Here is a 57,671-nt window from a genome sequence, read left to right on the forward strand (position 1 = left end):
ACGGGGGAACCTCCGTTCGGGGCAGCAGGCCGTGAAGCAGGAAACCCGGCGGGCGACCGCCGGAATCCCCGCCCTTTAGGGCAGGGAGATGTCAAGTACCTGACGATCTTCTTCCTGCTACGGGTACTGCTGAAGCGGGAGAGCGGCACGACCGGCGTCACCGACCTGCTGGTCATCGTGTTGATCGCTGACGCTGCCCAGAACGGCATGGCCAACGACTACACCTCCATCGCTGACGGGGTCCTCCTGGTCGTAGTGATCATTGGTTGGGCGTATCTGCTGGATTTTCTTGCGTACCACTGGCCTGCGGCGGCCCGGTTGATCCGTCCCGGGTCCCTGGTGCTGGTACGCGACGGGCAACTGTTGCGCCGCAACATGCGCCGGGAGCTGATCACCCAGGAGGAGTTGTACACGCAGCTCCGGGAGCAGGGCATTGACGACCTGGCCACGGTCAAGGAGGTCCGGATGGAGTCCGACGGCCGGTTCAGCGTGATCACCCACAGCGGTGGAGAGCCCCGCAACAATCCTGACGATCGATCCGTGATCTAAGCCGCCGCCGAGCGGCAGGTACGACAGAGCTAGTAGTAGGGGACGAGCCGAGGGATCTCTATGATCCATTCATGGCGTTGCTGCACCGGGCGGAATTGCGCCCCTCGAAACTCGAACTGCTGGCGGCGTGGTTGCCCGGTCAGGACTGGTACCAGGGGTCGGCCATCGCAGAACTGGACCGGGTGGCGGCGTACCGGTTCGACGATCCGGCGGGTGAGGTGGGGATCGAGACGATGCTCGTCCAGGCGGGCGACGGTCCGATCTACCAGGTCCCGATGACCTACCGTGGTGCGCCGCTGGAGGGGGGCGACGCCTGGCTGATCGGCACCATGGAGCATTCGGCGCTCGGCCCCCGCTGGGTGTACGACGCATCCGGCGACCCGGTCTACGTCGCGGCGCTGGTGGACGCCATCCTCGCGGGCACCGGTCAGGCAGAGGAGTTCTTCGAGGTCGACGGCCGGCGCGAACACCGCGAGCCGAGCATGACGATCGCCGTCGACGGTACGCTGCAGGCCGATCGTCTCGCCGTCGGTCCACTCCGCTGGGCGGTGGCCGGCGACCCGACGCGGATCGGGACGGAATCCGTCGAGTTGGCCGTATATCGCCGCCTCGACACCGACACCGACACCGGGGTCGGAGCAGCTGACGCGGTCACGCTGACCGGCACCTGGCCGGGGCAGTCCGCTCCGTTGCCCCTGGTGTACGCCTCGCCGCGCCGATCCGGGTAGCCAAGCCCAGCCACGCTGCGTCCGGCCCAGCCCCGCTGCGTCCTCAGCCCTGCTCAGCCGTCACCTTTATCGGCGTACGGCTGAGCAGGAGTCGGTCCAACACCACCAGCGGTACGACACCGACGGGATACCAGAGGATGTCGGTCAGGTCGAACTGCACACCCAACACGAGCCGGGCCAGCAGGCTGCGTTCCGAGAGTGCGGCCGGGATGCCGGTCAGCTGGGAGAACTCGACCAACCAGCAGAAGCCGATGGCGATCGCACCGGCCGGTAGCGGCGACATGCGGGGCCACAGGAACAGCACCCCCGCGTAGACCATCGACGCGTACAGGGCGGTGCCGGAGTGCTGTGCCAGTGGGCCGTCGCTCTCCAGGGTGCCGCTGGTCAGGGCACGAATGGCGAGGGCGACGGCCAGAAAGAAGGCTGCTGCGGCGAGCATGAGGAGCCGGACCCATCGCGGCGTGATCGACATTCCGCGATGCTAATCGGTGCCCATGCCCCCGCCGAATTCGCAAGTGACCCGGCGATCCTGCCTGCATCAGCCGGCGACGCGGCGGGGGCAATGCCGACTACTCCAACGCGCCCGCGCCGAGCAGCCCCTTGATCTCGGACCGGAAGCTGATGTCCGGGCTGACACTGTGTCCGCCCAGGGACAGCATGGTCACCTTCCCGCCCCGGCTGCGCAGCCGTACGTGCAGCGGAGCGGATCCCTCGTGGCGTTCGACGATGCTGCGCAGCTCTGCGGCCAACGCGGTGCTGACCTTCTCGGTCTGCATGGTGAGCACCACCGGCGGGTTCGCCGCCAGGTCCTGTTCGCTGATCTCCAGGACCGCCATGTCGGTCGCGGCGACGTTACGGGTGTCCTCCCGCTGGTTGATCCGGCCTTTGACCGCGACCACCGCGTCCTCGACGATCGAATCGGCCAGCAGTTCGTAGGTGGCGGGGAAGAAGAGGACCTCCACCGAACCGGCCAGGTCCTCCAGGGTGGCAACCGCCCAGACCTTGCCGGCCTTGGTCATCCGCCGCTGGACGCCGGTGAGCAGGCCAGCGATCTGCACCGTTGCCCCGTCGGAGAGTTGCTCGCTGTCGGCGACCGCCGCCGTCGAGGTTTCGCTGTTCTTCGCCAGCACCCGTTCCGCACCGGCCAGCGGATGGCTGGAGACGTACAGGCCAAGCATTTCCCGTTCGAGGGCGAGCAGCTCGCGGCGCGGCCATTCCTGGTCGCTGATGGTGAAGTCCAGCCCCACCATGCCGTCCGACTGGTCGGTGTCGAAGCCGTCGCCGAATAGGTCGAACTGGCCCTCGGTCTCCTTGCGCTTGATCGGTACGACCGCGTCGATCGCGTCGCTGTGCCGTTCGAGCAGCCCACGGCGGGTGTGCTTGAGCGAGTCGAACGCCCCCGCCTTGATCAGCGATTCGACCACCCGTTTGTTGCAGACGGTGAGTTCGCTCTTGCTGAGGAAGTCGGCGAACGACTCGTAGCGCCCCTTCGTCTTTCGGCTGGCGACGATCGATTCGACCACGTTCGCGCCGACGTTGCGGACCCCGCCCAGACCGAACCGGATGTCTTCGCCAACGGCGGCGAACCGCAGGTGCGACTCGTTGACGTCCGGCGAGAGCACCTTGATGCCCATGGCCCGACATTCGGCCAGGTAGACCGCCGACTTGTCCTTGTTGTCACCGACGGAGGTCAACAGGGCGGCCATGTACTCGGCCGGGTAGTTGGCCTTCAGGTACGCCGTCCAGTACGACACCAGGGCGTACGCGGCGGCGTGCGACTTGTTGAACGCGTACCCGGCGAACGGCAGGATGGTGTCCCACAGCGCTTGGACCGCCTCGTCGGAGAAACCCTGGGCCCGCATACCGGCCTGGAAGCCCTCGAACTCCTTGGCCAGCACCTCGGGCTTCTTCTTGCCCATCGCCTTCCGGAGTACGTCTGCGCGGCCCATCGTGTAGCCGGCGACCTTCTGGGCGATGAACATGATCTGCTCTTGGTAGACGATCAGGCCGTAGGTCTCGGAGAGGATGTCCCGTAGCGGCTCCTCCAGCTCCGGGTGGATCGACTTGATCTCCTGCCGGCCGTTCTTGCGGTCCGCGTAGTCGTTGTGCGCGTTGACACCCATCGGACCGGGTCGGTAGAGCGCGCCGACGGCGATGATGTCCTCGAACGTGGTGGGCCGCATTCGGCGCAGTAGTTCCCGCATCGGCCCACCGTCGAGCTGGAACACGCCAAGGGTGGCGCCTCGGGCCAGCAGTTCGTAGGTCACCGGATCGTCGGTGGAGAGCCGGTCGAGGTCGATGTCCAGGCCACGGTTGATGCGTACGTTGTCGATCGCGTCGCCCATGACGGTCAGGTTCCGCAGCCCGAGGAAGTCCATCTTCAGCAGGCCGACGGCCTCGCACGACGGATAGTCCCAACCGGTGATGATCGACCCGTCGTCGCGGGCCCAGAGCGGAACGCTCTCCACCAGTGGTGAGCTGGACAGGATGACCGCGCAGGCGTGCACCCCGGCCTGCCGGATCAGCCCCTCCAGACCTCGGGCGGTCTCGAAGACCGTGCCGATCTCGGATTCCTCCTCGATCAGCTTCCGGATCTCGGTGGCTTCCTTGTAGCGGGGGTGGCCCGGGTCGACGATGCCCTTGAGCGGGATGTCGGAACCGAGGACCGCCGGGGGCATGGCCTTGGTGATTCGATCACCCAACGCGTACGGGTAGCCGAGCACCCGGGTCGCGTCCTTGATCGCGGCCTTCGCCTTGATCGTCCCGTACGTGATGACCTGGGCCACCCGGTCGTCGCCGTACTTCTCGGTGGCGTAGCGGACCATTTCCCCGCGCCGCCGGTCGTCGAAGTCGATGTCGATGTCGGGCATCGAGGCGCGCTCGGGGTTGAGGAACCGCTCGAACAGCAGCCCGTGCCGGATCGGGTCGATGTTGGTGATGCCCAGGACGTACGCGACCAGGCTGCCGGCGGCCGACCCTCGGCCGGGACCGACCCGGATGCCGATCTCCCGAGCGTGTCGGACCAGGTCACCGACGACCAGGAAGTACGCCGGGAAGCCCTTGGTGGTGATGACTTCCAGCTCGTATTTCAGCCGCTCCGGGTAGCCGTCGGGGATGCCTTCCGGGAACCGGCGCCGCATGCCGGCATCGGTCTCGTGGCGCAGCCAGCTCTCCTGGGTGTGCCCCTCCGGCACGTCGAAGACCGGCATCCGGTCGACGAGGTCGAACACCTCGGCGTACGACTCGACCCGCTCGGCGATGAGCAGGGTGTTGTCGCAGGCACCCGGCAGCACGCTGTCCCAGGTGGTCCGCATTTCTTCGGCGGCCTGAAGGTAGTAGGTGTCGCCGTCGAACTTGAACCGGTTGGGGTCGTTCATGGTCGACCCGGACTGGACGCAGAGCAGCACCTCGTGCCGGCGCGCCTCGTCCCGGGTGACGTAGTGCGAGTCGTTGGTGGCGACCGGGGGGATGTTGAGCCGTCGGCCGATTTCGAGCAGGTCTTCCCGGATCCGGCGCTCGATCTCGAGGCCGTGGTCCATGACCTCCAGGAAGAAGTTTTCCTTCCCGAAAATGTCCTGGTATGTGCTGGCAGCCTTCAGGGCCTCGTCGAACTGGCCGAGCCGCAGCCGGGTCTGCACCTCGCCCGACGGGCAACCCGTGGTGGCGATCACGCCCTCGGCGTGGCTCGCGATCAGGTCGCGGTCCATCCGGGGCTTGCGGTAGTAACCGGTGAGGCTCGCGTCGGTGGAGAGCTTGAACAGGTTCCGCAGCCCGGTCGCGTTGGCGGCCCACATGGTCATGTGGGTGTAGGCGCCACCACCGGCCAGGTCGTCGCGCCGCTGCTCCGGCGTACCCCAGAAGACCGCTTTCTTGAATGTCCGGTCGCCCGGGGCGAGGTACGCCTCGATCCCGAGGATCGGCTTGACCCCGGCGTCCTTGGCGGCGCTGTAGAAGCTGTACGCCCCGAACATGTTGCCGTGGTCGGTCATGGCCAGGGCGGTCTGCCCCAGCCGGGCCGCTTCGGCGAAGAGCGGCTTGTGCTGCGCCGCCCCGTCCAGCATTGAGTACTCAGTGTGCGTGTGTAGGTGTACGACCTGGTCAGGCACGCCCCGACTCCCCCTCGCCCCCAAGATCGAACAGTTCTCCAGACGAGCCTATCGGGGCCATAAGATCGGCCGGCAGAGACTCGCCGGGGTGTGAAACACGTCCGATGGCGGCGGTCCCGAGGGGCTAGGGCCGGTCAACCTCCGGTCGCGGTGGAGCGTGGTGGGTTCCCGGACTGACCAGGCCGCTGCGGTAGGCGGCGACGACTGCTTGGACCCGGTCGCGCAGCCCGAGTTTGGCCAGGATCCGGGCGACATGGGTCTTGATCGTCGCCTCGGACAGGTGCAACGTGGCGGCGAGTTCGGCGTTGCTGAGCCCCTGGGCCAGATGCCGCAGGACGTCGAGTTCCCGTGGTGTCAGATTGTTCAATCCGCCGTACGTGGTGTTGGTTTCCGGTGTGCGGTCGACGAAGCGTTCGACGAGCCGCCGGGTGATGGCTGGGGCGAGGAGAGCGTCGCCGATGCGCACGAGCCGTACGGTCGCGGTGAGCTGTTCCGGCGTGACGTCCTTGAGTAGGAACCCGCTGGCACCGGCGGTCAGGGCGGCGTAGACGTAGCGGTCCAGGTCGAACGTGGTGAGCATGATGATTCGCGTGGTGTGCTGGGTGTCGTCGGCGAGGATGCGGCGGGTGGCTTCCAGCCCGTCCATCTCCGGCATGCGAATGTCCATGAGGACGACATCCGGCCGGGTACGGCGTACCGCGTCGACCGCTTCGGTTCCGTTGGCCGCCTCGGCGACCACGTCGATGCCCTCCTCGGCGAGGATCAGCCGGAAGCCGGTACGGACCAACGCCTGGTCGTCGGCGATGACGACGCGCAGCGAGTCGGTCATATCGTCTCCAAGGGGATGCGGGCCTGGACACGGTAGCCGTCGGCGGGGTGGCGGGTGATGTCGAGGTGCCCGCCGTACAGGGCGAGCCGCTCGCGTAGGCCGATGAGGCCCCGGCCGTTGCCGGTGGCGGCCGACGCCGTCGGCGGACCCCCGGTGTCGATCACTTCGATTCCCAACTCGTCGGGGGTGTAGGTGATGGCGACAGTCGCGTCGCTGCCGGCGGCATGTTTGACGGTGTTGGTCAGCGCCTCCTGGACGACACGGTAGGCGGTCAGATCGACGCCGGACGGCACCGGCCGCACCTGACCATGCACGGTCAGCCGCACCGTGACACCGGCGTCGCGTACTCGAGCGACGAGTTTGTCGACCTGGTCGAGGCCCGGTTGCGGGGCCAGACCGGCGTCCTCGCCGTCCATGGTGAGTAGGCCCATGACGTGCCGCAGTTCGGTCATCGCGGCCCGGCCGCCGGACTCGACGGCCAGCAACGCTTCGCGGGCCCGTTCGGGATTTCTGTCCATGATCTTTCGGGCGGCACCGGCCTGGATGACCATCATGCTGACGTTGTGCGTGACGACGTCGTGCAGTTCGCGGGCGATGCGGGCACGTTCGAGTTCGGTGGCCCGCCGGACGGCCTCGGCCTGCTCGCGTTCGAGTTCGGTGGCCCGGCGGACGGCTTCGGCCTGCTCACGTTCGAGGGCTTCGACCTGCGCGCGGCCAGCATCGGTACGTTGTCGCCAGGTACGCAGCCCGTTGGCGGCCACGGTGAGGGGCACCAGGATGAACAGCGGCACGTACTGGTTGGGCACGGTCGGCAACTCGGCCCCGGTGAGCGACCCGGCGGCCAGGACCATGACCGGCATGCTGACCAGTGTGGCGATCCGATAAGGGCTGTACGCGGCGGCGCTGTACGCGGCGATGACACAGGCGTAGAACGTCAGCCGGGGCGCGGCTTCCGGGGTCAGCGCCGCCGCAATGATCACCACCCACAGCACACCGAGGGGATAGCGGCGGCGCCACGCCAGCGGTATCGAGGCGGAAAGAACCAGCGCAACCGCGAAGAGCAGGTAACCGAGGTCGGGCGGGTCCCCCGGCACCGGCAGTGGCGGGTCAGGAGGCATGCCGGCCGGCGCTGGCGGCGATGGAGTGAGCGGGGTGGGGAGCGTGTCGGGACGGGATCCGTCGATGTTGCCGGTGAGGGCGTAGTAGACGACGGTGACCGTGACGAATCCCGCGAGAAGGACATCGAAGATCCAGTTGTGTAGCGATGGACGCGGCAGGGGTCCCGAGACGCGCCGTAGTGCCCGCGTCCACCTCCAACGATCGACCACTGCCAAGACATCCGTCACGTGATCATTCTGCTCGACACCCCAGCGGGGCAGCATCGCTCTCGCGTCGGGGTGGGCTACATCGTGCGGCTACGCCAAAAGGATGAGCTGTCATCGCCTCGTCCGGGAGAGGCAGCAGAGATGCCTCGCCTGACCGACGCGCCGGTCACCGTGGTCGACCTAGCGTCATGACGTCAGAAAGCGATCATGAACGGAGCCTCATGACGAACTCGGTGATCGAGCTGTGCGACGTGACCCGCGCGTACGACCAAGGTCCGCCCGCGTTGTCGCAGGCGTCGCTGACCGTGCGCCCCGGTGAGGCGGTGGCGATCCTCGGTCCGTCCGGCAGCGGCAAGTCCACCCTGCTGAACCTGATCGCCGGACTCGACCGACCTGACTCGGGAACCGTCACGGTCAACGGAACCCGGATCGACCAACTCGGCGAGGCGGGCATGGCGAAACATCGCCGCAAATCGATTGGAATGGTCTTCCAGTTCTTCAACCTCCTCGACGACCTGACCGTCGCCGACAACGTGGTGCTGCCCGCCCAGTTGGCGGGAATGCCGCGCCAGGCGGCCCACCGGCGCGCCGCCGAACTCCTGGAGGCCCTGGGCATCGCACGACACGCCCGCGCCTATCCCGGACGGTTGTCCGGCGGACAGCGCCAGCGCGTCGCCGTTGCCCGAGCGTTGATGAACCGGCCGCCGCTGTTACTGGCCGACGAGCCGACCGGAGCCCTCGATCGCGCCTCCGGGGAGGACGTCGCCAGTTTGCTACGCGAACTCAATGCCGACGGGCAGACCCTCGTCGTGGTCACCCACGACCTCGCCCTGGCCGAGTCGTGCACATCCCGAACGGTGGAGCTGGTCGACGGACGTATCGTCGCCGACCTGGCGGTCGCCCGATGAGCGCGGTCGGGCTCGTCCTGCGCACCGGCGTCCGCAAACGCCGCGTACAAACCATCGTGATCGGGCTCGCCACCTTGATGGCGGTGACCGCGTCGGTCCTCGGCGGTGCCCTGCTGGTGGTGTCGAGCGCACCGTTCGACACCGCGTTCGCCGCACAGAACGGCGCGCATCTGAGCGCCACCTTCGACCCGGCGCTGGTTACCTCCGACCAACTGACCGCCGCCGACCCGGCCGGGGTCACCGCGACGGCCGGGCCCTACCCGGTGGTCACGGTCACCGCGCAGATCGACATCATCGGGAGTCTGCCGCTGAACCTGGTGGGTCGGGACACCCCGAACGCGGCCGTCGACCAGCTCACCCTCGTCACCGGCGAATGGGCGGACGCACCCGGCGAGATCGTACTGTCCGACATGGGCTGGCCCGATCCGCTGGGCATGAAACTGGCCCTGCCCGACCTGCCGGGCAGCCCCACCCTCACCGTGGTCGGCACCGCCCGGTCGGCCAGTCGGAGCGCCGACGGCTGGGTCAGCAGTACGCAAGCCGGTGCCCTCACCAGGTCGGGCAGGCCAGACGGCTACCAGATGCTCTACCGGCTCGCCGCCCCCGACACGACCGCCGCGATCGACGTCGCCCGGGCGGCGGTCTCCGCTGGCCTGCCCACCACGGCAATGGCCGGATCGCAGTCCTGGCTCGACGTCAGGCACGCCGCCGAACGGGATACCGCACTCTATGTTCCGTTCCTCATGGCGTTCGGCATTCTCGGCCTGGTCATGTCGGTGCTGATCGTCGGCAATGTCGTCGCCGCAGCGGTCAGCGCAGGTATCCGCCGCATCGGCGTACTCAAAGCCGTCGGTTTCACCCCCGCCCAGGTCGTACGCACCTACCTCGGCCAAGCGCTGATCGCCGCCGCCGTCGGCACCGCCCTCGGCGTACTCGCCGGGCATCTGCTCGCCGTCCCCATCCTGGCCGAGACGAGCACCGCGTACGGCTTGGCGAGCCTGGGAGTTCCGCTGTGGATCGACGCCGTCGTCGCTGCCGGCGTCCTCGGACTGGTAGCCGCGACCGCCTGGGCCGCGTCGTGGCGAGCTGGCCGGCTACGTACCATCGACGCCCTCGCCGTCGGCCGCACCCCGCAGGCCGGACGCGGACAGACGATCGCCCGACTGGCCGCGCGACTACCGCTGTCCCGGCCGATCACGCTCGGTGTGACGCGACCTTTCACCCGACCGGTACGCACCCTCGCCATGATCGCCGCCGTCGTGTTCGGCGCCACCGCCGTCACCTTCGCCGTCGGGCTGGGCACCTCACTCAACGAGATCCTGGTCGCCCGCCAGCACAACATCGCCGAGGTTACGGTGGCCGCTCTCCCACCTGCCGTTGGACCGGACGGCCGACCCGACGGCCCCCCGCCGGACCTGCCCGCCGACACCTCGGCGATCACCGCCGCGATCCACGCGCAACCGGGCACGAAGGAGCACTACAGCATTGCTTCCACCTCGGCGACCGTTGCCGGGATCAGTGGCACCACCAACCTCAACGCCTTCACCGGCGACGCCAGCTGGGGCGGATACGCCATGATCGAAGGTGAGTGGTTCGACGCACCCGGCGAAGCCATCGCGTCCACCGGTTTCCTGACCACCACCGGCCGAAAGATCGGCGACTCGGTGACCTTGAACGTCGGAAACCAGCGTGTCACCCTACGCATCGTCGGCGAAGTCTTCGAGACCACCAACGACGGCATGAGCGTGTTTACCGACGCCATCAACCTCACCACGCCGGTGCCGGTCGCCAGCATCAAGATCTCGCTCACCCAAGGGACCGACACCACCGCCTACGCCGACGCGCTCGAACGCGCGCTCCAGCCACTGGGCGCGACCACGGAAGCCCAGCGCGGCGGGGGCGGCGACATGATTGCCGTACTCAACGGTCTCACCGCGATCCTCACCCTGATGCTGGTCACCGTTGCCGGCCTCGGCGTACTCAACACGGTCCTGCTCGACACCCGGGAACGTGTCCGCGACATCGGTATCCACAAGGCGATCGGCATGACACCCCGGCAGACGATCACGAGTGTCCTGTCGTCGGTCGCCCTCAACGGCCTGATCGGCGGGGCCATCGGAGTAACGGCCGGCATGATCGTGCACCGCATGGTCGTACCCGCGATGGGTGACGCCGCCGGCCTCCGCCTGCCGCAGGTCGCGCTCGACGTGTACCCGGCACTGGTCGTGGCACTACTCGGACTGGGCGGGCTGGTCATCGCACTCGCCGGCGCGTTACCACCCGCCACCTGGGCGGCCCGGATCCGCACCACCACGGCGCTCCGAGCCGAATGACGAGGAGACCCCGGCGCTGGGCGCCGAATGACAATGCGGCTGCGACGTGGTCCGGAACTGTCGGCTGACATTCGGCCGGGCCAGCAGGCGTGATGGCGCGCCCAGCGGGTAGACCCGACCTTTACCCGGGAGGGTGACATGGCGGGCGCCGCTGGGCCGACCATCGGGGTGATCGGGTCGTACGGGGGGCGCAACCTCGGCGACGAGGCGATTCTGACCGGGCTTCTGGCCGATCTGCGGGCCCGTCGACCCGACGCCCAACTGCTGGTCTTCTCCCGTAACCCGGAGCACACCCGGGTGGCGCATCCAGGCGTACGGGTCGCGCCGTGGGATGGGGTGAGCCGTACCGACTCGGCGGAGACGCTGGCACGGCTGGACCTGCTGATCCTCGGCGGCGGTGGGATCCTCTACGACAGTGAGGCCCGTCGATACCTTCGGCTGGTCCTGGCCGCCCAGGAGCGCGGGCTGCCGGTGCTGACGTACGCGGTGGGGGTCGGGCCGCTGACCGAGGCGCTGGACTGCTCAATGGTTCAGGCCGCCCTAACCGCAGCGGTGGAGGTGACCGTACGGGACGAGGAGTCCAAGCTCGTGCTGGAGGAGGCTGGGGTGACCCGGCCGGTGACGGTCACCGCCGACCCGGCGTTGCTGTTGGAGCCGGAGGAGTTCGGTGTGTCTCTGCTGCGGGAGGAGGGCGTTCCGCCGGGGAGTCGCCTGGTCGGCATCAGCGTTCGCGAGCCGGGGCGGGCCGCCGAGCACCTCGACGTCGGTGGGTATCACCGACTGCTCGCCCAGGTTGGGGACTTTTTGGTGAACCGGCTCGACGCCAGTGTGCTGTTCGTCCCGATGGAACGCGACGACATCCGGCACGCGCACGGCGTGTTGTCGCACATGACTGCGGCAGAACGGGGGCGCATCCTGCACGGTGCCTACCGCCCTCGCCAACTGCTCGGGCTCATGCCGCACTTCGACATGGTGGTCGGAATGCGACTGCACTTCCTGATCTTCGCGGCACTATCCGGCATCCCGTTTCTGCCGCTGCCGTACGCGGGGAAGGTCTTCGACTTCGCCCAGCAGATCGGGATGCCGGCGCTACGCGGGGTGGAGCGGGAGGTCGAGGGCCCGCTGCTGGCGGAGGTCGACCGGCTCTGGGATGAGCGGGAGACCCGGATCGCGGACATCCGTCGTCGGGTGGCGTCGCTACGCGAGCGGGCGGCGAACACCGGCCAGATCATCGACCCGCTGCTGCGGAACCTCACCGTCGGCGGTACGCCGGGAGCCAGTTGACCCCGGCAGGCAGGTCGATTCAGACCGCCGAGCCCCGGAACTCGTACTGCCAGGGCGGGTCGTCGCCGTCCATCGTCTCCAGTTCGTAGATCTCGGTGTCGGTAAGTCCACCGGCGCCGACGTGGTGGTGGGTCAGGGGCGGCCGGCCGTTCGGGTCCAGTTCGACGGTGACCGTCTCGCCATCGGCCGCCCCGCCGACCAGGGGAATCTCCACGTTGGGTGCCATCACCCCATCCTGCCCGTGCGTCGGGCGGCAGCGCAGGTGATCGCGCCGCACCGCCAAGTGTCGCCCGGCCCTGGTAAGAAAGGCGCTGTCCAAATTCCGGCTCGTGGGGAGAAGCAATGGACTTGGGCGGCGTGGTTCCGGCCGTCGGGAGACTGCTGGCTTCCGCTGGTGTCGACGACTGCCAGACGCTCATCGCCCGGGTGGGGCAGCCGCTGGGACGCGTGTTGCGCGGGGGCCAGGAGTTGCCCGGCGACCTGGTCGAGGCGGTGCTGCGTACCGGCGAGCCGGACCTGTTGCAGGAGCTGTACGACAACCCCGACCGGAAGAGTGCCCACCGCGAGCACTGGGACCGATGGTCCGCCGCCGACCGGCCCGTGGTCGCCTGGCTCTGGTACGACCACAGCGACCTCGCGCAGCGTCGCAATATCCTGGCGGCGGCAGACCCGGGGACCCCCGGATGGACCGAGTGGTCCGGCCTGGTCACGCACCTACTCAAGTCAGCCGACATCGAACAGTTGCGTCCCGCCGTGGTATGCCGGTTTCCAGATCTGATCGAGCATGTGCTGCGGACCTGTCACGCCGAACTGAGCCGGGCCGATCAGCTGCGCGCCATCCTCGCACTGCGCGACTGCGGCGTGCTCGGGGCGGCGTTGAGCTGGTTGGAGACGCTCGCCCTGCACCCTGATGCGATCGAGTTGGCCCGGCAGACCGTCACGACCGACGAAGGGGCGACCCGGTTGCGCAGCCTGGTCACCGCGACGCCGGAAAAGGTCCAGGACACCAGCGACCTGGCCGAGGAGCTGCACCAACTCCCCAGCAAGTTGTCGAACCGCGACACCAGGAAACAGGCGGAACAGAAGGTAAGGCGACGCAACCAGTGGGACTGGGAGATTCTGCGGGCGGCACACACGGTCCGGCCGTTCTCGTCCGACTGCCTGGAGTTGCTGGTGACGCACCCCGACTGCCCGGCGAACCTGGCCGCACACTGGTGTGCCGCCCTGCCCCGAGGGCTGGATGTGCTGCTCGGGGCGAGTCACCCGATCCCGTCGACGCCGCCGTCCCCGCTGCTGCGGACCCTGCTGTCCGCGACGACCCTGACCAGGTTGATCGTCGAACGACTCGGCTCGGGACTGGCCGGCACCGATCTGCTGACCGAGTGCCAACCGGCGCGCACCGTGCTCCAGGTGGCGCACGGGCAGCGGGGCCGCTACTCCGACGAGCGGAAACAGGCCGAGTGGGACGCCTTCCGGACGGGGCTCAAGGAGTTGGTGGCGACCCGGCTCGGCGACGACGTCGAGGCGTGGCGGCTGTTGCGTACCCGACTGCCGAGGTTCAACGGCACGGTTACCCGGTTGCTCGACGAGGTGGCCGCGTCGATGGCCAAGCCGGCCCGTCAGGGAAGTCAGCCCGACACCGATCCGGCCGCGGACTGGCCGGACGCCGCCCCCCTGGAGATGTTCTTCGAGCCGCCATCGTTGCAGGTCAACCGGGCCGCGTTCGTGACCCTGCTCGACGCCGCCGCCACCGACACCCAGTGGCGCCTGCTGCCGCACCTCGACGAGCGGACCCGGTACGACCTGCTGGCGCTGGGACAGTGGCGCGAGGAGTGGCTGACCCGGGTGCTGGCCGATGGTGACCCTCGGGTCAGCGTGCCGCTGGCCCGCCGGCCGGAACTTCCCGCCGAGGCGGTCGAGGCGTTGGCCTCGCTCGCCGATCCGGCCACCAATCTCGGGCTGCTGTTCCAGGCGCAGGCGACAGTTCGGCAGCGCCACCAGTTGATCAACGGGATTCCGTTCGCCTCGGGCCGGACCGAACCCGTACCCGTGCACCTGGATGCGCAGAAGATCCTCACCGAGGATCTGGGTACGAAGTACCTGGTTCCGTTGCGATACCACGACGATCCCGAGATCGTGCAGAAGTGCCTGCACAGATACCTGCCATCGCAGAACCGGATGCTGCGGCTGATCATCGACTGGTGGGAGCTGGACGGACACCCGAAGCGAATCTTGGAGCGGCTGCCGAACAGCATCCAGGTGGGGGTGCGCAAACTCGTCACCGAACTGGTCGACGCGCCGGAGGCCGACGAGGCACTGGAACGCTTACGGACTGCCGCATCCGAGACGGAGTCACCGAAGCACGCGGTGCGACGGATGCGTGGGGGTAGCGCGCCCCAGGCCCTGCTGGCCGAGGGATTTCACTGGGACTGGGACTTCCTGGCCCAGGCACATCGGGAAAAACCCTTCGACCCCTACATCCTGCACTCCCTGCGGGCACTGCCCGACTGCCCGGAGTTGCTGCGCGACGCGTCACTACGCGCCAACGCGCACGACATACCGCCTGACCGGACCCCGGCCGAGCAGCGGGCACACAAGGCACTGGCCAGCGGGAAGCCGCCCGCCGAGGTGCTCGCGAAGCAGCCGGTCGCCCCCTGGGTGTCGCACGCCATCGGGTGCCGGAACCTCGCCCCGGTGGACGTACTCCGGTTTGGGCATTCGGCGCGGCAGGTGTTGGCGATCGACCTGGTCGACGACGCGTTCCGTACCGAATTGGCGGCCCTGGTCGACAAGCATCTGGCCGGTCGGCCGGACGCCTGGCTGCTCGCGCTGGCCATGTTGCCGGACTTCGCCGGTACGGTGCCGGAGCTGCTCAGCACCGCCGCCTTGGCCGCCGGGTGAGGGCGAGGGCATGGCGGAGATAGCGACCGGTACGACGATGGCCGAGCAGCGGCGGCCATCCGTCGACCTCACCGATCGGCGGGCCCTGTTGGCCTGCCAGCCGGCCGACCCGGCGGTGTTGGCCGAGGCGCAGCGGTTGAAGGAGACGGCGCTGCTGGACTTCGGGGTCCGGGACAGCGTGGTGACCTCGTGGCTCTACGCCAAGTGCCACCATCACATCCCGACCACGGCGGTGGAGACGGCGGCGGTGGTGGCCACCGGGGACGGCGGCTGTCTGCTGCTCTACAACCCGCAGTTCTTTGTGGACATCGGACTGGCCGGGGTGCGGTTCGTGCTGTTCCACGAGGCCCGGCACCTGATGCACCGCCACCTCTATGCCGAGCCGGAGCTGCGGGCCGACCCGGTGTTCCACCTGGCCGCCGAGGTGAGCATCAACCATGTTGCGATGGTCCGGCTGGCGACCAGTGGCCTGCCGACCCGCGCGGTAGCGGACGGCACCGGGGGCACGGTCCGCGAGCCGGTCGGGGTGGACCCACGCGAGATCCACCGACGGTACGCCGCAGACCTACGCGGTCAGGGCCGCAAGCCGCTGTCGTACGAGGAGTTCGTCGACACCGACCTGGTGGTCTACCGCGAGTTGAAGCGGATGCACATCCCGCTGGTGTTGCCGATGGGTCTCTGCATCCACGCCGACCATGTCGGAGGAGACGGTGGTGAACTGCCCGCCGATGGTGAGACGGTGGGCCGGATCATCGGTGAGGTGCTGGCCGAGGCGATTCGGGCCGCCTTACGGGGCAACCGGGTCGCCCGCGACGAGGTGCTGAACCTCCTCGACCGGTCCGAGGGCGGCAGTGACCGGCTGACCCGGATGTGGGGCACCCTCGGGGCCGCCGCGCTGCGGGGCGAGACGCCACGGACCCGACGGGTCGAGTGGTGGAAACGTTGGCTGGCCGACACCCTGGCGTCCAAGCTCCGCGAGGGGGAGCGGCTGGTCTATCCGAAGAAGCAGGGCGCGGTGCTGCTCGCCCTCGGCCATGATCCGATGCTGTCGCGGCGCGGTCGGGAACGTACCAAGGTGGTGCTGATTGCCCTGGACACCTCCGGTTCGATGTCGAGCGAGGTGGTCGACTGGATCACCAGCCTGGTGGGGCAGACCGATGGGGTGGAGAGCCACTGGCTCAGCTTCGACGGGGTGGTGATGCCGTTCGTGCCCGGCGAACGGGTGTACGGCGGCGGCGGGACCAACTTTCAGAACGTGGTCGACTACGCCGAGGGGCGGCTGACCATCAACGGTGAGCCGTTCGAGGCGCAGCCCGATGCGGTCATCATGGTCACCGACGGCTATGCCCCACGTGTCTCCCCGACCCAGCCGGACCGGTGGATCTGGCTGATCACCGACGGCGGCGACGACTGGCCGGAACACCACAATCCGCCGATGGCCTGCCATCGCGTGACCACCGGCGACCGGTGACCTGGCCCGATCAGGACAACGCGCACAACGCACACAACGCACACAACGAGCACAAGGAGAACGGCGACAGCGTGAGCATCGCGGCACCGGTTCAGCAGAACCCGCTCGACGACTCGGCGGACTCGGCGAAGAAGGGCGCGCGTCGGCCCTGGCGGTCGAACGCGACATATCCGAAGCGACCATCGGGGGCAGAGACCGGGGTACGCCTGGAGCAGTTCATCGACGCGATGATCGCGATGGGGCAGACCGGTCAGGTCTTCGGCGAGCACGGCATCGGCAAGACCTCTACGTTCCTGTCGTACATCCCCGAGCGGTATCCGGACACCCGGGTGATCCTGGTGCCGGCAGCCAACCTGACCCCGGACGACCTGTTGGTGAACGCGCCGGTCCGGGATCCCCGTACCGGTGAGTTGGCGCTCACCCAGCTGATCATGCGACAGCTCGCCCCCGGCCAGCCGTTCGTGTTGCTGATCGACGACTCGTTGCAGGCCGGCGACACCATCCAGTCGCAGCTGATGCAGGTCGCCTGCGACTGGACACTCGGCGAACACGACCTGCGCAAACTCGGCTGCGTCGGGGTCTTCCTCACCGACAACGAGTCGTTGGTCGAGACCAGCGCCCGGCGCAGTGACCTGGCGGTGCTGGACCGGATGGTCACCGTACGACTCACCGCCAACGACACCGGCTGGCGGTTCAAGCTCGCCGAGCGCTACCCCGACTGGGACCTGACCGAGGTGTACCGGATCTGGGCCGCCCTCGTCCCGGAACTGCGGCAGTTGCTGTCGCCCCGCACGCTGCAACACGTGCTGGACTGTGCCCGGGCCGGGCTTCCGCTGGCCTGGGGCCTGCCGCTGGTCAACGGGCATCGGCTGCGCCTGGTCGAGCCCGGCGACCCGGGCAAAGACGACGGCGACCGCAAGAAGAGCCGCAAGGAGCGGGACCGCACCGACGAGGCGCTGGACCGGATCGCCGCCGCGATTGGCTGCGCCAACCCGGACACCGTCCCCGACCCGGTCCGGCGCATCCTGCGCACGGCCATCCGGGAACGCTGGGCGGTGCTGCTCCAGGGCCCGCCCGGCTGCGGCAAGACCGAGATCACCAAGCAGGTGGCCCGGGAGGAGACCGGCCACGCGCCGGTCTACTTCTCCCTACCGGTCACCAACGTCGAGGACCTGTGTGTGCCGATACCCACCCCGGACGGCACCCTGGACACGCTGCTCACCCGGGCCCTGCTCGGCCCGGAGCCGAAAGTGCTGGTCTGGGACGAGTACAACCGTCCCAAGGACAAGGCCACCTTCGCCAAGCTGATGGAGGTCACCCAGGAGTGGTCGCTGGCCGGGCGGCCGATTCCCAACCTGCGGGCTCAGGTGGCGTTGCAGAACCCACCCTACCACCTCGGGCGCAAGCTGCTGGTATCCCGCAACAACGTGGCCCAGGCGAGCCGGTTCACGGTGAGCTACGAGGTACGCCCCGAGGACATTCCAGCCAACGAGTGGCTGATCGCCACGTACGGCGAGATCGCCGAGACGATGCTGGAGTGGTGGAAGGCCGACATCGATGACGAGGGGCGGGACTGGATCACCAAACGCACCCTGGAACGGCTGATCAAACTGCACCGGGCCGGCCAGCCGTTGCAGTCCGGGCTGATCTACCTCGGTGACGGCGAGTACGCCCCGGTGCCGTTGACCAAGCTGGAGGCGCGGCTCACCGAGCAACGGGTCGTCGGGCTGCGGGAGATCACCCGGGACGTGGACGGCTGGGTGGCGCGACTCGCCGTCGCCTCCGAGACCTCCACCGAAGGTACGGACGACACCGACGCCGTACACCAGGTGTTTTCCAACGCCGAGGTGTCCCAGCTGAAGCGGCACCTGGACGTGGTGGCCCGGCTGCTGCGGCACCTGCCACCGAAGCTGCGCGCCACCTACCTGGTCGGGCAGACACCCGAGAAGCAGAAGTTCTGGGTCGCCGCCCTGGCCCGGATGGCCGAGCTACCCCGGGACTGACCCCGTACCTCCGGGGTGGGGGTTTTTCCCGGTCAAATCGGGGAACCGCGCAGCGGTGGACGACCTGGTCTGTGACGCCCGCGAACATGGCCTCGCCGGCGACGGGTCGACCAACGACCAGCCGGCGCTGGCGGCGTTGGTCGACCGGCTCGGCGCGGCCTACGCCGCCGACGGTCGCCCGCGCGTCATCCACTGCCCGGCGGGGGTCTATTCGATCCGGGACGCGGGCACGGTCTGGCGCAGCGGAGTCTCCTTGACCGGGGCCGGTTCCGGGGTGACCCGGTTCGTCCTGTCGAACCCGGGTGCGCCCACCAACCCGACCCCGCTGGCCTTCTTCACCACGGTCCAGCACGGTGCCGGGCGGGACAACCACATCGCCGACTGCACCTTCGCCGGCTTCGAGATCGACGGCTCGGGCGTGACGCTGCCCGCCTACGATGTGCTCGCCAAGGGGCTCGGGCTCCAGTACGTGCTGCGGGGCCGGTTCCGGGACCTCTACATCCACGACACCGCGGCGACCGGTCTCGGCTGCGACTTCCTCCAGGACACCGTGGTCGAGGGCGTGCTGGTGGTGCGCTGTGGCCGGATGGACAACGGAAACCAGATGGGCGGGGCCGGCATCGGCATCGGGGTGGGCGGTTGGGGCCCCATCGAACGACTCACCATCACCGCCTGCACCGCGATCGGCAACGGCACCAATGGGATCTTCCTGGAACTCCAGAAGGACTATTGGACGCCGCCGGGCGGTATCCGGATCGTCGGCTGCCATGCCGAGGGCAACACGTACGGGATCTCCGACTGGGGCACGGATGGACTGATCGTCTCCGCCTGCACCATCACCGGCAACCTCGAAGCCGGGTACGACGTCTCGGCGCACGGCACGGCCGGGGTCGCCGGCCGAGGTGGCATCGTGACCGGCTGCGTCATCGACGGAAACGTGCGCGATGGCGTCAGCATCGGCAACACCCCCGGCCCGTACACCGTGCGGGGCAACCGGGTCAGCAGCAACGGCCGGTACGGCTACCGTGAGCACGACCTGGCCGGTGACGGTGTGCCGGGCAGCGGGATCGTCCTGGACGGCAACGAGATCTGGGGCAACGGGCTGGACGGGGTGCATGTCGACGCCGCCCTCGTCGACGCCACCGTGACCGGTAACCGGATATACAACAACGGTTTCCGATCCGCCCCTGCTGCCTCCGGCGCAGGTGACCCGGTCAGCTACACCCGGATGACGCTGGTGGACCAGAGCGCGAACTGGCGACCGGACAGCCACCGGGGCAAGACGCTGACGGTGGGCGACTGGGGTGGAACCTCGGCCGTTGACGAACGGACCGCGATCGTCACCGGCAATACGGCCACCGAACTCGCCCTCGCCCCGGTCCGACCGGGGGCGACCACGGCGTGGAGTGGTGCACCGCCAGCGCCGGGCACGGCCTATCGCCTGCCGGACGCGCCAACCGAACGGGCCGGCATCATGCTGGCGGCGGCCACCCAGGAAATGACGATCCGGGGTAACCGGATCTGGGACAACCAGGAGGACAAGACCCAGACGTACGGGTTGTGGATCAGGCGGAGCGGTAGCTGCGTATCGGGCACGGTCGAGGGCAACGATCTGCGGGGTAATGCCAGTTCGGCGACCCGGTTCGACACCGCGCCATCCGATGGTCGCTGGGACCGAAACCACGGCCTCGACGACCGATAGGTCCACGTTTCGCGATCTTCGGCTTCACCTCCTCGGACCGAGCCAGCGGGCATTTTTCTCAGCGACCGAGTTGGACACCCAGGTAATGATCAAAAGCCATACGGTTGATGATCACTAGTCGTGATTCACATATCGTCCGGCCGTGCATCGACCACCGACCAGCCAACCATCGGAATCCCCCTTCTCGGCGCTGCCGCAGTACCCGTCGGCACCGACCGGCGACGAGTCCTCGTCGCAGCCGTACCAAGATCGGGCGGACCTGCCCGATCTGGGGGTCAACGGATTCGCGGTGGCCTCCCTGATACTCGGTATCATCGGCGGATTGGTGCTTAGCGTCGTCTTCGGCATCGTTGCGCTGGTGCAGATCCGCCGCCGGCCGTACCGGGGCAAGGGACTGGCGATCGCTGGGCTGGCCGTCTCGGCATCCTGGGTGCTGCTCTTCGCGCTGTTCGCGGCGGCCATCCCCGGGACCGATGTCGATCGGGACGCCGATGGTCAGGTCACCAATGGTGGAACGGTGAGCACCGAGCAACTTCGGCCAGGCGACTGCGTCAATGACCTGAACGAGAACGACTACATGGTTAGCGACTTCCCGGCCGTACCCTGTGCCGAGCCGCATGAGGGCGAGGTCTACGCCGTGGTCCCGCTGCCCGAGGCGGACTGGCCGGGTGAACGCGAGGTCGCCCGGCAGGCGGAACAGAGCTGCTATGTCCTGCTCACCCGCTACGCCACGGCCGTCGACCCCAACCTGCTGGATGTCTTCTACCTCGTTCCTATGGAGCGGGGCTGGATACGGGGAAATCGCGACATCGTCTGCATCGCCACCGACCCGAGCGGAAAACGGACCGGCTCGATCAGGGGTTGACGAGGGAACCTGCCGCACGGGTGTTAGAAAGGGACCCTTCCTCTACAAAAAGCGATAAGAAGGGGCCCTTCCTTGCGAGTGGTGCATGGGGTGTGGCGAGGTGCTGGGCGGCTCGCGCTCTGGGGTGAGGACTCCGCGCTGCCGGCCCGGACACCGCGACGGCCCGGCCGGCCACCCCGGGAACGTCCGCATCCGTTCGCGGCCGACCACGAGGCACTGGCCGGCCTGCTCGGTGACGCGGCCGTGAAGGCGACGACCGGCAGCGTCGTACTCAGTTTGCCCACCCGCGGCGGAACCCCCGCCGACTCGCCGGAGCTGGTCCGGGCCGAGCCGTCCGGTCCGGCTCGCGGGCCGGTCACGCTGGCCGGCTGGCGGGTGCCCACCATCGAGTACGACGCCGACGACGCGCTGCCCATCCTGCGGGTGCTCGGCATCGCCGGTCCGGTCTGCGGGGCAGGCCTGCACCAACTCGTCGAGCTGGCTGAGTTCGCGGTCGACCTGGTGCACCGGGGGCGGACCCTGCCCGGCGTGGCGGTGGACGGTCCGGCCGGGAAACCCCGGGCGATCTGGCGGCCACTGCTGACTGGGGCTGACGCCGCCTGGGCCCGTGCCCTGGCCATGGCGCTGCCGCCGGCCGTTCGGGCCGCCGCGCCGGAGCTGTCGGCCGGGGCGCTGGTCGCCGATGTGCTGGACACCCTCACCGATGCCGCGGCCCGAGCCACCCTCGACGGCGTACGTCTGGTCGACGCCCGCCGGTCCAGCGGCACGGATGCCGCCGTACGGGCCTGGCTGCGTGCGCTGACCGGCCGGCAACGCAGCTTCACCGCCCCGGCCGGTGCGGTGGCCACTCTCGTCGAGGAACTACACGCCTGGCAGCGTGATGCGGCGGGCAGCCCGGTTCGGGCCTGTTTCCGGCTGATCGAACCGATTCCGGAAGAAGTCGAGTTCGAGCTGGAGACGGAAGAGCCGGACGTCGAATTCGAGCCGGATACGGAAGTCGAGCCGGATACGGAAGTCGAGCCGGATACGGAAGTCGAGTTCGCGGCGGATCAGGGGAGCGAACTGGCGACACCTGACGGGTGGCGGGTGGAGTTCGCGTTGCAGTCGGCCGACGAGCCGAGCCTGGTGGTCGGGGCGGACCGGGTGTGGGAGTCGGCCGGCGCGCTCCAGGCGCTGGCCCGACACCTCGACGCACCGCAGGAGACGCTGCTCGCCGAGTTGGGCCGGGCCAGCCGACTCTGGCCGGAGTTGGAGACCGCCCTACGTACCGCCACACCGGATGGGCTGGACCTGGACACCGAGGGGGCGCACCGGTTCCTGCGGGATGGCGCACCCGTGCTGCACGCGGCCGGGTTCGGGGTGTTGTTACCGTCGTGGTGGCAGCGGCCCAACGCGCGCCTGGGTGCCCGACTACAGGCGCAGTCGCGGACCGCCCCGGGCACGGTGGCGTCGCGTAGCGCGCTCGGCCTGAATGCCCTGGTGGACTATCGGTGGGAACTGGCGCTGGGCGACCAGCCGCTGTCGGAGTCGGAGCTGCGGGCCCTGGCCAGCCTTAAGACCCCACTGGTACGACTGCGCGGCCAGTGGGTCGAGCTGGACGCCAAGCGCCTGGCGGCCGGGCTCAAGCTGCTGCGTACCGCCGGGGAGATGACGGTTGGGGAACTGCTGCGCCTCGGCCTGACCGCCCAGGACGATCCGGAGGCGTTGCCGGTGTTGTCGGTCAGCGCGGACGGGGCGCTCGGTGATCTGCTCACCGGCCAGGTTGACCGGCAGCTCGCCCCGGTGGATCCGCCGGCCAGCTTCCAGGGCACGCTGCGGCCGTACCAGCAGCGCGGGCTGGCCTGGCTGACGTTCCTGGAGTCGCTCGGTCTCGGCGGTGTCCTCGCCGACGACATGGGGCTGGGTAAGACGGTGCAGTTGCTCGCCTTGCTGGCCGGGGACGGTCAAATAACCGGCCCGACCCTGCTGGTCTGCCCGATGTCGCTGGTCGGCAACTGGCAGCGGGAGGCGGCCCGGTTCACGCCGGAGTTGCGCGTACACGTGCATCACGGTGCCGATCGGGCCCGGGGCGAGGAGTTCACGGCGGCGGTCCGCGCGGCCGATCTGGTCGTCACCACGTACGCGGTCGCGGCCCGGGACGCCGCCGCGCTCGCCGAGGTCGACTGGCACCGGGTGGTGGTCGACGAGGCGCAGGCGATCAAGAATGCTGCGACCCGGCAGGCCGCCGCGGTCCGGTCGATGCCTGCCCGGCACCGGGTGGCGGTCACCGGTACGCCGGTGGAGAACCGCCTGGCCGACCTGTGGTCGATCATGGAGTTCGCCAACCCGGGGCTGCTCGGGCCGGCGGCGACGTTCAAGAAGCGGTACGCGGAGCCGATCGAACGTCACGGCGACGACGACGCGGCGCAGCGGTTGCGTCGGTTCACCGGCCCGTTCGTGCTGCGCCGGATGAAGACCGACAAGTCGATCATCTCGGACCTGCCGGAGAAGCTGGAGATGGAGGTGCTCTGCAACCTCACCAGCGAGCAGGCGTCGCTCTACCAGGCGGTGGTGGACGACATGCTGCACCGGATCGAGACCAGCGAGGGCATCGAGCGGCGGGGACTGGTGCTGGCCACCATGACCAAGCTCAAACAGGTCTGCAACCATCCGGCCCAGTTGCTGCGGGACGGCTCGACACTGCCCGGCCGCTCCGGCAAGCTGGCCCGGCTGGAGGAGATCCTCGACGAGGTGCTGGCGGCGGGGGAGAAGGCCCTGATCTTCACCCAGTACGCCGAGTTCGGCAACATGCTGCGCGCCCACCTCTCCGCCCGGTTCGGCCATCAGGTGCTCAACGGGCGCGAGGTGCTCTACCTGCACGGCGGGGTCGGCAAGGCGGATCGGGACGCGATGGTGGAACGCTTCCAGCAGGGGGCCGCGCCGCTGTTCGTACTGTCCCTCAAGGCCGGTGGCAGCGGGTTGACGTTGACCGCCGCCAACCACGTGGTGCACGTGGACCGGTGGTGGAACCCGGCGGTGGAGGACCAGGCCACCGACCGGGCGTTCCGGATCGGTCAGCGGCGCGCGGTGCAGGTACGCAAGTTCGTCTGTGCCGGCACGGTGGAGGAGAAGATCTCCGCGATGATCACTGAGAAGCGCGGCCTCGCCGCGAAGATCGTCGGCACCGGGGAGCAGTGGCTCACCGAGTTGTCCACCGCCGAGTTGCGGCAGTTGTTCGCGTTGGAGGCCGGGGCGGTGGTGGAGTGACCGACTATTCCGAGTACGGCCGACCGCAGCGGGTCTCCGGCGGGGTACGGGCCCGCAGTACCCGAGGGGCGATCGGCCAATCCTGGTGGTCCCGCCGGTTCGTGGACGTGCTGGAGTCGTTCGCGCTCGGCACCCGGCTCACCCGGGGCCGGTCGTACGCACGGGCGGGGCAGGTGCTCGACATCGACGTCGCGCCGGGCGTGGTGACCGCCAGGGTGCAGGGGTCTCGACCGAGGCCGTACCGGGTGAGGATCGGGCTGCACCCGTTCCCCGAGCCGGTGTGGCGGCGGATCGAAGAGCTGCTGTCCGCCCAGGCGTTCTACAGCGCCCGGCTGCTCGCCGGTGACCTGCCGCCGGAGCTGGAACAGGTCTTCGCCGAGGCGGGGGCGCCGCTGTTCCCGGCCGGGATCGACGATCTCGACCTGACCTGCAACTGTCCCGACTTCGCCGTACCGTGCAAGCACCTGGCCGCCACGTTCTATCTGCTGGCCGAGGCGTTCGACGCGGATCCGTTCCGGATCCTGCACTGGCGGGGTCGGGACCGGGCCGGGTTGCTGGCCCGGTTACGAAAACTGCGGACCGGCAACGACGAGAGCCCTGCCGCGCCACGCAAGCCGAGGTCGACCGCGGCCGGGGCGGACGGCAAAACAGCGACCGCGACCGCGTCGCCGGGGAGCCCAGCCGCGTTGCAAACTAGCCCAGCCGTGCTGGCTCCGACCGTTGGTGCCGGGCTGGCTCTGGCGGAGCTGCCCGATGTGTCACTCGCGGACTCGGTCGACCGGTTCTGGCTGTCGCCGGTGCCGCTGCCGGCCCGTACCCCGGCTCTTCCGGCCCGAGCGGATCTGCTGCTGCGCCAACTCGGGGCACCCGGCGCGGTGATCGGTGGGCCGGGGCTGACCGAGCGGCTACGCCGGGCGTACGAGTGTTTCGGGGCGGACTGACCCCGACGCCCGGCTATCGGTAGCGGCGGCGGGCCCGCCACATCAGCCCGCCGTTGACCAGGAGCGTCACTCCGCAGATCGCGCCGGCCAGCCCCCCGCCGAGCACGATCAGGGCAGGTAGGGACGCCCAGAGCAGAACGGTCAACAGCAGCAGAATCCGGCCGCGTCGACCACGAGCCCGGTCGTCGAGCCGGGCGAAGAAGTTCGGGTCGGTGGCTCGGAGATGACGGGTGATCTGCTCGAACCGGCGCTGATCCTCTTTGCTGAGCATGCTGGTGGCCTTCCCCTCACGCGTCAACGGTTCGGCGGCATACCCGCTGCGGACCGGACTCACGCAATCTCTGGAGAAGGAGCTGTCCCGAACCGGTTGGTCGGGACAGCTGAAGCTGGGGACAGTGTGGCCACCGGTGCCCACGTGTCGTACGGGTCAGGGGCCGGGGGAGAGCCGGGGTCGGCGAGGCAGCGGCAGCTTCCCGGCGAGTAGCGCCGAGGGTACGGCGGGGTCGACGGCGTGTAGGGCGTTGATCAGGAGCCGCTGGGTGCGGTAGGAGTCGGGCAGTTGCCACCGGACCGCCTCGGGGGGCACCACCCACCGCACCGGGCCCTCGGGTAGCCGGGTCGGGGGCGCGGGGATCCACGAGCCGAGGCCGTGGCGGATCACGTAGAAACACTGGTCCAGTTCGGGCCGTAGCGGGTTTCCGGGGCGAACCAGGAACATCCATCGCCCGGCCGGGGTGACCGCTACCGGGCCGTACCCCCGATCAGGGCGTACGCCGTAGGCGAGGCCGGGGTACGGGCGGGCGGCGTCGAGCACCCGCCGCCCCAGGTACGCGGGAACCTCGATGACGTCGAAGGCGCGTCCGGTGGCCAGGAGCAGGCCGTGGGGCTGGTGTCGCCACCAGGTGGCGACCCGGATCGGGTCGCTGGTGGCTGCCTGTTCCCAGTTCTCCAGGGCGGGGTGGCAGCCGGTGGTACGGCAGTCGGCCCGCCCGCAGACGAAGCGTTGCTGGGCCAGGCAGGCACCAGGGGTCACGTCCCAGCCGTGGGCGGCGTAGCGGACCGCGATCCGGCGCAGCCGTACCCGGTCCAGCGGTGCCAGTTGGACGAATCGTGATCGGACGCTGCCCCACATTTTTCGGATGACCCCCTAGATCAGCATCGGCGATGGTCTGGATGTTGAACGCCGTTACCGGTGGCACCCGACTTCGTTTTTCTGGGCAGGTGACCGGTTGCAACTTGCACGAAAAACTATGAGGTTGATGCCTGGGGCTGACGTACATACTGTGCGACCCGGACAGACCGGAAACACCGAACTAATAGAATTAATGACGCATCGCGCTCGTAATGCTCATATCGCCCGGCTCGGAGTCGCCGGCGAGGTAAGGGGAGGAACCGGACGTGGATGAGGTGCCGATAGGCCGCCGAGTGGCGTACTGGCGAGGGCGCCGCAACATGTCGCAGCAGGTCTTTGCCGATCGCCTCGGCAAGTCGAAGAGCTGGGTCGACAAGGTCGAGCGCGGGGTACGGCGACTGGACAAGTACTCGGTGCTGCACGAGATCGCCGACGTGCTGCGAGTCGACGTCCAACTCCTGCTCGGCAAGGACCTGCAGCGGCGTACCGATGCGCTCAACTGCATCGACCAGGTCGAGGTGGAGGCGATCCGGTTGGCCCTGGAACGGTACGAGGCGCTGCCGGCCTTCTTCGCGCCGCTCGCGGAAGTTCCCCCGCTGGACGATGTACGCAAGTCGGTCCGGCACGCCTGGCTGACCCTCCAGTACGCCCGGTATGGGGTGCTGACCAGGGCACTGCCGAAGCTGCTGTGTGATGCCCAGGCCCTCGACGCCGCGTACCGGGGCGGTGACGACGCCGCCCAGGAGGCGGCCCACCTGCTCGGACAGGTCTACCAGATCGCCTCGTCGACCCTGCGCAAACTGGGGGAGCACGAACTGGCCTGGCTGGCCGCCGACCGGTCCATGGCGGTCTCCCAACGCTCCGGCGACCTGCTGCTGACCGGGGTGGCGACCTGCCGGGTCGGCAACGCCCTGCTCGCGCTCGGCCGCCCCCGTTCGGCGTTGGAGGTGAACGTCAACTTCGCCAGCCAGCTCGCGCCCAACGGCTGTCGGGCGGCCAGCCCGCAACAGCTCTCGGTGTACGGAATGCTGCTGCTCCAGGGGGCCATGGCGGCGGCCCGGATCGGCGACAACGCCAGTGTCCGGGACCTGTTCGTCGGCGCGGAGGAGGCCGCCGGCCTGCTCGGTTCGGATCAGAACCACTACTGGACCAGCTTCGGCCCGACCAATTTACGACTGCACCTGGCTGCCGCCGCCGTCGAACTCGGTGAGGGCGGGCGGGCGGTGGAGACCGATCGGGATATCCTGCCGGACCGGTTCAACGCGTTGCCGCCGGAACGGCGGGCGCATCACCTGCTCGACCTTGCCCGGGGATACGCGCAGATCGGTGACATGGAACAGGCGGGGGCGACCCTGCTCCGGGGTGACCAACTGGCCCCGTCGGAGATCCGCTGCCGGCCGATCGCCCACGAATTGATGTCCGATGTCCTGCGTCGCACACGGGGTGCGCCGGCTCAGCCGATAGCGGAGTTGGCTGAGCACATGGGAGTTGGAATATGACCGGGAGACCGGCCGCATGACCGAACGACGTGAGGTCACCGGCCGGCTCGGTGATGAAGAAGGACAGGTCAACGATGTCAGCAGTTTTCCGCGCGGCGTGCTCTATGTGATCGCGTGTGGCTCGCCCCTGGCCAGGGAGGTCGGTCAGCTGGTCGCGCTCGGCCAGGCGGACGGCTGGGACGTCTGTGTGGTGACCACGCCGGATGGCCGTAAGTTCGTGGACGGGCCGGCGTTGGCCCGGCAGACCGGCCATCCGGTCCGGACGACCTACAAGAACCCCGGCGATCCGGACGTGTTGCCGCCCCCCGACGCGATCATCGTCGGTCCGGCAACGGTGAACACCGTCAACAAGTGGGCCGCCGGGATCACCGACACGCTGGCCCTCGGACTGCTGATCGAGAGCCAGGGCAAGGGGCTGCCGATCGTGGCGATGCCCTTCACCAACGCCGCGATGGCCGGGCACCCGGCCTTCCAGGCCGGGCTGGCCCGGCTGCGTGCCTGGGACGTGACGGTGCTCTTCGGCGACGACATCCTGCCTCCGCACGCACCCGGGACGGGAGAGGCCGTGCTCTCCCGGTTTCCGTGGCACCTAGCCCTGGACGCTCTGCGGGTCCGGGTGCCCGTGGGCAGCGGTCCGGGCTGACCCCGTGCCCGCCCGGACCGGACCGGCACCGGTCCGGGCGCCCAGCCCGCCCCCAGGCAGCCATCAGTGGTGGATACGAGCCCGGATTACCGAGCCAGCGGGACTGACACCGGTGTTTCGCCGGTAAGCTGGGCCGTCGTGAGCACAACTGGATCCCGTACGGTGTGCGTTGCCGATGTCGTGGCGCTGCTCGATCAGCGCTATCCGCCCGCCTGGGCCCAAGACTGGGACCGGGTGGGGCTGGTGCTCGGCGAACCGACGGCTCCGGTGAGCCGGGTGGCCTGTGTCGTGGACTGCGTGCCGGAGACCGTCGACGAGGCACTCGCCGCCGGGGCCGAAATGATCGTGGCCCACCATCCGTTGCTGCTGCGGGGCGTGTCGTCGGTGGCCCCGACCACGTACAAGGGGCGGATCATCCACAAGATGATCAAGAGCGACATAGCACTCTACGTCGCCCACACCAACGCCGACGTGGCCAACCCCGGTGTCTCCGACACCCTCGCCGCACGGCTCGGCCTGACCGACCTGCGTCCGTTACACCCGGCCCCCTCGGGCAGCCCAGCCGAGGGGCAGGGGCGGGGCCTGGGGCGGATCGGTCAGCTGCCGCAGCCGATGACCATGGCCGAGTTCAGCCAGCACGCCTGCCGGTCGCTGCCCGCCACCAGCTGGGGCGTACGAGCGGCCGGTGACGGGGACCGGATGATTCACACGGTCGCGGTCAGCGGCGGGGCGGGCGAATCGTTGCTGGGCGACGCTGTCGCCGCAGGGGTGGATGTCTACCTCACCGCCGATCTACGGCACCACATCGCCAGCGAGCACATCGCCGGGGGCGGCCCGGCCCTGCTGGACGCCGCCCACTGGGCGACCGAACGGCCATGGCTGGACGATCTCGCTGCCTACCTGCGGCACAACCTGGGCGTGCCGACACTGGTGTCCGACCTGGACACCGACCCGTGGACGGTGCACGTCGCACCGCTCGCATCCCCCGAGGACACCAAGAAGGAGCCCCTCCTGTGAAGGCCGACCCCAAGGACCAGCGCCGTCTACTCGACCTGCAGGCGGTGGACACCGCGCTGGCCCAGCTCGCCCACCGTCGCCGTACGTTGCCCGAGTACGCGGAGCTGAACGCGCTGGCCCGGGAGCTGTCCGCGCTGGAGGACGAGCGGGTCCGCGCCCAAGTGGCCGTGGACGACCTGGACCGGGACATCAGTCGGCTGGAGAAGGACATCGAGCAGGTGCGGGTCCGCAAGGACCGGGACCAGGCGCGGCTGACGATGGGCAGCGGCCCGGCTCGGGAACTGGAGGCGCTGCAGCACGAGATGACCTCGCTCAACCGGCGGCAGACCGAGCTGGAGGACGCCGAACTGGAGCTGATGGAGCAGCGGGAGACCGCCCAGGGCGTACTGGACGGGGTCGAGGCCCGGCTGCACGACGCCCGGAAGCGGCGTACGGCGGTGGAGGAGCGCCGGGACCAGACGCTGGCCGAGGTTGCCAAGGAGGAGCAGTTCAAGGCCAGCGCCCGGCAGCCGCTCGCGGCCGACCTGCCGGCCGACCTGGTGGCGCTCTACGACAAGATCCGCGAGTCGTCGGGTGGGCTTGCCGCCGCGCTACTCACCGCCGGTCGGTGCGGCGGTTGCCGGCTGGAGTTCTCGGGCATGGACCGGGCTCGGATCAAGGCGACCGCCCCGGACGAGGTGGTGCGCTGCGAGGAGTGCCGGCGCATCATGGTCCGGACCAACGAGTCTGGACTGTGAGCCGGCTTCGGGTCGTCATCGAGGCGGATGGCGGTGCTCGGGGCAACCCCGGGCCCGCCGGTTACGGGGCGGTGGTCCGGGACGCGGATACCGGCGAGGTGCTGGCCGAACGGTCCGAGTCGATCGGGACCGCCACCAACAACGTGGCGGAATACCGGGGGCTGATCGCCGGCCTGGAGGCCGCACACGAGGTGGGCGCGACCGAGGTCGACGCCCGGATGGACTCCAAACTGGTCGTCGAGCAGATGTCCGGCCGCTGGCAGATCAAGAATGCCGGGCTGCGGCCACTCGCGGCGCAGGCGGCCGGCCTGGTGCACCGGTTCGAGTCGGTGACCTTCGGTTGGATCCCGCGCGAACGTAACCGGCACGCCGACGCGCTGGCCAACGCCGCGATGGACCTGGCAGCGGGCAAGCCACCGAAGCCGACCCCAGCCCCAGCCGCACCCACGCCAACGGCGGCCCAGCCGACCCCGGCCGCACCCATGCTGGATGCCAATGCCCGGGCCCGAGCGCACGAGGTCGCCGCCCAGGCGTCGACGGCGCGTACCTCCTGGGAACCGCGACCGGCGACGACCGCGACCCGGCTGGTGCTGGTGCGGCACGGTGTGACGGAACGGACCGCGCAGAAGCGCTACTCGGGCCGGGGCGACGTGCCGCTGTCGGACCGGGGGACGGCCCAGGCGCGGGCGACGGCCGGTCGGGTGCTCGCCCTGGCCCCATCGGTCGCGGCCGTGGTCAGCTCACCCCTGTCCCGCTGTACGGCCACCGCCGAGGAGGTCGCCCGTGCGCTCGGCGGTGCCCCGGTGGTCACCGAGGCGGACCTGGTGGAGTGCGACTTCGGCGCGTGGGAGGGGCACACCTTCGCCGAGGTACGGGACCGCTGGCCCGAGGAGATGGACGCCTGGCTGGCCTCGTCGGCTGTCGCGCCGCCCGGCGGAGAGTCGTTCGTCCAGGTCACCACCCGAGTACGCCGGGCCGTGGCGGCGCTGCTGGCGACGTACCCGGGGGAGACCGTGGTGGTGGTCTCGCACGTCTCCCCGCTGAAGATCATGCTGCGGGACGCGCTCGCGGCGGGGGACGCGTTCCTGCACCGGCTCTACCTCGACCCGGCCGGGGTGTCCGTCCTGGACGTCTGGCCGGACGGCGGGATCGCCGTCCGGAGCATCAACGACACCGCACATCTGACCGACGTCTGACGGGACTTCCTCATCAGCTCGTCGGCTGGGCCTCGTTAGTTTGTTGGTCAGGCAAGGAAGTCGCGTACGGCGTGGCTGAAGGCGGCCGGGTCATCCAGCCAGGGGAAGTGACCGCCGCCCGGCAGCACCGTCACCTCGGCCTTCGGGAACAGGTCGGCGAGCAGCTGGGCGGCGGCCGGCGTCGGTGACGTGTCGCGCTCCCCGGCGACGATCAGGACCGAGGCGTCGAGGGTGGCCAGCCCGGCCCGGACAGCCGCCACATCCGGCTCGAAGTCGGCGTAGAAACCGTCGGCGGCAGCGTCGGAACGCTGGCTCGGCTCGGTCTCGCTGTGCGCACGGGCCCGCTCGTCCCAGCGGCCGTACGAGAACGGTGCGGTCGCCGCCCGCAGCGGGGCGATCTCCTCCGGCCCGGCACCCCGGGCCGCCGCCGCCCGCCAGTCGTTGAACGCCGTGCTCGCCGCCTCGAACCACCACTCGTCGGCACGGGCGTTGGCGGCCTCCAGGAAACCGACCGCTTCCACGCCGACGGACTTCAGACCCGGGGTGACCAGCACCAGCTTGGCCAGCCGGTCGGGGAACCGGGCGGCGTAGAGTTCCGCGACGTTGCCGCCGGCCGAGTGCCCCAGCAGGTCCATCCGGTCCAGGCCCAGGTGGGCGCGGAGCGCCTCCACGTCGTCGACGATCCGATCGCAACGGTAGGTGGCCGGGTCGTCCGGCACGGCAGAGCCGCCGGTGCCCCGGTTGTCCAACACGATCAGCGTGCGGTACGCGCTCAGCCCACCCAGGTCCTCCAGGTAGGCGCCGGCCCGACCCGGCCCACCCGGTACGCAGACCAGCGCCGGCCCGGAGCCGAGCACCTGGTACGTGAGTTCGGTGCCGTCGTACGACGAGAAGCTTGGCATCGGTCCAGCATCGCAGCCGGCAGTGTGATGATCAATGGTTGCCGGTAGTGACGGATCACGATCAATGTCTGCCGTTCGGCGCAGATCATTCACCGTTCGGCGCATCGCCACCGACAGTCGCCGTGACCTGGGTCACTAAATCGATAGCGTTCCGCCGTCGCCTGCCCGCTACGTCCCCGGAGGTGTGACAGATGGCTGCCCCGGAACCGGAAGCCCCACCACCTGCGGTCTATCGGGCCAAGGACAAGAGCCCGTGGAACTGGCTGCTCTTTCTGCCGATCGTGGTGCCGCTGATCCCCTTGCTGTTCAACCTGGACGCGCCCCGCCTCTTCGGTTTTCCGACGTTCTACTGGCTGCAACTGGCCTTCATCCTGCTCGGGGTCAGCACGACCACGGTCGTCTACCAGTTGACGAAGAAGCGGCGGTGACCCGGAATGTGGCGGGACCATCTCACTGAGATCATCGTCTTTTCGTTGCTATTCCTGCTGGTCAGCGGGATGGGGTTCGTGGCGGCCCGGTGGCGGGCACCGCAGGACATGGCCCACCTCGACGAGTGGGGGCTGGGCGGGCGCAGCTTCGGTGGCTGGATCACCTGGTTCCTGGTCGGTGGCGACCTCTACACGGCGTACACCTTCGTGGCCGTACCGGCGCTGCTCTTCGGGGCCGGGGCGGCCGGGTTCTTCGCCGTGCCGTACACGATCATCGTCTATCCGCTGGTGTTCCTGGTGCTGGTCCGACTCTGGTCGGTGTCGCACCGGCACGGATTCGTCACCCCGGCCGACTTCGTCCGCACCCGGTTCGGCTCGCCGACCCTGGCGCTGCTGGTCGCGATCACCGGCATCGTGGCCACCATGCCGTACATCGCGTTGCAACTGGTCGGCATCGAGGCGGTGCTCAAGACCATGGGCGTGACCGGGGAGAGCGCGCTCGCCCGGCACCTGCCGATCATCGTGGCGTTCGCCATCCTCGCCGCCTACACCTACCAGTCCGGACTCCGGGCACCCGCGCTGATCGCCTTCGTCAAGGACACCCTGATCTACATCGTGATCCTGGTGGCGGTCCTCTACCTGCCGTACAAGCTGGGCGGCTGGGGGAGCATCTTCGACGCGGCGGAGGCCAAGTTCGCCGCCACACCCAACCCGAACGACGGCATCCTGCTCAACGCCAACAACCAGTTGCAATACATGACCCTGGCGCTGGGCTCAGCACTGGCACTCTTCCTCTATCCACACAGCCTGACCGGGGTGCTTGCCAGCCGCAGCCGGGACGTCATCAAGCGGAACATGTCCGCGCTGCCCGCGTACAGCCTGCTGCTCGGGCTGATCGCGCTGCTCGGCTACATGGCGATCGCCGCCGGGGTGAAGCCGCTGCCCGGTGCGACCCCCGGCACGGTCGACAACAACACGGTCGTGCCGCTGCTGTTCGAGCAACGTTTCCCGAGTTGGTTCGCCGGTATCGCGTTCGCCGCGATCGGCATCGGTGCCCTGGTGCCCGCCGCCATCATGTCGATTGCCGCCGCCAACCTCTTCACCCGCAACATCTACAAGGAGTACCTGCGTAGGGACGCCACCCCGGCACAGGAAGCGAACGTCTCGAAGATCACCTCACTGGTGGTGAAGGTCGGCGCGGTCGCCTGCATCGTCTTCCTGGACCCGCAGTTCTCCATCGACCTGCAACTCATCGGCGGCGTGATCATCCTGCAGACCCTGCCGGCAGTGGCGTTGGGCCTCTACACCCGGTGGTTCCACCGAGGCGCGCTGATCGCCGGTTGGGCCGCTGGCATGGGCCTGGGCATGTGGATGCTCTACGAGATCCCCAACGCGGCGACCAAACGAGCCCACTTCGGCGGGTCAGCGTTCCCGCTGGACCGCTTCGGGTTCGACACCCCGAAAACCGTGTACGTCGGCCTGGTAGCCGTGGCCGTCAACCTGCTCGTCGCCGTACTCGGCACCCTGATCCTGCGCGCCGCCCGAGTCGCCGAAGGCCCGGACGGCACCACCCCCGACGACTACTTCGCCGACCCCGAAGCCGAAGCCGAGGTGAAAGGAAGGGCCCCTTCTTATCGCTTTCTGCATAGGAAGGGCCCCTTCCTAACACGTCAACGGAAGCCTGATGCCGATCAGTCGCCGAAGGCGCGATAGAGCAGGAGCAGGCCGATCGCCGTACCGAAGGTCACGATCACGGCCTTCAGTGCGGCGGGCGGCAGGCGACGGACCAGCCGGGCACCGAGGTAGCCGCCGGTGATGGTGGCCGGCGCGACCACCGCGACGGTCGCCCAATTGACCGGGCCGAAGACGGCGAAGACGGTCACCGTGGTCAGCCCGACCACCGCCGACAGCAGGTTCTTGAGCGCGCTGACCCGGGCCAGCGTCTCGTCCAACACCAGCGCGAGCCCGGCGACCAGCATCACGCCGAGCGCTGCGCCGAAGTAGCCCCCGTACACCGCGCCGAGCGCGACCAGGGCCTGGAGCGTCACGGTACGGCGGCGCGGGCCCAGGTCGCGGGGATGGCCGACCAGGCGGCGCAGCCGGCTTTGAAACGCCAGCACGGCCGTCGCGCCCAGCACCAGAAACGGTACGACCAGCTCGAACGCCCGGGCAGGGGTGGCCAGCAGCAGCGCGCAACCGGCTACGGCGCCGAGGATCGTGGTGGGCAGCAGCCTGGCCACGCTGCGGCGGTCCGGCAAATCGACGTAGCTGCCGGCGACGCTCGCCAGGTAACCCGGACAGACCGCAACAGAATTACTCACATTCGCCGGTACGGGCGGCAGCCCGATCGCAATCAGTGCGGGGAACGTGATGAGCGACCCGCCCCCGGCGACCGCGTTGATGGTGCCCGCAGCGAGCCCGGCGGCGAGCAGCAGCGCTGCCTCGGTGAGTTGCACGTTTGTCGAGGCTAGTGCCTGACTGGGGGGCTCGCAGTAGGGAAGATCATGCCCATGGTCGGGCGTTATTGACAATGCGTAGAATCATCGGCGCGACGGACGAGTCGACCGGGCGGTCGCGTCGGTGGGCCAGCGGCCCGCCGCCGAGGAACGTCCGGACTCCATAGGGCAGGGTGGTTGCTAACGGCAACCCGGGGCGACCCGCGGGATAGTGCCACAGAAAACAAACCGCCACGCTGGGCGTTTCGTGTCGAAAGATGCGAACCTGGCGCGGTAAGGGTGAAACGGTGGGGTAAGAGCCCACCAGCATCCCGGGTGACCGGGATGGCTAGGTAAACCCCACCCGGAGCAAGGTCAAGACAGGACCATCATCGCGAGGTGACGGTTCGCGCAGGCGATTGAGGGCGGCCCGCCCGATGCCTGCGGGTAGACCGCTGGAGCCTGCCGGCAACGGTAGGCCGAGATGGATGGCCGCCACCGGCAGCACCGGCAACGGTGCCGTCGGTACAAAATCCGGCGTACAGGTCGACTCGTCCGTCGCCCATCAGCTCAGAGCCACGATCGAGGCTCTGAGCTGTTTCTATGTTCCGGCGTCGATGGTCGTTCTTGGTCAACTTTGGCCAGCGTTTGACGCCCTGCATCCGCCCTGACGCCCTGGAGACGCCCTGATCTTGCGGCAGGGGGCCTGGGATCGTTAAGCGATGACCTGATAGCGGGCGAGCATCGACATGATGGTTTCGATGCGGGCTGTCAGTAGTTGGTCGGGCGGGTGATGTACCTGAACTGTTGTGACGCTAGAACCGGGGTCGTTCGCCAGTTCCAGACGGATCGTGGTGGTTCCGATGAGTGGGTATTCGTACCACCCTCGTGGGTCTTCGGCGTCGGTGTCGCGTAGCCCTGCCTCGATGGCGTCCCAGTCCCAGTCGTCGGTCTCGTAGCCGACCAGGGATGCCAGTGACTCGACCAATGGACGAACGTTCGCGGTGAGGATCCAACTGTCGGTGCTCACAGACGCCCTCGCCTCGATGTTGTCGGTCATGCGCGTGAGGGTAAGGGGTGGCAGAATGCGCCTGTGTCGATCTCCGCGGAAGACTCTCCTAAGGCTCGTATCGTCACGGCGTTGCTGCGGGACGGCAACCGAGTACTGCTTTGCCACCGATCTCCCCAGCGCCGTTGGTATCCCGACGTCTGGGATCTGCCCGGTGGCCACGTGGAGCCCGGGGAACTGCCTGGCTTGGCACTTGCTCGAGAGCTCCGAGAGGAATTGGGCATCGACATCGCGGCGCCGTTGGGTCCGCCCATGCAGGAAGTTCGTGCCGACACGTTCGACATGCAAATCTGGCTGATCGAAGCGTGGACGGGGTCTCCGGCCAACGTTGCGCCAGACGAACACGATGCCATCGCGTGGTTCACGGAAGACGCACTCGGAGATTTGTCCTTGGCTCATGATAGCTACCTTGCGATGTTCAGCCGGGTCCTTGCCGAGCATCGGGCCTGATCATGACTGAGCACGGTCTCATCGGCATGACAGGACGTTTCGTCGGAGGCCAACCTGCCAATCTCTGTCGCTGGATCTGTCGCACCTCAGTTGGCGGACGGAGTGCCGCGAATCTGTTGTCGGATTACCACCTGAAATCCCCGATGCGATCCGGATACTGACATCCGACACAACTCCGGTAGTGATGTGCGACAGGGGCCGGCGATTGAGGGGCGTCCAAAGTCGATCGGGTGTCCAGCTCGGCCCGTACTTGCCCGTGTCCGGGAACGTCCATGCCTGAAGGAGCTCCTTTGTCTCGCCCTCCGCATCGCGAAGATTTCGACCGGGCGCTCGACCGGTTGGGTACCGAAGGATGGCAGGTCGTCGACGCCGAGCGCTTCGAGTCCGACACCGAAGCCTCAGGGCTGGTGAGTCCGCCGAGCGACCTCGCCGATTACTTTGGGCCGAGTGGCGCCATGGTCAAGGACGTCATTCTCCGTTGGCGAGGTTGCGTCCCCTCCATGCTCCAGTCGACCTTTGCCCGTGAGGGCCTCGTGGTCTCCGTCCCCGGGCAAGGGCCCGAGAACTACGACTACCTGCTGGACATGGACAAAGACGAGTTGGCCAGAGAGTCTGAAGCTTCGATGGAGGCATTCCTGGCCGCGGCCCATGGCACCAGCAAACCGGAGGAAGGAGCGATAACCTGCCTGGCCACCGACCGCTCCTCCGATCTCTGCCGCGTCACGGAGGCGTTCAATCGGCTCGTCGAACAGGGCTACATCGCGGAGCCCGCGCTCTGGGTGACCACTTCCGGCTGTTGGCAGCGTGTCTACGACCAGACCGAGGACGAACAATCCCTCAAGGCCGTCTTTTGGAACACCCAGAACCACGAAGACTGCTTCGACCACCGCGGCGACCTGGTCGGCGAACTCTTCGTGCACTGGGCAGGCAGCCCGGAGCTGATCGCCGAGATCCTGGCCGACACCGGACTCACGGTGAAGGCACCCAGGAGCGAGAAGACCACGTTCATTCTCCAGCCCATCGACCTAATCAGCCCAACCGGCGCGGTCGACGTTGTCCTGGAATCGGCCGGCGACAACCATATACAAGTGATCAAAGCCGTACGCCAGGTGGACTCCGGACTCGGCATCATGGACGCAAAGAAGCTGGTGGAGAACGCGCCGAAGCCGATCTTGAAAAAAGTCGGCAAGTGGGTTGCCGAGGCCGCAAAGGAGAAGCTTGAAGCGGCTGGTGCCAAGGTCACCATCAAGCGATCATCCGATGAGCAGGCAACAGTCACAGAAACCACGCCAACGACCAGATTGAGGCATGCGGAGTAAGTCAGCGCCAGGCTCGTACCTGCACGCCGTCATCATTGCCGCGTCGCGGTGGATGCTTGACATGATCCCCAGGAGTCTGGGGGAGTCTGGGGAGGCTGCAGGGCGGGTGCGCATCGCGGCAGTACCCCCTTGGACCGGGCTCTCAGAGGTAGAAGCCCTCCAGGGCGACAGGCCCGCGCGCACTGCCGTCACTGTCTGGGAAGGGGAGTCGCTTGTCCACTGTGCTCGAAAGTGCCTCCGAAACCGGTAGCAGTGTCGACCCGGCGGGTGAGATGATCGCACCCGGGTCGCTAGCTCAACTGGCAGAGCATCCGACTGAGTAGCGCGTCCGCTATCCGCCTGTGCGGTCATGGAGGCGCTTCCTTCTCCTAGTTGGATCGGAGGAACGGGGTTCGAGTCCCCGGCGACCCACTGTGCCGCAACTGCCGGCCGGCGACTGCCGGAGTCGACCGGAACGGAGGAGCACGTGCTCGAAAAGCTGATCATCCAGAAGACGCTGCGCGTTCCGGCTAGCACTGGCGCGGCTGGCGACGGTACGCCAGTAGCCCGGCAACTGGACGCGGCGTTGCTCGATGTCGGGTTCTCGGCGTCGCGGGCTCTGCTGGAACACATCGGTACCCTGGCGCCGGCGCCGGCGATGGACCTTGCCGCTATGGTCGTCTCGGCGGTGCGTGAGCTGGTAGGCGACCATGTTCAGCACAACGCCTACTTCATCGGCTTTCCAAACGATGTGCCGGACACCATCGAGTTCTGGGCGGACCGGCTACGGGCGGCCGTACTCAGCGGTGGGGGCAGGGCGACCGACGCGCAGCTACGGGGTGCCGTCGCCTCGGGCGGGGTGAATCTGCTTGACCTGCCGGCTTACGGGACCTACCAGCACACCTATGCCGAGCTGTTGGCCGCGCACGATGACCTGATCACCGCAGCCGGCGACCGCGTGACCCTGCTGCGTCTCGGCGACACCGCCGACGTGGAGGCAGCGCGGCTCTATCTGGCCCTGGCCGGCAGCTCGACACCACACGGCGAGGCGGACCTCGCGCTCCTCAGTGAGCTTGCGGTCGCCTGCATGGACGGCGAGCAGCCGGCCGCAATCCCGGTACGGGAGAACCGTGCCGTGCTCAACGGGATCCGGCTCGTCCTCGGCCGGCCGCTGATCGGCGTGGACACGACGACCGACGTACTGCGCCTTGCCTGCCAGGTCTCCGGCGGGGACGCCTCGCTCATGGAACCCACACGGTTGCGTACCTTCCGGCGTCCGGAGCGGCGGATGCTGCTGGCCGCGCTGAACGAGGTCGTCGGTGCGAGTTCGGACAAGCTCGGTGACGTCGCGCGCTACGCGGAGCGGTGGAAGCGGCTCGGGGAACGGCTGCACCCGCACGAGTACGACCAATGGCCGCACGCGCAGGAGGTGTTCGCGGTCGCGCGTGGCGAGCGGCGGGTGCCGAACCTTGCCGGTCGCGCGGAGGCGGCGATCCGAGCCGGGGCCATCGCTCCGGCCGCATCGGTGCTGTCAGCTGCGCCGGGCCTGCTCCTGCGTTCTGCCGACCGGCTGTTGCGGCTGGCGTCGGCATCGGAGCGAACCGCTGTCGTCGAAGCAGTTACCGGTGCGCTCGGCTCGGCGTCGGGGCGAGTGCTTCTCGCGCTGCGGGAGCATGTCGACAACCGGCTGACGCCCGTGTCCGCCCGAATGTACGCCAGCCGCGCGCGCACCGCGTGGGTCGGCCCCGACACACGGCCACCGTTGCCGGCCGGGCTGGTGGCCGAGCTGTCATCGTTGCTCGACGCCGAGATCAGCACCCGGCTGCCGGCGCTGGAACGACCGCTGCTGGTGGACCCGGCGGCGCTGGGCGTCGCACTGCCGCTCTCCGGCAAGGCGGCCGAAGGCGGTTTCGCGGTCCTACCTCGGGGCTCGCGAGCATCGGTAACCGGTGACCTGTTGCGCTTCTTTACGTACTGGCGTCAGACCAGGTTCACCACCGACTACGACCTGTCGGTGCTGTTGCTCGATGACGAGTTTCACAGTGCAGGCCAGGTGTCCTGGACGAACTTGCACCACGACGGTGTGGTGCATTCCGGCGACATCACCAACGCGAAGAAGGGTGCGACCGAGTTCATCGACGTGCCCCGGAGTGTCCGCGGACAGTATGTGGTTCCGCAGGTCAACATCTATGCGGGCGAGTCGTTCGAGGAGGTCGCCGAGTCGATGTTCGGCTACCAGACCCGTACCCGGGACCAGCGTGGTGCCCCATTCGACGCCCGGACCGTGCGGGCGCGTTCGCACCTGCGCGGCCAGGGCCGGGTTGCGCTGCCGATGGTGTTCGCCAAGACCGAGCGTGGCTGGCAGGCCGTGTGGCTGCACCTGTATCTGCGCGGTATGCCGTCGTTCAACCGGGTGGAGGGGAACACCTTCACCACGGCCGACCGGGTACGAGCACTGATGGAACGGCGCTATCTCACCGTGTCCTACCTTGTCGACCGTTGGCGCGGGCGGGCCGAGGTAATGACCTGGGACGGCCGGCTGCCGGACGAGCCGGTCATCTTTGTCGGCCTTGAGGCGCCCGAGGGCCTGCCAGACGGTTCGGAGGCGTACACCCTGGATCGACTCAGTGAGCTGATACCCGGTTAGTGACGACAGTCGAGGCCAGGTGAGTGCGCCGCCATTGCCTGGCCTCTACCCCTGCCGTACGCGCAGTACGCCGGTCAGCATCGGGAGGGTGAACTCGCCATGTGCAGTTTCCGGTCTGCTGGCGAGGAAAGCGCGGATCCGGCCGAGCGTGGCCTCTCGTTCCTGTTCTGGCATGACCAGCATCCCCGCACGCGTCGCGAGTGTCGCGACCAGGGAGTCGGCGGTGCGACGCTGCCCGTGCGGGAACTCGGCCTGCTCTGGTGAGCCGAACCGGGCGGCCACGCCAGCCCGGGGAAGGTGCAAGCCGGCAGTCGCGGTGCGCCAACTGCTGAGCGTGTCGCGCGGGCCAATGGCCGCGCTTCCGCTGACCCGTTCGAGCCCGGCAACCCAGTCGACCCGGTTGTCCATGACGTTCCACAGGCCGGCCAGGATGCCGCCGGGTGCGAGGACCCTGGCTATCTCGGGCCCCGCGACGGCCATGTCGAACCAGTGCAGGGCGTTTCCGGCCAGCACGGCATCGACGGACGCGTCCGGTAGCGGTATCGCCTCGGCACTACCCGGCAGGGCGCGGACGGCCGGCAACGCGTGGCGCAGTTCGGTCAGCATTGCCGGGTCAGGCTCGACCGCGATGACGTCGGCGCCCAGCGCGACCAGCGTGCCAGTTAGTTTGCCGGTTCCGGCACCGAGGTCGAGCACTCGCAAGCCGGGCGCGGGCTCCAGCGCCCAGCGCACCGCGGCCGACGCGTAGTCCGGGCGGTGTGCGGCGTATTCGCCCGCCGCTACGCCGAACGACGAGGCGTGAAGTAGCTGCGCGTCCTGACCCATGCGGTCACCCTATCCGTGCCGCACATACCGCCATAGACGAGATGAGATGAGAGCAGAGCGGGGATCTGTCAGCGCAGGTGTGTGCGCTCATCGATGAGCCGGGATGGTCGGGTGAGGAAGGCGTCGGCTGCTACGGAGCCGTGCGCGAGGTTCAGGGTGTCGAGGCGGTGGATCAGAGGCCGAACGAGGCCCGGCAGGTGTCCAGGCCCTCGACCGTCACGGCCGGCCGCTGGTGCTGGTGCTGGCACCACTTTTCCCGCGTCAGACGCAGGCGGTCGGAGACGACGGCCGCACCGTCGCGTGCGTCGACGGAGATCCCGTCGGGCTCGTAGCCGAGTTTGCGGGACACCCCTTGCGAGGAATGGTTGTCCTGGAACACCTCGGTCAGTGCGGCAGTGGCACCGAGATGATCGAAGGCAAGGGTGAGCAGGCCGATCCGCGCTTCCGTTCCATAGCCGTTGCCCTGATGAGCCAAGCCGAGCCAGGCCGAGGTCGTCACCTCTCGTACCACCGGGAAGTCCCGGGTCCGAAGCGTGACCACACCGATCGGCTGGCCCGCCCGGAAGACGCCCATCCCGAGCCGCCACGCTGACACGTCCCAGGAGGCCAACTGGCTCCAGTGGCCCTGCAGGACGAACCGCGCCCGGTCTGAATGAGTGCCGTCGGTCCAGGGGGTCAGGAACGGCCGCTCGCCCCGCCGATGCACCCCCTGGCCGGCGAGGTCGGCAAGCTCGGCGAGTTCCTCCTCGCGGGGCAGACGCAGTTGCAGGTGTGGCGTGACGATGGTGAGACCGTAGAGCGGCCACAGCTTGGCGAGCATTCGCGCATCCTGCAAGCCAAGATTTGCATGGGCAAGCCAATTACATTCTGGGCAAGCGAGATAGCCACCGGTCTCGGGCCGGCCCGGTCGCGCGTCAGGGGGTCGGCTCGGTGATGCGGGTACGGAGTTGCCGCTCGGCCGCGTCGAGGGCGGTCCAGAGGTCGAACCAGGCCCGGCTGCGGGCCTGGTCGCCGCGATCGAGACCGACGACGGCGATGCTGTACGCGCCCCACAGGATGTCGTAGTCGTCCGGTGGCGAGTCGACCCCGATCGCGAACGACGCGGCCAGGGCGGCCCGGGTGACGATCAGCTTGTCCGGGTCGTCGGGGTCGCGTCGTCCTGCCGTGAGGAAACGCGGTTCGTCGGTGATCTTCATCCAGCGCAGCGTCGAGCCCGGCACCTGCTGGTGGAGGATGTCGGCGACCGACTCGCGTACCGTCTTGGCCGGATCGTCGCCCAGCCAGTGCAGGAAGTGGTTGCTCTCGACGAGCTCGGTGAAGTCGTCCTGCGGTGGCCCGTACGTCGGATTGGCCTCGAACTCGCCGGTGAGCTGGCCGGCGGCGTCGACCTGCCACCTGCCCCGGATGGCCTCAGCGGGAATGTAGCCGTCTGGATCGCCGATCAGCGTCGGGTCGATTTCGGCGACCGAGCCTCCCGGGTTCCGGGCCGCCTCCGCAACGAGTGCGGACGGCAGCTCTTCTCGTCGCTGGCGTTCGTCGTCTGCACCCGATGCCGTGGTCATGGCTGCCAACCTACGTGCCGCCGGACACCGGGTCGAACGGGACCTACCTCGTCTGATCAGGGGCACGGGAAGGGCGATGTATCGAGAAACTTATTGTCGAAGTCTTTCAATGTGTGGCGCGATGTCGAAGGATCTGGGCATGAAGCGGTTGCTGGTGCTCGTACTGTGCCTCGTCCTGCTACCCATCTCCCCGGCCCAGGCCGGCAGCACCATCCGCAACCCGCTCAACGGCAGCGCTGACCCCACGCTCACCTACTTCAACGGCAACTACTACCTGGCCACCACCCTCGGCAACCGGATCGGGATGTGGCGATCGCCCACCCTCGCCGGCCTCGCCACCGCGCCCGAGACAACGGTGTTCCGCGATCCTGACGCCAGTCGCAACAAGCAGGTCTGGGCACCGGGGCTCTACCGCTTCGACGGGCGCTGGTACATCTACTACACGGCCAGCGACGGCGTCGATGCCAACCACCGGATGTACGTGATCGAGTCCGCCGGTGACGACCCGCTGGGTCCGTACCACTTCAAGGCCCGCATCGCCGACCACGGCGAGTACGCCATCGACGGTGAGCCGTTCATGCACAACGGCCGGCGCTACTTCGCGTGGAGCGGCCCCGGACGCGGCATGGGCGGACCGGCGCAGATCTATCTACAGGCGATGAACACCCCGTGGTCGACCACCGGATCCCGGGTCGCGCTACCGGCCAGCGGCGGCTGCACCGAGGTACGCGAGGGCGCGGTCAGCCTGCGCGGATCGGGCCGTACGTTCCTGGTGTATTCGACCTGCGACACCGGCAAGCCCGACTACCAGTTGTGGATGAGGTCCATCGCCGACGGCCGCGATCCGCTGGTGCCCGGCAACTGGGTGCAACACGCCGGTCCGGTGTTCTGGCGTAACGACACGGCCGGCGTGTTCGGTCCGGGGCACAACGGGTTCTTCAAGTCACCCGACGGCACCGAGGACTGGATCGTCTACCACGGCAAGACCACGTCGGAGTACACCTACGACGGCCGGACCACCCGGGCGCAGAAGTTCACCTGGAACGCCGACGGCACGCCGAACTTCGGTCGGCCGCTCGCCCTGTCGGCCATGGTCGTACCGCCGTCCGGCGATCCGTGGGCCAGCCAGGACCCGGGCGCGGCGCGCGGCTACGTCGCGGGCGACGAGAAGCAGTACTTCGACCGTACGCCCGATGGGTCCCTGGGCCACTGGTGGCAGCAGCCCGACGGGACGTTACGCCACGACACCTGGGCCGGCGGCCCGATCGCCGGGCGGCCCAGCGGCTTCCGGTACGGCGCCGAGCAGCACGCCTTCGCCCGTACCCCGGATGGTCGGCTCCGGCACTTCTGGTGGACCCCCGGCATCGGTCCCCGGTCCGAGGACTGGGGTGCGGGGTTGGCCGGGGACCCGACCGGCATGGTCAGCGCCAACGGCCAGAAGCACGTCTTCGGTCGCGCGCCCAACGGCACCCTCGCGCACTGGTGGCAGGAGTCGGACGGCACGGTACGCCGCGACAACTGGGGTGGCAGCCTGGTCGGCACCCCCACCGCGTACGCCTTCGGCGACGAGCAGCACATCTTCGCGCGCGGTACGGACAACTCGCTGCGGCACTACTACTGGTATCCGGAGATCCCCAACAACCTGCCCGCCCTGGACAACTGGGGAGCGGTCGGCACGGTGCACTCCGATCCCACCGGCTTCGCCTTCGGCCGGCAGCAGCACGTGTTCTACCGCACCGCCAACGGCAGCGTGGAGCACCGGTTCTTCGACCACGGCGAGTGGAAGGTCTACACCGAGAACTGGGGCGGCAACCTGGCCGGTGCGCCGTACGCGTTCCGGCACGGACAGACCCAGCACGTGTACGGTCGGGGCGTCGACGGCGCACTCTGGCACCTCTGGTGGCAGCCGGGTACGTCTGTACAGGCGCAGAACCTCGGCGGCACGCTCACCAGCGACCCGGTCGGCATCGCCTTTCGGGGCGAACAGCACGTGTTCAGTCGGTCGGCCAGCGGCGGCCTGCAAACCCACCTCGGCACCACGGTGACGGCCTGGCCAGGAGGCCAGATCGCACCGTGACCCAGACGACATCGGTCGGCGACCGGCGTAGTCATGATCCAAATATGGGCGTGCCTGCCGCGATGACGAGCACATAAGGTCGGGACATGCTTGAGTCCCAACGTGAAGCCGTGCCGCGCAATGACGGTGGCGAGCTTGATACCGCCCGTGCTTTCTTGTCCTTCGCCCGGTCCTGCGTGCTGAAGAAGGTCGCGGGCTTGAGCGAGGAGCAGCTGCGGCGCCGCCTGGTCGTCTCCGACACCACACTGCTGGGCCTGGTCCAGCACCTGACCGATGCCGAACGGTACTGGTTCGACTACACGTTCGCCGGTAACCCGCGCTACGCCGATGTCGACTTCGACATGGTGGTCGATCCGGACCGGTCCCCGGAGCAGATCATCGCCGACTATCGGGCCGCAATTGCCGAGAGCGACGCCCACATCAGCGCAGCCGCTGGCCCGGACGTCCGCACCGCGCAGCCGGTCGATGACTCGCCTCGTACGCTTCGCTGGGTGCTCGCCCACATGACGACCGAGACCACCCGGCATGCCGGCCACGCCGACATCCTGCGGGAGCTTGTCGACGGTGCCACCGGCCGGTAGGAGGTCGCGACTTGAGGTCGTCGTCTCCGGCCGGCGGAGACCACGTGCCCGGTGGGTCGTTTCCGGGGTAGCCGCACCACCCGGCGGATCACTGTCGCAGGCGGAACCCGCCGTCGCTGGTGATGACCTGTCCGACGATCCACCGCCCGGCATCCGTGGCGAGCCAGCCGATCAACCGGGCGGGATCGGCTGGCTCGCCGAAGCGCCCGAACGGGGTGGCCCGGATGGTCGCCAGGAGTTCGTCCAACGGGCGGTCGGCCGCCTCCGGGTCGAGATATCCGGTGTTCACCGGCCCCGGGTTCACCGTGTTCAGGATGATTCCGCGGGCCAGCAGTTCGCTGGCGACGGTGGCGGTCAGCCCGGCGAGCGCTGCCTTGCTGGCCGCGTAGGCGACCTCGCCGGGCATCGGCCCGTCCTGCTGGCCCGACGTCATCCAGAACACCCGTCCGGTGGCGTGCTCGTCGACCGACCCGGCGGCCCCGGCCCGCTCACCGGGTCGCGTCGGTTGACGTGCCGCGATCCGGGAATTGGTATCGCCGAAGCGGTCAGCGAAGGCCTTGGTGAGCAGGATGGTCGACCGCGTGTTCACCTGCCAGTGCCCGTCGAGCAGGTCGGCGGTCATGTCCGCCAGTGCCCCGTCACCGCCACTGCGCGCGTGGTTGCAGACCAGGATGTCCAGCCGTCCGGTGAGGCCGTACGCCGCTTCCACCAGTGGTGTGATCGCGCCCGCATCGGCGAGGTCGACGCTCCGGTCGCCGAAAGCGGCGTCCGGGTGCTGCCGGGCGACGATTCCGGCGCGTACCCGGTCGAGGTCGTCCTCGCCCCACGGCTGGTTCCGGTCGTGCGGGGCGTAGTGCTGGACGAAGATGCTCGCGCCGAGTTCCGCCAGGTGCGCGGCGATGCCGTAGCCGATTCCCCGACGACGGGACACCCCGGTGACGAGTGCGGTCTTGCCAAGGAGGGGGAGTGGGGCGGTCGACATCGGGCAATTATCTTCGACACCGACCTGCTGATGAACTTGCTGATCGCTGGATTGACGGTCAGCTTCGCGATCGGAGCACCGCCGAGTGGCTTTGTGTTAGTGGGCCCAACTGATGGTGCGGCGGGTCCGCTCGTAGTCCTTGACCAACTCCGCGTCGATCTGTTCGCTCCTGGTCTCGGTGAGCACCACGGTAGCCGTACGCCACTGGCGGGTCTCGATCATCCGGGCCCGCAGCCCGGCCGGCGGGTGGGAGGCGAACAGGGACACGTCGTCACGTACCGACAGTTGCCGCAGGTGGGCACCGAAGAGCAGCCGGGAGAGCACCGACTGCAGCATGTCGCCGATGACTCCGACAAATCCCACGCCGTCCCCTCCGCCGACGGTGTCGATCGGTCGGACCAGGTCGGCGGCTGAGCCGAGCATGGTGAACGCTGGTTGGGTGAGCAGCCCGCGCCGGATGTCGCCGTTGACGAAGTGTCCCAGTTCGTGGCCGAGCAACGCGACCCGCTCCTGCGGCCCGAGTGAACCCCACAGCGGTAGGCCGAGACAGAGCACCCGGCGTCGCCGTAGTCCGACCGAGGTGGCGTACGCGTTGAAGGTGTTGTCGACCGCCACCACATCCGGTCGGGGTGCGCCCACCGCCGTCGCCACCTCATCGATGAGTTGGTGTAGCGCCGGGGCCTGGTCCCGGGGCAGCACGTCGAGCAGCGGATCGAGCTTACCGAGGCGGGGCCGTAGCGCGATGGCCAAGCCGAGTGCGGCGACCCCGAACACGGTCGCCAACGAGGGGAACCGGTATGTCACCAGCCAGCCGCCGCCGACCGCGAGCGCCACGACACCCGCGACTAGCAGCAGTGAAACCGTCACCGTCGTGATCCGGGCCAGATTCAGCCGGGGACGGTCGAGGCTTTGCTCGGCCAGTTCGGTGAACTGTCGGCGGGTCAGCCGGTAGGCGAGTTGGTGGGTCCGTCGGTCGACCCAGCGCCAGCCGAATTCGGGGGCGCGGTGGTTCGGGTCGTACCGATCGAGGTTCCACTCGCATCGGGGACACCAGGGGATGGCCCCGCGGATGGAGACGGTCGCCGAGGAGCAACGTGCGCATGTCGAGGTGTCGTCTCGTGCGGCTGTCACAGGTGGGTGCACGGGGGCAGATGATGCCGTATTTGCTCCTCTCGGCGACACCACCCGTTTGTATGCTTGCCGGCTGGCGGATCGGAAGAACCGGCCGTCGGACCGAGGACCGGTGGTGTTGCCGAAAAATTGTTTTCCCAGGTCCGACTATCGGTCGGCGACCGATGCTGGGGACGATTACGCAGGTAAATCCGTTGCTGTACAACGGGATTCCGACATTCGACGCAGTTCGCGGAAACCCCGCAGGTCAGGGTAGGAGCGGGTCTACTGTGGAAGCGGCGCCGACTATTTGCGCGAATCGGTAGCGCGCCGTCGATTTGCGGTGCACAGTGATCCCATGAGCGACAGCGGAAGTGGTGCACGGTACTTCTGGTGCCTACGACACCACCAGGTCGAGACGGACGCAAACGTGTGTCCCGCGAAGTACGTCTTCGGCCCGTACGCCTCAGCCACCGACGCGGAGAACGCGCTGCAACTCGTGCAGGAGCGTAACGAGGCGTGGGAAACCGAGGACGCCCGCTGGGCCGGGGAGGAGAGGTAGACCGACGTGGCGAGGGTCCGCGTCGAGGAACTCCGTGGTCTCCGTCGGGGAGACGACCGAGAGCATGTCCCGCAAGGAGGGAACCCAGATGGCCGAAGCAACTAAGGCCACCACCCGGCCGGCTGCCAGACCCACCGGCGCCCGGAAGACCACCGGGGCCAAGAAGGCGCCGATGAAGCGGTCCACGGCGGCCAAGAAGACCGCTACCGCGACCAAGCGGGCCACCGGGGCGACCGCCGCCAAGACCCCCGCCCGGAAGAAGGCGACGACCGCCCGTACCGCCAGCAAGACGGCGCCGATCACCGCCCGAAAGACCGCCAAGAAGGCACCGGCGAAGAAGGCGACCACCGCGAAGTCGACGGCGGCCAAGAAGGCTGCGGCGAAGCGGACCGTGGCGAAGAAGACGACGGCGGCGCAGTCGGCGGCGAAGCAGGCGGGGGCCAAGAAGGCGACCGCCAGGAAGACCATCGCGAAGAAGACGACGACCGCGAAGACGGCGGCGAAGAAGACGACGACCGCGAAGTCGACAGCGGCCAAGAAGGCGGCAGCGAAGAAGACGACGTCGACACGGCCGGCGGCCCGCAAGACCACGACGGCGAAGAAGGCTCCGGCGAGGAAGGCGACGACCGCGAAGTCGACCTCGACCCGCAAGACGGCCGCCGCGAAGGCGACCGGAACGGCGCGTACGACGGCGGCGAAGAAGACCACCGCGCGGAAGTCGACCGCCGGTACGGTGTCGGCCCGGAAACTGACCGGCCGGAAGACGCCGACCAAGCAGGTCACCGCCCGGCAGTCGCCGGCGAAGAAGGCCGCCCGGGTCGCGGCCCGCAAGACCACCCGCTGACCCGGGGTACGCGCACCGGCCGACCGAACAGGGTCGGCCGGTGCGGTGTCTTGGCGGATCCCACACCCCCCACCGGTCACGTTGGTTTGCGAGGATGACCGTCATGGCATACGACGCGAGTTCCCTGCCCGACGTGTCCGGGCTGACCGTGGGCATCATCGGCGGCACCGGCGACCAGGGCCGAGGGCTTGCCTACCGGTTCGCCCGGGCCGGACAGACCGTACTGGTGGGTTCCCGGACGGCCCCGCGCGCGGAGCAGGCGGCACAGGAAATCGCCGCGCTCCCCGGCGTACCGGCCGGCGCCACCGTCTCCGGCGCGGACAACATCGAGGTGGCGTCCCGGGCCGACGTGGTCATCGTCGCGGTGCCGTGGGACGGGCACGCCGCCACCCTCGCCGCCCTGCGCGAGCCACTGGCCGGCAAGGTGGTCGTCGACTGCGTCAACCCGCTCGGCTTCGACGGCCAGGGGCCGTACGCGTTGCGGGTCGACGAGGGCAGCGCGGTGCAGCAGGCCGCCGCCCTGCTGCCCGAGTCCCGGGTGTGCGCGGCGTTCAACCACGTCAGCGCCCCGCTGCTGGCCGACCCGACGATCGACCGGATCGACCTCGACGTGCTGATCTGCACCGAGGAGCGGGAACTGGTGGGGATCGTGGGCGGCCTGGCCGCGCTGATTCCCGGCATGCGCGGCATCTACGCCGGCCGGCTGCGCAACGCCCACCAGATCGAGGCGTTCACCGCCAACCTGATCGCCATCAACAAGCGCTACAAGGCGCACGCCGGTATCCGGGTCACCGATCTCTGACGGTGTACGGATCCTGAGCTGGCGGTCAGCCGCCGCTGCCGGCTGCCCGTAGCGGGCAGTCGGTGCCGACGCGCGCCGCCAGCTCGGCCCGTAGGGCGGTCAGCTCGGCGATCCGCGCGTCGACGACCGTGATCTTGTCGGCGAAGAGTGCCGACAACGCCGTCGCCGAATCGGGGGCGTCGCGCAGTTCCTCGCCATGCCGGGCGATCTCCGACAGCGAGAACCCGAGGGCCTGTGCCGTACGCACGTAGTGCAGCCAGGGCACCATCTCCGGGGAAAAGTCCCGGTAGCCGTTGGCCAGGCGCGCGCCCGCGACGAGGCCGACCTTCTCGTAGAACCGGATGGTGTCTGTGCTCAGGCCCGCCTGGGCGGCCAGCTCTCCGATCCGCATGAGGCTCCGATCCGCATGAGGCTCCGATCCGCATGAGGCTCTCAAGCCGAGCGGGGCTCCGCTGGCTTGCGGACTTGACCTTGGAGCTTACTTCAAGGTTTACGTTCGTCGGCGTCGACCGCCAGAGCGGCGGTCCCGTCAGCCCGGCAAGGAGCCCCGCTGTGGTCAACCGACTCGCCCCCGCCAGCCCTGCCTACCTGCGCGTAGTCCGCGCCAGCGCCTGGTACGACCTCGTGGTCACGATCGGGTTCGCGACTCCCTGGAGCTACCTGCTGGTGCACGGCGTCCTACAGACCCTCGGCGACGTGCTGGGGCTGGGCAGTCTGCCGACTCCGGAACCGATGCTGACGTTGTACGCGAACCTCATGGGCTCGGTCGTGGTCGTCTGGGCGCTGCTGCGCATCCTCCGGCCGGTGCCGCTGCACGGGCTGCTCGACGGCATCGCGCGTACGTTGTTCGCGATGTGGCAGGCGTACGCGCTGGCGAACGGCGGGACGCGGGTGCTGTGGTTCTTCCTCGTCGTAGAGGTGGGGTTCGGGGTAGCTCAGCTCGTGCCTTTGCTGGGCCGCCGCCGGGCAGCGGCGGCACTCAGCGCCTAGCAGGTTTCTCAGAAGGTGTGCTCGGCGGCGGGGAACTGGCCGTCGCGTACCTCGTCGGCGTAACGGCGGGTGGCGTCGGTGAGTATTCCGGCCAGGTCGGCGTACCGCTTGACGAACCGGGGTGCCTTGCCGCCGCGCAGCCCCGCCATGTCCTGCCAGACCAGCACCTGCGCGTCGGTGTCCGCACCGGCACCGATACCCACCGTCGGGATCGGCACCTCGTGGGTGACCCGCTTGGCCACCTCACCCGGCACCATCTCCAGCACCACCGCGAAGGCGCCCGCCTCGACCACCGCCTGCGCGTCGGCGAGTACGTCCGCAGCGGCCTCGCCCCGGCCCTGCACCCGGTAGCCGCCGATGGTGTGCTCCCGCTGCGGTGTGAACCCGATGTGCGCCATTACCGGGATGCCGGCACCGGTGATGGCCGCGATCTGCGCCGCGAAACGCCGACCGCCCTCCAGCTTCACCGCGTGGCAGCCGCCCTCCTTCATGAACCGCACCGCCGTGCGCAGCGCCTGGGTCGGTCCCTCCTCGTACGAGCCGAACGGCAGGTCACCGACGACCAGCGTCTGCTTCGTCGCCCGTACCACCGCCCGGACCAGCGGCAGCAGGTCCTCTACGGTCACCGGCACCGTGGTCTCGTAGCCGAAGACGTTGTTGGCCGCCGAGTCGCCGACCAGCAGCACCGGGATCCCCGCCTGGTCGAAGATCGAGGCCGTGTACTGGTCGTACGAGGTGAGCATCGCCCAGCGCTCGCCGCGCTCCTTGGCGGCGAGCAGGTCACGGGTGCGTACCCGCCGGGTCGCCGGCCCGCCGTACAGCGTCGGCACCTCGGCGGGTGCGGGGGTGATCCCTGACTCGGACATGTGGAACTCCTCTCGCCTCGAGGCCGCGTTCGCGGTCCCCGGGTTCTGCGCCGATCGTCGCACCGCATCGGCCGGACAGGGCAGAGTCGAGTGGAAGTTCTCACAACCCGATCGAAACGCCGACGATCAGACCGGCGATGGTCAGACCGGCGACGGTCAGGAGCCGTGCTCGCGCCACCGGTTGGTGATGGGCAGTCGCCGGTCCCGACCGAACGCCTTGATCGAGGTCTTGGTGCCGGGGGCCGACTGGCGACGCTTGTATTCGGCGAGGTCGACCATGCGCAGCACCCGGTCCACCACCGCCGGATCGTGTCCGGCCGCGATCAGCCCCTCCCGGCCCAGGTCGCCGTCGACGTAGCCGATCAGGATCGGGTCGAGTTCCGAGTATTCCGGCAGGGTGTCGCTGTCGAGCTGGCCGGGGCTCAGCTCGGCGCTGGGCGGCTTGCCGATCGAGCTCTCCGGGATCGGCGGCTGCTCGCCGCGCCGGGTCGCATCCTCGTTGCGCCACCGGGCCAGCTTCCAGACCAGCGTCTTCCACACGTCCTTGATCGGGTTGAAGCCGCCCACCGAGTCGCCGTAGAGGGTGGAGTAGCCGACCGCCAGTTCGCTCTTGTTGCCGGTGGTGAGGACGAGATGCCCCTCCTGGTTCGACAGCGCCATCAGCAGCACGCCGCGTACCCGGGCCTGAAGGTTCTCCACCGCCACCCCGGCCAGCGACAGGTTGGCCAGGAAGCTGTCCACCATCGGCTGGATCGGCTCCACCCGGTAGTCCAGCCCGGTGCGTTCGGCCAGGTCGGCGGCGTCGCTGCGGGAATGCTCCGACGAGTGCTGGCTCGGCAACGACACCCCGACCACCCGCTCGGGGCCGAGCGCGTCCACCGCGATGGCCGCCACGACCGCCGAGTCGATGCCGCCGGAGAGTCCGAGCACCACGGAGGGAAAGCCGTTCTTGTTGACGTAGTCGCGTAGGCCGACCACCAGCGCCTGCCAGATTTCGGCCTCGTCGGTGACCGGCTTCTCGACCATGCCGATGGCCGGCGGTCCCGCCGGAGCGGGCAGCGCTGCGGTGACCGGGATCCGGGCGATCCGCATCCCGGCCGGATCGTCGGCCGGCGGCTCCTCGGTGGCCGGGCGCGCGACGTCCGCCGCCGGCAGCTCCACATCGTGTACGACCAGCTGCTCGATGAATCGGGGTGCCCGGGTCAGCAGCGTCCCGTCCGGCGCGACGATTATCGAGTCACCGTCGAAGACCAGCTCGTCCTGTCCGCCGACCAGGTTGACGTACGCCACGGTGGCCCCGGCCTCGGCGGCCCGGCGACGTACCAGCGGCAGTCGTACGTCGTCCTTGTTCAGCTCGTACGGCGAGCCGTTGACGCTGATGACCAGGCCGACACCGGCCCGGCGGGCGGCGGTGAACGGGCCGCCGGCCTGCCAGATGTCCTCACAGATGGTCAGCGCGACGTCCACCTCGCCGACACGGATCACGGTCAGCGTGTCGCCGGGGGTGAAGTAGCGGTCCTCGTCGAAGACGCCGTAGTTGGGCAGGTGGTGCTTGAAGTAGGTGGCCACCACCCGGCCGGCGTGCAGTACGGCCAGCGCGTTGCGCGGCCCCTTGCCCGCCACGGACCGGACGCTGTCCGCAGGCGGACCGTCAGCGTCGAGGTAGCCGACCAGCACCGGCACCTCGCCCAGCCCGTCGGCGGCCAGGTCGGTGGCGAGCTGGTGCACGGCGTTGCGGGAGGCGGTCACGAAGGACTCCCGGAAGACCAGGTCCTCCACCGGGTAACCGGTCAACGTCATCTCGGGGAAGGCGACGAGTTGTGCGCCCGCGTCCGCAGCGGTACGGGTCCACCGGCGGACCAGTTCGGCGTTACCGGACAGATCACCCACGGTCGTGTTGACCTGGGCGAGAGCGAGGCGCAAGGTCGGCATCACCTCATCTTGCCGTACGTGATCCGACCCGGCAGTTCGGAGTCGGCGCTGCCGGTTTCCGACCCGGCAGGCGCGGAGTCGGGCCCGGCAGCGCGGAGTCGGGCCCGGCGGCGGCTTGCCCCCGTACAGTGGTGCCGGGTGTGGCCGGCGTAACGTCGGCGTAATCAGGGCGGTGGAGACTGGGCGGTCAAGCTGCCCGACGCTCACCACCCCCCGGTCGGAGGTGAGCGCCCGGCCGGTCTGGTACGAGCAGAATGTCACGAGGGGTGGAAGTGGACCGTCAGCAGGAGTTCGTGCTCCGTACGCTGGAGGAACGGGACATCCGTTTCGTTCGGCTGTGGTTCACCGACGTGCTGGGCACGCTGAAGAGCGTCTCGGTGGCGCCGGCCGAGTTGGAGGCCGCGTTCGCCGAGGGCATTGGTTTCGACGGCTCCGCCATCGAGGGCTTCGCCCGAGTCTTCGAATCCGACATGGTCGCCATGCCCGATCCGACCACCTTCCAGGTCTTTCCGTTCGAGGGTGGGGTCAGCGGCGAGAGCGCCCGGATGTTCTGCGACATCCTGCTCCCCGACGGTAGCCCCTCCTGGGCTGACCCTCGGCACGTGCTGCGCCGGGCGCTGTCCCGGGCCGCCGAGAAGGGGTTCACCTTCTACACCCATCCCGAGATCGAGTTCTTCCTGTTGGAGGACGGCCCCACCGACGGGTCGGTCCCGGTGCCGGTCGACGCCGGCGGCTACTTCGAGCACACCACGCACGCCGTCGCTCGGGACTTCCGCCGGCAGGCGGTGCTGGCGTTGGAGCGGATCGGCATCTCGGTGGAATACAGCCACCACGAGGTGGCCCCCGGCCAGCAGGAGATCGACCTGCGCTACGCCGACGCGCTCACCACCGCCGACAACATCATGACGTTCCGGCACGTGGTCAAGGAGGTGGCGCTCTCGCACGGCGTACGGGCCTCGTTCATGCCCAAGCCCTTCACCGACCAGCCGGGCAGTGGCATGCACACCCACCTGTCGCTCTTCGAGGGGGAGCGCAACGCGTTCCACGACGCCAGCGACCCGATGAAACTCTCCAAGGTCGGCCGGGCGTTCATCGCTGGGCTGCTCACTCACGCCCGGGAATACACCGCGGTCACCAACCAGTGGGTCAACTCCTACAAGCGGCTCTTCCCGCAGGCGCTGCCGGACCGGATCACCGAGTCCCCGGCGTACGTCTGCTGGGGGCACCTCAACCGCTCGGCGCTGGTGCGGGTGCCGGCGTACGGCAAGCCCAACTCGGCCCGGGTGGAGGTCCGCTCGCTCGACGCGGCCGCCAACCCCTACCTGGCCTACGCGGTGATGCTCGGTGCCGGGCTCAAGGGCATCGAGGAGGGCTACGAGCTGCCGCCGGGGGCCGAGGACGACGTGTGGTCGCTGTCCAACGCCGAGCGCAAGGCGATGGGGTACGAGTCGCTGCCGGAGGACCTGGCCGAGGCGATCGACGTGATGGCCGGCTCGGAGCTGGTGGCCGAGGTGCTCGGCGAGCACGTCTTCGACTTCTTCCTGCGTAACAAGCGCTCCGAGTGGGAGCAGTACCGCCGGGTGGTCACCCCGTACGAGCGGGAGCGCTATCTGGCACTCTGAGCCGATGTTCGCTATCCCTCTCGGCGATGACGCCGTACTGCGCCCCCTCGAACCGTGGCAGGCCGAAGAGTTCGCGGCCAACCTTGACCGGGCCCGGGAGCACATCGCTCCCTGGGTGGGGCCGAGTTTCGTGGCCACCGGTGTGGCCGGGGCCCGTGAAGTCCTACAGCGGTACGCGGACAAGCAGGCCAAGGATGACGCCCGGATCTACGGGATCTGGCTGGACGGGGTGCTTGTCGGCGGCACGCTCTTCGTCTCGGTGAACGCGGCGGCCGGGGTGTGCGAGGTCGGCTGCTGGCTGGAACCGGCCGCCGAAGGCCGGGGGTTGATCACCCAGGCGGTCAGCCACATGATCGACTGGGCGGTCGAGGTGCGGGGCATCACCCGGGTCGAGTGGGTGACCAAGTCGGCCAACACCCGCAGCCGGAACGTCGCCAAGCGGTTGGGCATGAGCCTGGACGGGGTGCTGCGGCAGTCCGTGCCGGCCGACGCGAGTGGCGTACGGGCGGATCAGGAGGTCTGGTCGGTGCTCGCCGACGAGTGGCGTAGCAGCAGGAAGTAGTCGGTGCGGTATCCCGCCGGATACCGCCCTAGGGAGTAGCCACGCCACCGGGTAATACCTGAGAACTACGCGGAACTGTGGTCCGCAGCGGGACGCCGACCAGGGCTGATGATCCATAACGTCGGTACCGAAGAGCACGACTGACTTTCGGTACCGGAAGGATCTCCCATGGCGTCCCGCACTCGTACCGGCCGCTGGCGTCGTCTGCTGTGCTCCGCGTTCGTCGCCGCTTCGGTGACGGTGCCGATGGTGGGCGCGGCCCGTCCCGGGGCGGTCCCGGCGCCCACGCCGCTGGCCGTTGCGCCGTTGCGTGCCGGGGTGTGCGCCGATATCGCCGACCGGTACACCGTCAACCTTGACGGCATCCGAGCAGCCGAGCGGATGTCGGCCGAGCACGGCGACCGGAGTCGGGCTGCGGTGCTGCGTACCCTGGCGGACCCGACGCGGCAGTTCCTGTCCTTCGACGGCCGCGACGGCGGCCGCGTGGTGGAGGTCTTCGGGGACCTGTGCCGGGCCGAGCGGATTGCCGTGCTGGTCCCGGGCGCGGACACCAATCTGGACAGTTACCAGCGGCTTCCGGCCGACGCCGAGGTGCTACACCGGGAGTTGGGCAGCCGGGGCGCCGTTCTCGCCTGGCTCGGCTACCGGACACCGGCGACGATCAGCCCACAGGTATTGACGCCAGGGCGGGCCGCCGACGGCGCTGCGGAACTGCGTACGTTCATCCGGGAGCTGGGCGTCGCCGCGCCGGACGCGCGGGTCGCCCTGGTCTGCCACTCCTACGGGACCGTGGTCTGCGCCCAGGCCGCGCCCGGACTGCAAGTCACGGATATCGTCCTGTACGGCAGCCCCGGCACCGGGGTCGACGATGTCGCCGAGTTGCAGACCTCGGCCACTGTCTGGGCGGGCCGCAGCGCCGGTGACTGGATCGGCAACGTGCCGCACCAGCGGCTCCGGCTGCCCTTCGCCACCATCGGGCTCGGCACCGACCCCGTATCGCCACGGTTCGGTGCCCGGATCTTCGCGGCGGGCGACGGCGGCCACAGCGACTACCTGAAACCGGGCTCGGTGCCGTTGCGCAGCATCGCCCAGATCGTCGCCGGGGAAGGCCCGGCCGAGGAGCGGGACGATGCGTGACCTCGTACGGCGGATCGCGGCCGCCACCCCACCGGACCGGGACCGGGCCGTCGACGCGCTACGCGCGCTCGCCATCTGCGGGGTGGTGCTGGGCCACTGGCTGGTGACCGCCCTGGTCAGCGACAGCGGCACCGTGTACGGGGCCAGCCCGCTACAGCACCTGCCCGGGTTCACCCCGGTCTCCTGGCTGCTCCAGACCCTGGCGGTCTTCTTTCTGGTGGGCGGGCAGGTGGCGGCGCGAAGCTATGCCGGAACCAACGCCCGAGGCATGCCATACCGGCGTTGGCTCGGTACGCGGATGACGCGGCTGTTCCGTCCGGTCGTCGTCGTGCTGGTGGTGTGGACCGTGGCGGCGGGAGCGCTGCTCGCGACCGGGGTGCCGCTGGCGACCGTACGGACCCTGGTCGGGCTGGTGCTGTCTCCGTTGTGGTTCCTGCTGGTCTTCGCGGCGCTGACCGCGTTGACCCCGCTGGTCGTACGGCTGCACCCGGGGTGGCCGCTGGTCGTGGTGGCGAGTGTCGACGTGGCCCGGCTCGTCCTCGGTGGACCGGACTGGCTCGGCTGGATCAATCT

50 protein-coding genes, 1 tRNA gene and 1 other RNA gene (1 of these 52 running past the window's edge) are annotated in these 57,671 nt (G+C 68.9%); 34 read left to right on the forward strand and 18 right to left on the reverse strand.

Annotated elements, in window-relative coordinates; translation table 11 throughout:
* Both ACWDV4_RS27875 and ACWDV4_RS27880 read left to right on the forward strand, forming a co-directional pair.
* Positions 1-549, forward strand: a 549-nt coding sequence (locus ACWDV4_RS27875; protein ID WP_449984648.1) for a DUF421 domain-containing protein, incomplete at its 5' end; no start/stop codon positions are given.
* Positions 550-620: 71 nt separating this feature from the next.
* Positions 621-1,277, forward strand: a complete 657-nt coding sequence (locus ACWDV4_RS27880; protein WP_449984651.1) for a CG0192-related protein — start codon at positions 621-623, stop codon at positions 1,275-1,277.
* Between the two features lie 43 nt (positions 1,278-1,320).
* On the opposite strand, the gene ACWDV4_RS27885 is transcribed toward ACWDV4_RS27880, so the two are convergent.
* From ACWDV4_RS27885 to ACWDV4_RS27900, 4 genes are all read right to left on the reverse strand, one after another.
* Entirely contained in the window at positions 1,321-1,749 is a 429-nt protein-coding gene (locus tag ACWDV4_RS27885) for a ribosomal maturation YjgA family protein (RefSeq protein WP_449984654.1), read from the reverse strand.
* Positions 1,750-1,846: 97 nt separating this feature from the next.
* Positions 1,847-5,383, reverse strand: coding sequence for a DNA polymerase III subunit alpha (gene dnaE, locus ACWDV4_RS27890; RefSeq protein WP_449984657.1), 3,537 nt, complete (start codon positions 5,381-5,383; stop codon positions 1,847-1,849).
* A 124-nt stretch (positions 5,384-5,507) separates the two neighbouring features.
* A complete protein-coding gene (locus tag ACWDV4_RS27895) occupies positions 5,508-6,212 on the reverse strand; it encodes a response regulator (RefSeq protein WP_449984660.1) in 705 nt (234 codons plus the stop codon).
* Positions 6,209-7,558, reverse strand: a complete 1,350-nt coding sequence (locus ACWDV4_RS27900) for a sensor histidine kinase (protein ID WP_449984662.1) — start codon at positions 7,556-7,558, stop codon at positions 6,209-6,211. The genes ACWDV4_RS27895 and ACWDV4_RS27900 overlap by 4 nt, the downstream gene beginning before the upstream one ends.
* A gap of 200 nt (positions 7,559-7,758) precedes the next feature.
* On the opposite strand from ACWDV4_RS27900, the gene ACWDV4_RS27905 reads away from it, so the two are divergent.
* From ACWDV4_RS27905 to ACWDV4_RS27915, 3 genes are all read left to right on the forward strand, one after another.
* A complete protein-coding gene (locus tag ACWDV4_RS27905) occupies positions 7,759-8,445 on the forward strand; it encodes an ABC transporter ATP-binding protein (protein ID WP_449984664.1) in 687 nt (228 codons plus the stop codon).
* A complete protein-coding gene (locus ACWDV4_RS27910) occupies positions 8,442-10,778 on the forward strand; it encodes an ABC transporter permease (protein ID WP_449984667.1) in 2,337 nt (778 codons plus the stop codon). Before ACWDV4_RS27905 ends, ACWDV4_RS27910 begins: the two co-directional genes overlap by 4 nt.
* A 138-nt stretch (positions 10,779-10,916) precedes the next feature.
* Positions 10,917-12,062 (forward strand): polysaccharide pyruvyl transferase family protein, encoded by a 1,146-nt coding sequence (locus tag ACWDV4_RS27915; protein WP_449984669.1) that lies wholly within the window; start codon positions 10,917-10,919, stop codon positions 12,060-12,062.
* A 19-nt stretch (positions 12,063-12,081) separates the two neighbouring features.
* Here ACWDV4_RS27915 and ACWDV4_RS27920 read toward each other — a convergent pair whose 3' ends face one another.
* A complete protein-coding gene (locus ACWDV4_RS27920; protein WP_449984671.1) occupies positions 12,082-12,288 on the reverse strand; it encodes a hypothetical protein in 207 nt (68 codons plus the stop codon).
* Between the two features lie 116 nt (positions 12,289-12,404).
* Here ACWDV4_RS27920 and ACWDV4_RS27925 point away from each other — a divergent pair, with 116 nt between their 5' ends.
* The 7 genes from ACWDV4_RS27925 to ACWDV4_RS27955 all read left to right on the forward strand — a co-directional run bounded on the left by ACWDV4_RS27925 (position 12,405) and on the right by ACWDV4_RS27955 (position 25,191).
* A complete protein-coding gene (locus ACWDV4_RS27925) occupies positions 12,405-14,963 on the forward strand; it encodes a hypothetical protein (protein ID WP_449984673.1) in 2,559 nt (852 codons plus the stop codon).
* Between the two features lie 10 nt (positions 14,964-14,973).
* Positions 14,974-16,434, forward strand: a complete 1,461-nt coding sequence (locus ACWDV4_RS27930) for a DUF2201 family putative metallopeptidase (protein WP_449984675.1) — start codon at positions 14,974-14,976, stop codon at positions 16,432-16,434.
* The gene (locus ACWDV4_RS27935; protein WP_449984678.1) at positions 16,431-18,437 is read left to right on the forward strand and encodes an AAA family ATPase; all 2,007 of its coding nucleotides are present in this window, start codon (positions 16,431-16,433) and stop codon (positions 18,435-18,437) included. Before ACWDV4_RS27930 ends, ACWDV4_RS27935 begins: the two co-directional genes overlap by 4 nt.
* 55 nt (positions 18,438-18,492) lie before the next feature.
* Positions 18,493-20,139 (forward strand): right-handed parallel beta-helix repeat-containing protein, encoded by a 1,647-nt coding sequence (locus tag ACWDV4_RS27940; protein ID WP_449984680.1) that lies wholly within the window; start codon positions 18,493-18,495, stop codon positions 20,137-20,139.
* Between the two features lie 142 nt (positions 20,140-20,281).
* Positions 20,282-21,004 carry a DUF4190 domain-containing protein gene (locus ACWDV4_RS27945; RefSeq protein ID WP_449984683.1) on the forward strand — a complete coding sequence of 241 codons (723 nt, stop codon included), beginning with the start codon at positions 20,282-20,284 and terminating at the stop codon, positions 21,002-21,004.
* Positions 21,005-21,076: 72 nt separating this feature from the next.
* On the forward strand, positions 21,077-24,250 hold the full coding sequence (locus tag ACWDV4_RS27950) for an SNF2-related protein (RefSeq protein ID WP_449984686.1): 3,174 nt from the start codon (positions 21,077-21,079) through the stop codon (positions 24,248-24,250).
* On the forward strand, positions 24,247-25,191 hold the full coding sequence (locus ACWDV4_RS27955; protein ID WP_449984688.1) for an SWIM zinc finger family protein: 945 nt from the start codon (positions 24,247-24,249) through the stop codon (positions 25,189-25,191). Before ACWDV4_RS27950 ends, ACWDV4_RS27955 begins: the two co-directional genes overlap by 4 nt.
* A 13-nt stretch (positions 25,192-25,204) precedes the next feature.
* Here the strand turns inward: ACWDV4_RS27955 and ACWDV4_RS27960 are convergent, their stop codons facing one another.
* Positions 25,205-25,462: a DUF3040 domain-containing protein gene (locus tag ACWDV4_RS27960; protein WP_449984691.1), complete on the reverse strand. Its 258-nt coding sequence runs from the start codon at positions 25,460-25,462 to the stop codon at positions 25,205-25,207.
* A gap of 156 nt (positions 25,463-25,618) precedes the next feature.
* Positions 25,619-26,332 (reverse strand): bifunctional DNA primase/polymerase, encoded by a 714-nt coding sequence (locus tag ACWDV4_RS27965; RefSeq protein ID WP_449984799.1) that lies wholly within the window; start codon positions 26,330-26,332, stop codon positions 25,619-25,621.
* A gap of 257 nt (positions 26,333-26,589) precedes the next feature.
* Between ACWDV4_RS27965 and ACWDV4_RS27970 the strand changes: the two genes are divergently transcribed.
* The 5 genes from ACWDV4_RS27970 to ACWDV4_RS27990 all read left to right on the forward strand — a co-directional run bounded on the left by ACWDV4_RS27970 (position 26,590) and on the right by ACWDV4_RS27990 (position 31,415).
* The gene (locus tag ACWDV4_RS27970; RefSeq protein ID WP_449984694.1) at positions 26,590-27,822 is read left to right on the forward strand and encodes a helix-turn-helix domain-containing protein; all 1,233 of its coding nucleotides are present in this window, start codon (positions 26,590-26,592) and stop codon (positions 27,820-27,822) included.
* A 16-nt stretch (positions 27,823-27,838) separates the two neighbouring features.
* A complete protein-coding gene (locus tag ACWDV4_RS27975) occupies positions 27,839-28,465 on the forward strand; it encodes a flavoprotein (RefSeq protein WP_449984696.1) in 627 nt (208 codons plus the stop codon).
* Positions 28,466-28,603: 138 nt separating this feature from the next.
* The gene (locus ACWDV4_RS27980; protein ID WP_449984699.1) at positions 28,604-29,482 is read left to right on the forward strand and encodes a Nif3-like dinuclear metal center hexameric protein; all 879 of its coding nucleotides are present in this window, start codon (positions 28,604-28,606) and stop codon (positions 29,480-29,482) included.
* Positions 29,479-30,219 (forward strand): zinc ribbon domain-containing protein, encoded by a 741-nt coding sequence (locus ACWDV4_RS27985; protein ID WP_449984702.1) that lies wholly within the window; start codon positions 29,479-29,481, stop codon positions 30,217-30,219. The genes ACWDV4_RS27980 and ACWDV4_RS27985 overlap by 4 nt, the downstream gene beginning before the upstream one ends.
* Entirely contained in the window at positions 30,216-31,415 is a 1,200-nt protein-coding gene (locus ACWDV4_RS27990; protein WP_449984705.1) for a bifunctional RNase H/acid phosphatase, read from the forward strand. The genes ACWDV4_RS27985 and ACWDV4_RS27990 overlap by 4 nt, the downstream gene beginning before the upstream one ends.
* 47 nt (positions 31,416-31,462) lie before the next feature.
* Here ACWDV4_RS27990 and ACWDV4_RS27995 read toward each other — a convergent pair whose 3' ends face one another.
* Entirely contained in the window at positions 31,463-32,317 is an 855-nt protein-coding gene (locus ACWDV4_RS27995) for an alpha/beta fold hydrolase (protein ID WP_449984708.1), read from the reverse strand.
* A 191-nt stretch (positions 32,318-32,508) separates the two neighbouring features.
* On the opposite strand from ACWDV4_RS27995, the gene ACWDV4_RS28000 reads away from it, so the two are divergent.
* Together ACWDV4_RS28000 and mctP are read left to right on the forward strand one after the other, a co-directional pair.
* The gene (locus ACWDV4_RS28000; RefSeq protein ID WP_449984710.1) at positions 32,509-32,745 is read left to right on the forward strand and encodes a DUF3311 domain-containing protein; all 237 of its coding nucleotides are present in this window, start codon (positions 32,509-32,511) and stop codon (positions 32,743-32,745) included.
* 6 nt (positions 32,746-32,751) lie between these two features.
* On the forward strand, positions 32,752-34,458 hold the full coding sequence (gene mctP, locus ACWDV4_RS28005) for a monocarboxylate uptake permease MctP (protein WP_449984712.1): 1,707 nt from the start codon (positions 32,752-32,754) through the stop codon (positions 34,456-34,458).
* On the opposite strand, the gene ACWDV4_RS28010 is transcribed toward mctP, so the two are convergent.
* Positions 34,437-35,201, reverse strand: a complete 765-nt coding sequence (locus tag ACWDV4_RS28010; protein WP_449984715.1) for a sulfite exporter TauE/SafE family protein — start codon at positions 35,199-35,201, stop codon at positions 34,437-34,439. The two genes, mctP and ACWDV4_RS28010, sit on opposite strands and share 22 nt — an antisense overlap.
* Before the next feature lie 100 nt (positions 35,202-35,301).
* Here ACWDV4_RS28010 and rnpB point away from each other — a divergent pair.
* Positions 35,302-35,738, forward strand: an RNA gene (rnpB, locus tag ACWDV4_RS28015) — RNase P RNA component class A.
* Between the two features lie 157 nt (positions 35,739-35,895).
* On the opposite strand, the gene ACWDV4_RS28020 is transcribed toward rnpB, so the two are convergent.
* Positions 35,896-36,240, reverse strand: a complete 345-nt coding sequence (locus ACWDV4_RS28020) for a hypothetical protein (RefSeq protein WP_449984718.1) — start codon at positions 36,238-36,240, stop codon at positions 35,896-35,898.
* Between the two features lie 33 nt (positions 36,241-36,273).
* Between ACWDV4_RS28020 and ACWDV4_RS28025 the strand changes: the two genes are divergently transcribed.
* The 4 genes from ACWDV4_RS28025 (at position 36,274) to ACWDV4_RS28040 (ending at position 40,644) form a co-directional block, all read left to right on the forward strand.
* Positions 36,274-36,699 carry an NUDIX domain-containing protein gene (locus ACWDV4_RS28025; RefSeq protein ID WP_449984721.1) on the forward strand — a complete coding sequence of 142 codons (426 nt, stop codon included), beginning with the start codon at positions 36,274-36,276 and terminating at the stop codon, positions 36,697-36,699.
* Between the two features lie 272 nt (positions 36,700-36,971).
* The gene (locus ACWDV4_RS28030) at positions 36,972-38,018 is read left to right on the forward strand and encodes a ribosomal protein L7/L12 (RefSeq protein ID WP_449984724.1); all 1,047 of its coding nucleotides are present in this window, start codon (positions 36,972-36,974) and stop codon (positions 38,016-38,018) included.
* 284 nt (positions 38,019-38,302) lie between these two features.
* A tRNA-OTHER gene (locus tag ACWDV4_RS28035) sits at positions 38,303-38,429 on the forward strand.
* A 55-nt stretch (positions 38,430-38,484) separates the two neighbouring features.
* Positions 38,485-40,644 (forward strand): hypothetical protein, encoded by a 2,160-nt coding sequence (locus ACWDV4_RS28040; RefSeq protein WP_449984727.1) that lies wholly within the window; start codon positions 38,485-38,487, stop codon positions 40,642-40,644.
* 45 nt (positions 40,645-40,689) lie between these two features.
* On the opposite strand, the gene ACWDV4_RS28045 is transcribed toward ACWDV4_RS28040, so the two are convergent.
* From ACWDV4_RS28045 to ACWDV4_RS28055, 3 genes are all read right to left on the reverse strand, one after another.
* The gene (locus ACWDV4_RS28045; protein WP_449984729.1) at positions 40,690-41,469 is read right to left on the reverse strand and encodes a class I SAM-dependent methyltransferase; all 780 of its coding nucleotides are present in this window, start codon (positions 41,467-41,469) and stop codon (positions 40,690-40,692) included.
* A 172-nt stretch (positions 41,470-41,641) separates the two neighbouring features.
* A complete protein-coding gene (locus ACWDV4_RS28050) occupies positions 41,642-42,289 on the reverse strand; it encodes a GNAT family N-acetyltransferase (protein WP_449984731.1) in 648 nt (215 codons plus the stop codon).
* Positions 42,290-42,383: 94 nt separating this feature from the next.
* Entirely contained in the window at positions 42,384-43,031 is a 648-nt protein-coding gene (locus tag ACWDV4_RS28055; protein WP_449984734.1) for a hypothetical protein, read from the reverse strand.
* A 139-nt stretch (positions 43,032-43,170) separates the two neighbouring features.
* Between ACWDV4_RS28055 and ACWDV4_RS28060 the strand changes: the two genes are divergently transcribed.
* The gene (locus tag ACWDV4_RS28060) at positions 43,171-45,108 is read left to right on the forward strand and encodes a family 43 glycosylhydrolase (protein ID WP_449984737.1); all 1,938 of its coding nucleotides are present in this window, start codon (positions 43,171-43,173) and stop codon (positions 45,106-45,108) included.
* Between the two features lie 86 nt (positions 45,109-45,194).
* Positions 45,195-45,689, forward strand: coding sequence for a DinB family protein (locus tag ACWDV4_RS28065; protein WP_449984739.1), 495 nt, complete (start codon positions 45,195-45,197; stop codon positions 45,687-45,689).
* A gap of 88 nt (positions 45,690-45,777) precedes the next feature.
* Here the strand turns inward: ACWDV4_RS28065 and ACWDV4_RS28070 are convergent, their stop codons facing one another.
* Both ACWDV4_RS28070 and ACWDV4_RS28075 read right to left on the reverse strand, forming a co-directional pair.
* A complete protein-coding gene (locus tag ACWDV4_RS28070; RefSeq protein WP_449984742.1) occupies positions 45,778-46,671 on the reverse strand; it encodes an SDR family oxidoreductase in 894 nt (297 codons plus the stop codon).
* 96 nt (positions 46,672-46,767) lie between these two features.
* The gene (locus ACWDV4_RS28075; RefSeq protein WP_449984745.1) at positions 46,768-47,814 is read right to left on the reverse strand and encodes a M48 family metallopeptidase; all 1,047 of its coding nucleotides are present in this window, start codon (positions 47,812-47,814) and stop codon (positions 46,768-46,770) included.
* Between the two features lie 325 nt (positions 47,815-48,139).
* On the opposite strand from ACWDV4_RS28075, the gene ACWDV4_RS28080 reads away from it, so the two are divergent.
* From ACWDV4_RS28080 to npdG, 3 genes are all read left to right on the forward strand, one after another.
* A complete protein-coding gene (locus ACWDV4_RS28080; protein WP_449984748.1) occupies positions 48,140-48,343 on the forward strand; it encodes a hypothetical protein in 204 nt (67 codons plus the stop codon).
* An 88-nt stretch (positions 48,344-48,431) separates the two neighbouring features.
* Positions 48,432-49,187 (forward strand): hypothetical protein, encoded by a 756-nt coding sequence (locus ACWDV4_RS28085; protein ID WP_449984749.1) that lies wholly within the window; start codon positions 48,432-48,434, stop codon positions 49,185-49,187.
* 103 nt (positions 49,188-49,290) lie between these two features.
* Positions 49,291-49,989, forward strand: coding sequence for an NADPH-dependent F420 reductase (gene npdG / locus ACWDV4_RS28090; protein ID WP_449984752.1), 699 nt, complete (start codon positions 49,291-49,293; stop codon positions 49,987-49,989).
* A 25-nt stretch (positions 49,990-50,014) separates the two neighbouring features.
* On the opposite strand, the gene ACWDV4_RS28095 is transcribed toward npdG, so the two are convergent.
* Positions 50,015-50,380, reverse strand: coding sequence for a MerR family transcriptional regulator (locus ACWDV4_RS28095; protein ID WP_449984755.1), 366 nt, complete (start codon positions 50,378-50,380; stop codon positions 50,015-50,017).
* 161 nt (positions 50,381-50,541) lie between these two features.
* Here ACWDV4_RS28095 and ACWDV4_RS28100 point away from each other — a divergent pair, with 161 nt between their 5' ends.
* Complete coding sequence (locus ACWDV4_RS28100; protein WP_449984757.1) at positions 50,542-50,979, forward strand: hypothetical protein; 438 nt, start codon at positions 50,542-50,544, stop codon at positions 50,977-50,979.
* 8 nt (positions 50,980-50,987) lie between these two features.
* On the opposite strand, the gene panB is transcribed toward ACWDV4_RS28100, so the two are convergent.
* Both panB and ACWDV4_RS28110 read right to left on the reverse strand, forming a co-directional pair.
* On the reverse strand, positions 50,988-51,845 hold the full coding sequence (gene panB, locus ACWDV4_RS28105; protein WP_449984759.1) for a 3-methyl-2-oxobutanoate hydroxymethyltransferase: 858 nt from the start codon (positions 51,843-51,845) through the stop codon (positions 50,988-50,990).
* A 156-nt stretch (positions 51,846-52,001) separates the two neighbouring features.
* Entirely contained in the window at positions 52,002-53,777 is a 1,776-nt protein-coding gene (locus tag ACWDV4_RS28110) for an NAD+ synthase (RefSeq protein WP_449984761.1), read from the reverse strand.
* Between the two features lie 272 nt (positions 53,778-54,049).
* On the opposite strand from ACWDV4_RS28110, the gene glnA reads away from it, so the two are divergent.
* The 4 genes from glnA to ACWDV4_RS28130 all read left to right on the forward strand — a co-directional run.
* Positions 54,050-55,399 (forward strand): type I glutamate--ammonia ligase, encoded by a 1,350-nt coding sequence (gene glnA / locus ACWDV4_RS28115; protein WP_449984764.1) that lies wholly within the window; start codon positions 54,050-54,052, stop codon positions 55,397-55,399.
* A gap of 4 nt (positions 55,400-55,403) precedes the next feature.
* Entirely contained in the window at positions 55,404-55,961 is a 558-nt protein-coding gene (locus ACWDV4_RS28120) for a GNAT family N-acetyltransferase (protein ID WP_449984766.1), read from the forward strand.
* Positions 55,962-56,129: 168 nt separating this feature from the next.
* Positions 56,130-57,098: an alpha/beta hydrolase gene (locus ACWDV4_RS28125; protein WP_449984769.1), complete on the forward strand. Its 969-nt coding sequence runs from the start codon at positions 56,130-56,132 to the stop codon at positions 57,096-57,098.
* On the forward strand, positions 57,091-57,671 hold the 5' portion of the coding sequence (locus ACWDV4_RS28130) for an acyltransferase family protein (RefSeq protein WP_449984771.1). 538 nt of this gene lie beyond the right edge of the window; the window shows 581 of its 1,119 coding nt (coding positions 1-581); its start codon is at positions 57,091-57,093; its stop codon lies off the right edge, out of view. The genes ACWDV4_RS28125 and ACWDV4_RS28130 overlap by 8 nt, the downstream gene beginning before the upstream one ends.

Source organism: Micromonospora sp. NPDC003197 (genome assembly GCF_053590565.1).

Bases quoted from the DNA above. Each gene is read 5' to 3' on its own strand.
- ACWDV4_RS27925 (WP_449984673.1), top strand. From the start codon at position 12,405: ATGGACTTGGGCGGCGTGGTTCCGGCCGTCGGGAGACTGCTGGCTTCC.
- ACWDV4_RS27975 (WP_449984696.1), top strand. From the start codon at position 27,839: ATGACCGAACGACGTGAGGTCACCGGCCGGCTCGGTGATGAAGAAGGA.
- ACWDV4_RS28060 (WP_449984737.1), top strand. From the start codon at position 43,171: ATGAAGCGGTTGCTGGTGCTCGTACTGTGCCTCGTCCTGCTACCCATC.
- ACWDV4_RS27885 (WP_449984654.1), bottom strand. From the start codon at position 1,749: ATGTCGATCACGCCGCGATGGGTCCGGCTCCTCATGCTCGCCGCAGCA.
- ACWDV4_RS27910 (WP_449984667.1), top strand. From the start codon at position 8,442: ATGAGCGCGGTCGGGCTCGTCCTGCGCACCGGCGTCCGCAAACGCCGC.
- ACWDV4_RS28120 (WP_449984766.1), top strand. From the start codon at position 55,404: ATGTTCGCTATCCCTCTCGGCGATGACGCCGTACTGCGCCCCCTCGAA.
- ACWDV4_RS28020 (WP_449984718.1), bottom strand. From the start codon at position 36,240: ATGACCGACAACATCGAGGCGAGGGCGTCTGTGAGCACCGACAGTTGG.
- ACWDV4_RS28045 (WP_449984729.1), bottom strand. From the start codon at position 41,469: ATGGGTCAGGACGCGCAGCTACTTCACGCCTCGTCGTTCGGCGTAGCG.
- ACWDV4_RS28055 (WP_449984734.1), bottom strand. From the start codon at position 43,031: ATGACCACGGCATCGGGTGCAGACGACGAACGCCAGCGACGAGAAGAG.
- ACWDV4_RS27915 (WP_449984669.1), top strand. From the start codon at position 10,917: ATGGCGGGCGCCGCTGGGCCGACCATCGGGGTGATCGGGTCGTACGGG.
- ACWDV4_RS27880 (WP_449984651.1), top strand. From the start codon at position 621: ATGGCGTTGCTGCACCGGGCGGAATTGCGCCCCTCGAAACTCGAACTG.
- ACWDV4_RS28085 (WP_449984749.1), top strand. From the start codon at position 48,432: ATGGCCGAAGCAACTAAGGCCACCACCCGGCCGGCTGCCAGACCCACC.
- ACWDV4_RS27920 (WP_449984671.1), bottom strand. From the start codon at position 12,288: ATGGCACCCAACGTGGAGATTCCCCTGGTCGGCGGGGCGGCCGATGGC.
- ACWDV4_RS28110 (WP_449984761.1), bottom strand. From the start codon at position 53,777: ATGCCGACCTTGCGCCTCGCTCTCGCCCAGGTCAACACGACCGTGGGT.
- ACWDV4_RS27995 (WP_449984708.1), bottom strand. From the start codon at position 32,317: ATGCCAAGCTTCTCGTCGTACGACGGCACCGAACTCACGTACCAGGTG.
- ACWDV4_RS28000 (WP_449984710.1), top strand. From the start codon at position 32,509: ATGGCTGCCCCGGAACCGGAAGCCCCACCACCTGCGGTCTATCGGGCC.
- ACWDV4_RS28070 (WP_449984742.1), bottom strand. From the start codon at position 46,671: ATGTCGACCGCCCCACTCCCCCTCCTTGGCAAGACCGCACTCGTCACC.
- ACWDV4_RS28065 (WP_449984739.1), top strand. From the start codon at position 45,195: ATGCTTGAGTCCCAACGTGAAGCCGTGCCGCGCAATGACGGTGGCGAG.
- ACWDV4_RS27905 (WP_449984664.1), top strand. From the start codon at position 7,759: ATGACGAACTCGGTGATCGAGCTGTGCGACGTGACCCGCGCGTACGAC.
- npdG (WP_449984752.1), top strand. From the start codon at position 49,291: ATGGCATACGACGCGAGTTCCCTGCCCGACGTGTCCGGGCTGACCGTG.
- ACWDV4_RS28125 (WP_449984769.1), top strand. From the start codon at position 56,130: ATGGCGTCCCGCACTCGTACCGGCCGCTGGCGTCGTCTGCTGTGCTCC.
- ACWDV4_RS27895 (WP_449984660.1), bottom strand. From the start codon at position 6,212: ATGACCGACTCGCTGCGCGTCGTCATCGCCGACGACCAGGCGTTGGTC.
- ACWDV4_RS27960 (WP_449984691.1), bottom strand. From the start codon at position 25,462: ATGCTCAGCAAAGAGGATCAGCGCCGGTTCGAGCAGATCACCCGTCAT.
- panB (WP_449984759.1), bottom strand. From the start codon at position 51,845: ATGTCCGAGTCAGGGATCACCCCCGCACCCGCCGAGGTGCCGACGCTG.
- ACWDV4_RS27930 (WP_449984675.1), top strand. From the start codon at position 14,974: ATGGCGGAGATAGCGACCGGTACGACGATGGCCGAGCAGCGGCGGCCA.
- ACWDV4_RS28030 (WP_449984724.1), top strand. From the start codon at position 36,972: ATGCCTGAAGGAGCTCCTTTGTCTCGCCCTCCGCATCGCGAAGATTTC.
- mctP (WP_449984712.1), top strand. From the start codon at position 32,752: ATGTGGCGGGACCATCTCACTGAGATCATCGTCTTTTCGTTGCTATTC.
- ACWDV4_RS28080 (WP_449984748.1), top strand. From the start codon at position 48,140: ATGAGCGACAGCGGAAGTGGTGCACGGTACTTCTGGTGCCTACGACAC.
- ACWDV4_RS28050 (WP_449984731.1), bottom strand. From the start codon at position 42,289: ATGCTCGCCAAGCTGTGGCCGCTCTACGGTCTCACCATCGTCACGCCA.
- ACWDV4_RS28095 (WP_449984755.1), bottom strand. From the start codon at position 50,380: ATGCGGATCGGAGAGCTGGCCGCCCAGGCGGGCCTGAGCACAGACACC.